This window comes from Ruegeria sp. BHSC223 (assembly GCF_059613025.1).
In genome coordinates this window covers 1-56,497 of record NZ_JBXWRR010000013.1, presented here as the reverse complement: position 1 = coordinate 56,497, position 56,497 = coordinate 1, and the positions used below count along the sequence as shown (strand labels likewise).

At 62.8% G+C, this 56,497-nt stretch carries 51 protein-coding genes, 1 other RNA gene and 1 riboswitch (1 of these 53 cut by a window edge); of the genes, 39 read left to right on the top strand and 13 right to left on the bottom strand.

Translation table 11 applies throughout. From position 1 onward, the window contains the following. Positions 1-171, top strand: the 3' portion of a protein-coding gene (locus AC2FNY_RS16695; protein WP_234138766.1) for a protein-tyrosine phosphatase family protein. It extends 327 nt beyond the left edge of the window; 171 of the gene's 498 nt are visible here — the last part of the coding sequence; the start codon falls outside the window, past its left edge; the stop codon is at positions 169-171. A 4-nt stretch (positions 172-175) separates the two neighbouring features. Here AC2FNY_RS16695 and AC2FNY_RS16690 read toward each other — a convergent pair whose 3' ends face one another. Further along, the gene (locus AC2FNY_RS16690; RefSeq protein ID WP_234144508.1) at positions 176-388 is read right to left on the bottom strand and encodes a hypothetical protein; all 213 of its coding nucleotides are present in this window, start codon (positions 386-388) and stop codon (positions 176-178) included. A gap of 271 nt (positions 389-659) precedes the next feature. Then, a riboswitch (cobalamin riboswitch) is annotated at positions 660-873 on the bottom strand. Positions 874-978: 105 nt separating this feature from the next. Between AC2FNY_RS16690 and ypfJ the strand changes: the two genes are divergently transcribed. Further along, on the top strand, positions 979-1,827 hold the full coding sequence (ypfJ, locus tag AC2FNY_RS16685) for a KPN_02809 family neutral zinc metallopeptidase (RefSeq protein ID WP_496803128.1): 849 nt from the start codon (positions 979-981) through the stop codon (positions 1,825-1,827). Here ypfJ and AC2FNY_RS16680 read toward each other — a convergent pair. Further along, positions 1,824-2,381: a TetR/AcrR family transcriptional regulator gene (locus tag AC2FNY_RS16680; protein WP_234217248.1), complete on the bottom strand. Its 558-nt coding sequence runs from the start codon at positions 2,379-2,381 to the stop codon at positions 1,824-1,826. The genes ypfJ and AC2FNY_RS16680 overlap by 4 nt on opposite strands. A gap of 83 nt (positions 2,382-2,464) precedes the next feature. Between AC2FNY_RS16680 and AC2FNY_RS16675 the strand changes: the two genes are divergently transcribed. After that, entirely contained in the window at positions 2,465-3,325 is an 861-nt protein-coding gene (locus AC2FNY_RS16675) for an alpha/beta hydrolase family protein (RefSeq protein WP_496803127.1), read from the top strand. A 23-nt stretch (positions 3,326-3,348) separates the two neighbouring features. Here AC2FNY_RS16675 and rsgA read toward each other — a convergent pair whose 3' ends face one another. The 3 genes from rsgA to AC2FNY_RS16660 all read right to left on the bottom strand — a co-directional run bounded on the left by rsgA (position 3,349) and on the right by AC2FNY_RS16660 (position 6,508). Then, on the bottom strand, positions 3,349-4,380 hold the full coding sequence (rsgA, locus tag AC2FNY_RS16670; RefSeq protein ID WP_496803126.1) for a ribosome small subunit-dependent GTPase A: 1,032 nt from the start codon (positions 4,378-4,380) through the stop codon (positions 3,349-3,351). A gap of 175 nt (positions 4,381-4,555) precedes the next feature. Then, an RNA gene (gene ffs / locus AC2FNY_RS16665) (signal recognition particle sRNA small type) lies at positions 4,556-4,654 on the bottom strand. A gap of 39 nt (positions 4,655-4,693) precedes the next feature. Continuing rightward, positions 4,694-6,508 (bottom strand): 5'-nucleotidase C-terminal domain-containing protein, encoded by a 1,815-nt coding sequence (locus AC2FNY_RS16660; RefSeq protein WP_496803125.1) that lies wholly within the window; start codon positions 6,506-6,508, stop codon positions 4,694-4,696. A 278-nt stretch (positions 6,509-6,786) separates the two neighbouring features. Here AC2FNY_RS16660 and nudC point away from each other — a divergent pair, with 278 nt between their 5' ends. Next, complete coding sequence (gene nudC, locus AC2FNY_RS16655) at positions 6,787-7,770, top strand: NAD(+) diphosphatase (protein WP_234138772.1); 984 nt, start codon at positions 6,787-6,789, stop codon at positions 7,768-7,770. 38 nt (positions 7,771-7,808) lie between these two features. Continuing rightward, positions 7,809-8,270, top strand: coding sequence for an SRPBCC family protein (locus AC2FNY_RS16650; RefSeq protein WP_496803124.1), 462 nt, complete (start codon positions 7,809-7,811; stop codon positions 8,268-8,270). Between the two features lie 38 nt (positions 8,271-8,308). On the opposite strand, the gene AC2FNY_RS16645 is transcribed toward AC2FNY_RS16650, so the two are convergent. Then, a complete protein-coding gene (locus AC2FNY_RS16645; protein ID WP_234138774.1) occupies positions 8,309-9,142 on the bottom strand; it encodes a prephenate dehydratase in 834 nt (277 codons plus the stop codon). A 119-nt stretch (positions 9,143-9,261) separates the two neighbouring features. On the opposite strand from AC2FNY_RS16645, the gene AC2FNY_RS16640 reads away from it, so the two are divergent. The 5 genes from AC2FNY_RS16640 (at position 9,262) to AC2FNY_RS16620 (ending at position 15,639) form a co-directional block, all read left to right on the top strand. After that, the gene (locus AC2FNY_RS16640; protein ID WP_234167662.1) at positions 9,262-9,768 is read left to right on the top strand and encodes a c-type cytochrome; all 507 of its coding nucleotides are present in this window, start codon (positions 9,262-9,264) and stop codon (positions 9,766-9,768) included. Positions 9,769-9,919: 151 nt separating this feature from the next. Beyond that, positions 9,920-11,851: an extracellular solute-binding protein gene (locus tag AC2FNY_RS16635; RefSeq protein WP_496803123.1), complete on the top strand. Its 1,932-nt coding sequence runs from the start codon at positions 9,920-9,922 to the stop codon at positions 11,849-11,851. 9 nt (positions 11,852-11,860) lie between these two features. After that, positions 11,861-12,952: a microcin C ABC transporter permease YejB gene (locus tag AC2FNY_RS16630; RefSeq protein WP_234138775.1), complete on the top strand. Its 1,092-nt coding sequence runs from the start codon at positions 11,861-11,863 to the stop codon at positions 12,950-12,952. A gap of 3 nt (positions 12,953-12,955) precedes the next feature. Further along, on the top strand, positions 12,956-14,062 hold the full coding sequence (locus tag AC2FNY_RS16625; protein ID WP_496803122.1) for an ABC transporter permease: 1,107 nt from the start codon (positions 12,956-12,958) through the stop codon (positions 14,060-14,062). Then, entirely contained in the window at positions 14,059-15,639 is a 1,581-nt protein-coding gene (locus AC2FNY_RS16620; protein WP_234138777.1) for an ABC transporter ATP-binding protein, read from the top strand. Before AC2FNY_RS16625 ends, AC2FNY_RS16620 begins: the two co-directional genes overlap by 4 nt. Positions 15,640-15,713: 74 nt before the next feature. Here the strand turns inward: AC2FNY_RS16620 and AC2FNY_RS16615 are convergent, their stop codons facing one another. Next, on the bottom strand, positions 15,714-17,642 hold the full coding sequence (locus AC2FNY_RS16615) for an elongation factor G (RefSeq protein ID WP_234163697.1): 1,929 nt from the start codon (positions 17,640-17,642) through the stop codon (positions 15,714-15,716). A gap of 247 nt (positions 17,643-17,889) precedes the next feature. Further along, a complete protein-coding gene (gene hemN, locus AC2FNY_RS16610) occupies positions 17,890-19,245 on the bottom strand; it encodes an oxygen-independent coproporphyrinogen III oxidase (RefSeq protein WP_496803121.1) in 1,356 nt (451 codons plus the stop codon). Between the two features lie 64 nt (positions 19,246-19,309). On the opposite strand from hemN, the gene fnrL reads away from it, so the two are divergent. Then, complete coding sequence (gene fnrL, locus AC2FNY_RS16605) at positions 19,310-20,053, top strand: transcriptional regulator FnrL (protein WP_496803120.1); 744 nt, start codon at positions 19,310-19,312, stop codon at positions 20,051-20,053. A 72-nt stretch (positions 20,054-20,125) separates the two neighbouring features. Here fnrL and AC2FNY_RS16600 read toward each other — a convergent pair whose 3' ends face one another. Continuing rightward, a complete protein-coding gene (locus AC2FNY_RS16600) occupies positions 20,126-20,998 on the bottom strand; it encodes a LysR family transcriptional regulator (protein ID WP_496803119.1) in 873 nt (290 codons plus the stop codon). Positions 20,999-21,096: 98 nt separating this feature from the next. Here AC2FNY_RS16600 and glyA point away from each other — a divergent pair, with 98 nt between their 5' ends. Genes glyA through AC2FNY_RS16585 form a run of 3 tightly spaced genes read left to right on the top strand, consistent with a single transcriptional unit; the run spans position 21,097 to position 24,505 of the window. Beyond that, entirely contained in the window at positions 21,097-22,419 is a 1,323-nt protein-coding gene (glyA, locus tag AC2FNY_RS16595; protein ID WP_496803118.1) for a serine hydroxymethyltransferase, read from the top strand. Positions 22,420-22,479: 60 nt separating this feature from the next. Then, the gene (locus AC2FNY_RS16590; protein WP_234138783.1) at positions 22,480-22,734 is read left to right on the top strand and encodes a GlsB/YeaQ/YmgE family stress response membrane protein; all 255 of its coding nucleotides are present in this window, start codon (positions 22,480-22,482) and stop codon (positions 22,732-22,734) included. A gap of 52 nt (positions 22,735-22,786) precedes the next feature. Next, on the top strand, positions 22,787-24,505 hold the full coding sequence (locus AC2FNY_RS16585) for an adenylate/guanylate cyclase domain-containing protein (RefSeq protein ID WP_496803146.1): 1,719 nt from the start codon (positions 22,787-22,789) through the stop codon (positions 24,503-24,505). Between the two features lie 12 nt (positions 24,506-24,517). Here AC2FNY_RS16585 and AC2FNY_RS16580 read toward each other — a convergent pair whose 3' ends face one another. Then, positions 24,518-25,357, bottom strand: a complete 840-nt coding sequence (locus AC2FNY_RS16580) for a universal stress protein (RefSeq protein ID WP_496803117.1) — start codon at positions 25,355-25,357, stop codon at positions 24,518-24,520. A gap of 192 nt (positions 25,358-25,549) precedes the next feature. Between AC2FNY_RS16580 and ccoN the strand changes: the two genes are divergently transcribed. From ccoN to rplA, 13 genes are all read left to right on the top strand, one after another. After that, on the top strand, positions 25,550-27,157 hold the full coding sequence (ccoN, locus tag AC2FNY_RS16575) for a cytochrome-c oxidase, cbb3-type subunit I (RefSeq protein WP_234167642.1): 1,608 nt from the start codon (positions 25,550-25,552) through the stop codon (positions 27,155-27,157). Between the two features lie 14 nt (positions 27,158-27,171). After that, positions 27,172-27,900: a cytochrome-c oxidase, cbb3-type subunit II gene (gene ccoO / locus AC2FNY_RS16570; protein ID WP_496803116.1), complete on the top strand. Its 729-nt coding sequence runs from the start codon at positions 27,172-27,174 to the stop codon at positions 27,898-27,900. Positions 27,901-27,910: 10 nt separating this feature from the next. Continuing rightward, the gene (locus tag AC2FNY_RS16565) at positions 27,911-28,147 is read left to right on the top strand and encodes a cbb3-type cytochrome c oxidase subunit 3 (RefSeq protein ID WP_234144492.1); all 237 of its coding nucleotides are present in this window, start codon (positions 27,911-27,913) and stop codon (positions 28,145-28,147) included. Continuing rightward, on the top strand, positions 28,144-29,010 hold the full coding sequence (gene ccoP, locus AC2FNY_RS16560; RefSeq protein ID WP_234138787.1) for a cytochrome-c oxidase, cbb3-type subunit III: 867 nt from the start codon (positions 28,144-28,146) through the stop codon (positions 29,008-29,010). The genes AC2FNY_RS16565 and ccoP overlap by 4 nt, the downstream gene beginning before the upstream one ends. A gap of 482 nt (positions 29,011-29,492) precedes the next feature. Continuing rightward, on the top strand, positions 29,493-30,821 hold the full coding sequence (gene ccoG / locus AC2FNY_RS16555) for a cytochrome c oxidase accessory protein CcoG (protein WP_496803145.1): 1,329 nt from the start codon (positions 29,493-29,495) through the stop codon (positions 30,819-30,821). Positions 30,822-30,823: 2 nt separating this feature from the next. Next, positions 30,824-31,282, top strand: a complete 459-nt coding sequence (locus AC2FNY_RS16550) for a FixH family protein (RefSeq protein WP_234138789.1) — start codon at positions 30,824-30,826, stop codon at positions 31,280-31,282. 4 nt (positions 31,283-31,286) lie between these two features. Further along, the gene (locus tag AC2FNY_RS16545; protein WP_496803115.1) at positions 31,287-33,464 is read left to right on the top strand and encodes a heavy metal translocating P-type ATPase; all 2,178 of its coding nucleotides are present in this window, start codon (positions 31,287-31,289) and stop codon (positions 33,462-33,464) included. A 4-nt stretch (positions 33,465-33,468) separates the two neighbouring features. Continuing rightward, positions 33,469-33,627 carry a cbb3-type cytochrome oxidase assembly protein CcoS gene (ccoS, locus tag AC2FNY_RS16540; RefSeq protein ID WP_234138791.1) on the top strand — a complete coding sequence of 53 codons (159 nt, stop codon included), beginning with the start codon at positions 33,469-33,471 and terminating at the stop codon, positions 33,625-33,627. A 47-nt stretch (positions 33,628-33,674) separates the two neighbouring features. Next, positions 33,675-34,097, top strand: a complete 423-nt coding sequence (locus AC2FNY_RS16535) for a (R)-mandelonitrile lyase (RefSeq protein WP_496803114.1) — start codon at positions 33,675-33,677, stop codon at positions 34,095-34,097. A 58-nt stretch (positions 34,098-34,155) separates the two neighbouring features. Then, positions 34,156-34,353 (top strand): preprotein translocase subunit SecE, encoded by a 198-nt coding sequence (gene secE / locus AC2FNY_RS16530; protein ID WP_234138793.1) that lies wholly within the window; start codon positions 34,156-34,158, stop codon positions 34,351-34,353. Positions 34,354-34,555: 202 nt separating this feature from the next. Then, positions 34,556-35,089 carry a transcription termination/antitermination protein NusG gene (gene nusG / locus AC2FNY_RS16525; protein WP_234138794.1) on the top strand — a complete coding sequence of 178 codons (534 nt, stop codon included), beginning with the start codon at positions 34,556-34,558 and terminating at the stop codon, positions 35,087-35,089. Positions 35,090-35,304: 215 nt separating this feature from the next. After that, positions 35,305-35,730, top strand: coding sequence for a 50S ribosomal protein L11 (gene rplK, locus AC2FNY_RS16520; RefSeq protein WP_234138795.1), 426 nt, complete (start codon positions 35,305-35,307; stop codon positions 35,728-35,730). Between the two features lies 1 nt (position 35,731). Further along, positions 35,732-36,430 carry a 50S ribosomal protein L1 gene (rplA, locus tag AC2FNY_RS16515; RefSeq protein WP_234138796.1) on the top strand — a complete coding sequence of 233 codons (699 nt, stop codon included), beginning with the start codon at positions 35,732-35,734 and terminating at the stop codon, positions 36,428-36,430. Positions 36,431-36,515: 85 nt separating this feature from the next. On the opposite strand, the gene AC2FNY_RS16510 is transcribed toward rplA, so the two are convergent. Then, positions 36,516-37,343, bottom strand: coding sequence for a hypothetical protein (locus tag AC2FNY_RS16510; RefSeq protein ID WP_496803113.1), 828 nt, complete (start codon positions 37,341-37,343; stop codon positions 36,516-36,518). A 194-nt stretch (positions 37,344-37,537) separates the two neighbouring features. Between AC2FNY_RS16510 and AC2FNY_RS16505 the strand changes: the two genes are divergently transcribed. From AC2FNY_RS16505 to AC2FNY_RS16470, 8 genes are all read left to right on the top strand, one after another. Then, positions 37,538-38,464: a glycosyltransferase family 2 protein gene (locus tag AC2FNY_RS16505; RefSeq protein ID WP_496803112.1), complete on the top strand. Its 927-nt coding sequence runs from the start codon at positions 37,538-37,540 to the stop codon at positions 38,462-38,464. A gap of 291 nt (positions 38,465-38,755) precedes the next feature. Continuing rightward, on the top strand, positions 38,756-39,274 hold the full coding sequence (gene rplJ, locus AC2FNY_RS16500) for a 50S ribosomal protein L10 (protein WP_234138817.1): 519 nt from the start codon (positions 38,756-38,758) through the stop codon (positions 39,272-39,274). 79 nt (positions 39,275-39,353) lie between these two features. Further along, positions 39,354-39,731 (top strand): 50S ribosomal protein L7/L12, encoded by a 378-nt coding sequence (gene rplL / locus AC2FNY_RS16495; RefSeq protein WP_234138799.1) that lies wholly within the window; start codon positions 39,354-39,356, stop codon positions 39,729-39,731. A gap of 293 nt (positions 39,732-40,024) precedes the next feature. Beyond that, a complete protein-coding gene (gene rpoB, locus AC2FNY_RS16490) occupies positions 40,025-44,161 on the top strand; it encodes a DNA-directed RNA polymerase subunit beta (protein ID WP_238905876.1) in 4,137 nt (1,378 codons plus the stop codon). A gap of 89 nt (positions 44,162-44,250) precedes the next feature. After that, entirely contained in the window at positions 44,251-48,492 is a 4,242-nt protein-coding gene (gene rpoC, locus AC2FNY_RS16485; protein ID WP_496803111.1) for a DNA-directed RNA polymerase subunit beta', read from the top strand. Positions 48,493-48,587: 95 nt separating this feature from the next. Further along, positions 48,588-49,157, top strand: a complete 570-nt coding sequence (locus AC2FNY_RS16480) for a helix-turn-helix domain-containing protein (protein WP_496803110.1) — start codon at positions 48,588-48,590, stop codon at positions 49,155-49,157. Positions 49,158-49,160: 3 nt separating this feature from the next. After that, positions 49,161-50,369, top strand: coding sequence for an MFS transporter (locus AC2FNY_RS16475; protein ID WP_496803109.1), 1,209 nt, complete (start codon positions 49,161-49,163; stop codon positions 50,367-50,369). 118 nt (positions 50,370-50,487) lie between these two features. Then, positions 50,488-51,357, top strand: coding sequence for a DMT family transporter (locus AC2FNY_RS16470; RefSeq protein WP_234217259.1), 870 nt, complete (start codon positions 50,488-50,490; stop codon positions 51,355-51,357). Here the strand turns inward: AC2FNY_RS16470 and AC2FNY_RS16465 are convergent. Then, positions 51,340-52,155, bottom strand: a complete 816-nt coding sequence (locus tag AC2FNY_RS16465) for a putative rhamnosyl transferase (protein ID WP_496803108.1) — start codon at positions 52,153-52,155, stop codon at positions 51,340-51,342. The genes AC2FNY_RS16470 and AC2FNY_RS16465 overlap by 18 nt on opposite strands. Positions 52,156-52,157: 2 nt before the next feature. Next, the gene (locus AC2FNY_RS16460) at positions 52,158-52,964 is read right to left on the bottom strand and encodes a putative rhamnosyl transferase (RefSeq protein WP_496803144.1); all 807 of its coding nucleotides are present in this window, start codon (positions 52,962-52,964) and stop codon (positions 52,158-52,160) included. 343 nt (positions 52,965-53,307) lie between these two features. Here AC2FNY_RS16460 and rpsL point away from each other — a divergent pair, with 343 nt between their 5' ends. The 4 genes from rpsL to AC2FNY_RS16440 form a co-directional block, all read left to right on the top strand. Further along, positions 53,308-53,679 (top strand): 30S ribosomal protein S12, encoded by a 372-nt coding sequence (gene rpsL, locus AC2FNY_RS16455; RefSeq protein WP_005862801.1) that lies wholly within the window; start codon positions 53,308-53,310, stop codon positions 53,677-53,679. Positions 53,680-53,694: 15 nt separating this feature from the next. Beyond that, positions 53,695-54,165 carry a 30S ribosomal protein S7 gene (gene rpsG, locus AC2FNY_RS16450; protein WP_011049181.1) on the top strand — a complete coding sequence of 157 codons (471 nt, stop codon included), beginning with the start codon at positions 53,695-53,697 and terminating at the stop codon, positions 54,163-54,165. 18 nt (positions 54,166-54,183) lie between these two features. Further along, positions 54,184-56,301 (top strand): elongation factor G, encoded by a 2,118-nt coding sequence (fusA, locus tag AC2FNY_RS16445; protein WP_234138806.1) that lies wholly within the window; start codon positions 54,184-54,186, stop codon positions 56,299-56,301. Positions 56,302-56,387: 86 nt separating this feature from the next. Then, positions 56,388-56,497, top strand: a 110-nt coding sequence (locus AC2FNY_RS16440; RefSeq protein WP_170611170.1) for a GTP-binding protein, incomplete at its 3' end; no start/stop codon positions are given.

Sequence of the window (56,497 nt, the reverse complement as noted above, 5' to 3'; positions counted from 1 at the left end):
CATTGCAAGGGCGGCTGTGGCCGGTCGGGCATGGCGGCGTTGCGCCTGATGATCGAGACGGGCGAAGAGCCGAAGGCGGCGCTGGCGCATTTGCGGTCGGTCCGCTCCTGTGCGGTGGAAACCGACGCCCAGATGGACTGGGCGCTGGCAGGTCGTGCTATCCGGGACTGATCCTTCAGGCCGTTGCTTGCACTGTCGCAGCAGAGTGGACGCAGCGGGGGCGGGCCTCGGCCATGGCGCATGGTACCGGGCCTAGCCCGGCGGCAAATCCCGCTCCGTCGGGTGTCATCAGTGCATCGGCAAAGCGATTCAGATGCGACAGGGCGGTGTCTTCGTCGACGCCGCAGAACACGCGGATCCGGCTGTGCGAGGCGGCGTAGCGGGCCATGCAACCTGCTCCACACGGGGGCATCTCGCAATGCCCTTCTATCGCGAAACCTGCATCGGTCATCGGTTCAGCCTGCCGCAGCGCGCGGGCGAGGTTCTCGGCCAATGCCGACAGCGCCGGGCAGGGCCTGCCGGTTCGGCGACAGAGCGTTGCGGCAAATTCATGCGTTCTTGTAGTCCAGATCATCCTGCGCCCTCCGCGCGGCGGAACAGGGTGTCGGGGACCGGCCGATCAGGGCCAAGGCATCCCGTCCGGACACCCCGCCCGGGTTCGAGTTACGGTTGCGATGGCAGGTCTCCTGACTTGCGGGTCCGGGCTTTGCCGGCCTTCCCGGCCCGGAGGGCCAGTGGCATTTCGGCATCGCTCACCGCTTACAGTTGCGGGGGCAGTCTCGGAATTGGTCCCCTGTCGCCAGGGGGGCCGCACCGTGTTCCCTTTTCATCCCGGCGCATGTGTCACCGAGAACCATCGCCTCAGCGGTAGCGGGTGTTGCGGGCCGGAGTCAAGCCGGGTGTTCGTGCCGTGTTTTTCCCCATGCGGCGGGATGCTAGTATTGGTATCGAGTAGTCAGGCTGAAGAAGGGTGTCGGCATGCGGTTGAGAGGAGTACGCGGCAGTAGGCATGTCGAGGATCGTCGCGGGCGACGTGGCGGCGGCATGGCCATCGGCGGGCGTGGGCTGGGCATCGGCGGGGTGCTGCTGCTGTTGGTGATCGGCGCCTTTACCGGCATCGACGTCACCCCGTTCCTGACCGAACAGCCGGGCCCGAGCCAGAGCGCGCCCAAGGAACTGACCGCCGAAGAGCGGCAGGCGGGCGAATTCGTCTCGCGCGTCTTGGCCACGACCGAGGATGTCTGGGGCACGGTGTTCCGCGACCAGCTTGGCCGCGACTACATCCCGCCGACGCTGGTGCTGTTTTCTCAGGTCACCTCCAGCCCCTGTGGCGGCGCCTCGGGCGCGACCGGGCCGTTCTACTGCCCGGCCGACCAGAAGGCCTATCTGGACACAGATTTCTTTGCCACGCTGGCGCGGCGCTTGCAGGCGGGTGGCGATTTTGCCGCCGCTTATGTGATCGCCCATGAGGTGGCCCATCACGTGCAGAATCAGCTGGGCATTCTGGGCCAGGTGGATCAGGCCCGGCGGCAGTCCTCGCAGGTCGAGGCCAACGCCCTGACCGTGCGGTTGGAATTGCAGGCCGATTGCCTGTCCGGGGTCTGGGCGCGCTCGGTCCGAGGTCTGATGGAACGCGGTGATCTGGAAGAGGCGTTGAACGCCGCCCGGATGATCGGCGACGACCGGCTGCAACGGCAGGCGGGCCGGGTGCCGCAACCGCATACATTCACCCACGGCACTTCGGCGCAGCGGGCATCCTGGTTCGAACGCGGCTTTGATAGTGGCCGGGTCGCAAGCTGCGACACGTTCAGCACCAACCGGCTCTAATCCGCGCGCGGCAGCATCTCGGGCAGACGGCGCAGCACGTCCGAGGACTGCCGGGCACGGGCTAGCATCCAGCCGCCTTGCAGCAGGATGAACATGGTCTCGGCGGTCTTTTGCGGATCGGCCAGCCCAAAGCGCCTGGCGTGATGCGCGCCCTCGGTGATCCAGCCTTCGAACAGGTGGTGGGCATGGGCACGGAACGCGGCGTTGTCCGGCCCTTCGAACAGGGTCGACGAGATCGGGCAGCCATCCCACTGGCCTGATTTGTCGAATAGTTTCGCGACCTTGCCGCACAGAGCCTCCATTCCGGCATGAAAGCTCTCGGCTGGTTCGAACGAGGCCGCGATCAGCCGCAGCATCTGATCCGAGGCCCAGGTGGCCGAGGCCAGCGCCAGGTCGGATTTGCCGTTCGGGAAGTGGTGATACAGAGAGCCCTTGGGCGCCTCTGCCTCGGCCAGCAGCTCGGACAATCCAACACCGTGATACCCCCGGCGCTGGAACAGCTGGGCGGCGGTGCGGATCAAGCGATCTTTGGTCGGAAGCGGACGTTGGGTCATGTGCCGGGGATATTGACAGCTCTGGACCGATTGGTCCAGACATGAGGAATAGACCAATCGGTCTAGGAAATCTGGAGGTCGCAATGCTGGATATGCAGTCATCTGTCAGGGTCGAGGATTTTCATTTCCCCGCCGGGTCGGCGCAGCTTTCGGCGCGGCTCTATCTCCCGGCGGGCACGCCCCGGGTTGCGGTTGTGATCAACAGCGCCACCGGGGTGCCGCGCGACTATTACCAGCATTTCGCCACATGGCTGGCGGCCGAGCAGGGCATGGTCTGCCTGACCTATGATTATCGCGATTTCGGGCATTCGTTGCGGGGGCCGCTTGCGGCCTCGACCGCCACCATGTCGGACTGGGCGCTCCTTGACATGCCCGCCGCCTATGCCGAAATGCAGCGCCGGTTTCCCGGCCTGCCGCTCTGGGTGATCGGCCATTCGGTGGGCGGCATGCTGGGGCCGCTGCAACCGGGGATCGAGCCCATCGCGCGCATGATCTGCGTCTGTTCCGGGCTGGTGCATCACTCGGACCACCCCTGGCCCTATCAGGCGCTGGCGCGGCTGTTCTGGTTCGGCCATGCGCCCCTTCTGGTCAAGACCTTGGGCTATCTGCCGGGGCGGGCGATTGGCTTTGGCACCGACCTGCCGCCCGGCGTCTATTGGGAATGGCGGCGCTGGTGCACAACACCCGGCGCCTATCTGTCCGAGACAGGCACCCGCCTGCCGAAACCCGATTGGGGCCGCTCGAACGCGCAGGTCGATCTCTTTGCCTGCGCGGATGACGATACGATCCCGCCCGAGTGTGTCTGGCGTCTGGCCGATCTCTATGGCGACAATGCCCGGCGGCACCTGTTGCGGCCAAAGGAGCACGGGGTCCGCGAAATCGGCCATCTGGGCGCCTTTGCCCGGCGCAATGTCGCACTCTGGCCCCGGTTGATCGCCCCCTGACGCGGGGGCGACCCCGGGGCTGGTCAGCCCTTGTTCCGGCCCTCCTTGTCGCGCATCACCGCGCGGACCATCTTGCCGAACGCCTTGTCGCGCGAGCGTGCTTCGGCCACGCTTTCCGAGTTGCGCGCATCCTCGCGCCGCAACTTGCGCCAGCGGTCGAGGCGGGCGGGTTCCAGCGCTCCCGCCGCAATCGCGGCCTGGATGGCGCAGCCCGGTTCGCTGTCATGCCCGCAATCCGAGAAACGACAGCCGGTGGCAAGGTCCGAAAGGTCCTGAAACACCTCGTCGATCCCGTCGCCCGCATCCAGCAGGCGCAGTGCCCGCATGCCCGGTGTATCGACCAGCCAGCCGCCGTTGACCATCCGCCGCAGGGCGCGGGCGGTGGTGGTGTGACGGCCCTTGGCATCATCCTCGCGGATGCCGGCCGTGGCCTCCTGCGTACCGGTGAGAGCATTCATCAACGTGGTCTTGCCAACGCCTGATGAGCCCACCAGCGCCCCGGTCTGGCCGGATGGGCACCATGATAGGATCTGATCCAGATCGGCAGGATCAAGAGCGTTGACCGCCAGCACCGTCAGAAACGGCGCCAGCGCCTCGGCCCGCGCGACATAGGCGCGGGGGTCGGTACAGGTGTCGGCCTTGGTCAGCACCACAACGGGATAACACCCGGCCTGATGGGCCAGCGCCAGATAGCGCTCCAGCCGGGGCAGGTTGAAATCGGCGTTGCAGGAACTGGTGATGAACAGAACGTCGACATTGGCCGCGATCAGCTGCGCCTCGGCCCCGGTACCCGCCGCGCGCCGTTTCAACAGGCTGCGCCGGTCGAGCAGATGCCGGATGCGGTGCTCGGGATCGGCCAGGACCCAGTCGCCCACGGCAAAGGCGCCGGTCGGCTGGTCGGGTGGGGTTGTCAGGGTACAATCGCCCTCGGGCGACAATCCGGTCAGAGTGCTGCGGTGAATGGCTGTCAGGCGATAGGGCGTGCAGCCGGAATGGGCCGCGGCCTGCGCGGCAAAGAAAGAGGACCATCCAAGGTCCGGGAGTGTAAGAGACATCGGTCCGCCTGTTGCGAAAGAACGCAAGACGGGCGGATGGCGCACGCGCATCCGGCCGGAACGGGTTCAGGCAGGGGTGTGAGTCGTCAGAACCGCGCTGCCCGAAGGGTCTTTGCTACAATCATACATCCCTCCGCATGCTACAGGGTTCCGGGTGCCGCAGGCGCGGCGGTGCAAGTGAGAGGCTGGACATCGACCCAAGCGGGACTCGTTGTGGCTGCTTCCTTCCGGACCTGACCAGGTTGGCGAGGCGCTCGCCCGCGCCAACCTCTCGCGTCCCGATATAGGCAGGTCGGGCCGGGATGACAAGATCTCAAAGCCCGAGGCGCAGGCAGAGAAACCCCTCGTCATCCAGACCGAGATCGGTGACGTCACGCCCGGCAAGCTCGTCCAGGTGGTCGCGGGCCCGCGGTCCGGTGCGAAGGATCGCGCTCTGCCCAGGCATGGGCGCCAACCTCCAGGGATGCGGCGCCTGCTCCAGTGGGTCGTCAGGTAGCCGTCCGGAGAGGTAGTCATGCAGGGCGCTCTGTATGCGCAGGCTTGGCAGTGGAATGGGCTGACCTCGGTTCAACATCAGGAAATGGCCGCCGCCGTTGGTGCGGTAGTTGTTAAGTGCAACCACGAATTTTTGTCGGTCATCAACCGGCGCTCCGTTGTGGCGCAGGGAACCGATCCGCCGGTTCTCCTCCGCGATCAGGTGACCGCCGATATCGTAGCGCGCTGGCGCGCTCGGATTGATCTCATAGGTCAACCCGTAAAGGCTGTCGAAATTGTGTCCGGGCACGGAAGTATCCAGCAACATGTCACAGGCCCCGGCTGGTGCCGGGGTCAGGAACACGCCGGCGGCCATTTCCAGCCATTCGCGCAGTTCGGCGCCGGTTAGAACCAGCGCCCGCAACTCGTTGGGAAACATGTGCAGGTCGGCCACATGGCGCATCGACAATGGTCCAGCGGGAACGTCGGTATAGTGGTCCGGCCCGGCGCGACCTCCTGCCTTGAGTGGTGAGACCGAAGAAAGCACAGGCAGTTCGGCAAGAGCCGTGCTTTCAAGAAACGGGCGCAATGCGGCGGCCTGAGCGGCGGCAACCTTGGCCAGCCCACGATCCGGAGCGACAAAGGTAAAATAGCTGTGCATCGGCTCTTGCGCAAGTCCGGCAGGCTGATTAGCGGCGGCGCGCGTGGCGGCATGATCCGCCGCAAGCAGGTGGGTCAGTACCGCATCCTCGCAGTCGTCGGTCGGGCGCAGGCTAGCGTTTGCCTGGTCGACGCGCCAGCGACCATCTGTGCCTTGTTGCAGTTCCAGGTCGATGATCCCCAGATGGGAACCGTGGTGTCCCGGCATAACAACCGGCGTGCCACGTATCAGCGCTTCGGATACGCGCCTGTCGGGACAAGAGCTGGGGCCATGCGACGGAAGCCGCAGATGCGTATGTCCAGCAACTATCGCGTCGATACCTTCAAGTGCCGCCAGAGGGATTACAGCGTTTTCCTGATCAGGAGCGGCTACCGCCTCTGCCAGGCCGGAATGGGCCAAAGCGACGATCAGATCGCAGCCTTCGGCTTTGAGTCGCGACACTGTCTCGCGCGCGGCATCGACGATGCCCTCGACGCGCATCCGGCCTGCCAGGATATGAGCATCCCACTCCATCGTCTGCGGTGGCAATGCGGCTAACACGCCGATCCGTAACCGGGTCGCAACGGAGGCGTTTCGAACCTCTCGATCAAGGATAGCCATCCGCTGCCAGGGGGCCGTGCCGTCCAGCCTGTGCGCGTTAGAACAAACCACCGGACAGGGTGCCTGTTCCAACACTCGATCCAGCACCTCAAGCCCGAAGTTGAAATCGTGATTTCCCAGCCCCAGAGCGTCATATCCGAGATAGGTAAAGGCCCGCATCAGCGGATGCGGGGCTTCGGGACGTTTGGCAGCGATATCGCCCATCTGGGTACCCTGAATGCTGTCGCCGTTGTCCAGCAGCAGGGACAGATCCACACCCGGTTCTGTGCGGGCGGTGTGGATCAGCGGGGCAATCCGAGTCAACCCTCCGGATCTTTCCCGGCGGTCGGCGTAATAATCAAAACCTGTCAGCTGCATATGCAGGTCAGTGGTGGCGAGTAGACGCAGACGCATCACGGGGCGCCGGGATGTGGTAAGGGAGTGGGCTGAGCGGTTCTCAGAAGGGCTATTCAAAATCCGGTATCCAGTCGCCGCACAATTCATCCCTGGGTAGAGTTCCCTACTGTCAAATATACAAAATCGCTGTATGGCAAGAGGTTAGTTGCTCAGGATTTGTGTCAACTCTGTCTCTGTCTGGCGTCATCTGACGCAGATGGCGATTGAATTGCGCCACCCGCCATGGCAGCCCTGAGCAACCGGTGGGTCGGTGAACGACAAATTTGGGGGCAGTCATGAAAATCGCAGAACAGGTCACATTCGGAGGGTCGGGTCTGGACCGGGCGGCGCATCTACGCGGTGACGTAACGGAACAGGAGCGTATGTCGGCCGATCCGCGCGCTCGTTGTCTGTTGCTTTGGCGCGGCAAGCTGTTGGTGGAAGGTGAGCGGCTAGAGCTTCTGGCGTGGGTTGCGCCAACCCACGCTCTGGTGACCGAAGGACCAGGCGGTGAGGCCGAGACGCCTATTTTCCTGGGCCTAGATGAGGACGGCGCGCCGATTTTTGCGCAGGACATTTCGGCGTGGCAGGCCGAGGGACAGGACCTGACCGGGCTTGGCGGGTTCGTGGACCGCTCCGAACAGCAGCACCCCGCTTTGCCTGAGGGGCAGGTGTTTGCCGAATTGCGGCGGGTCATGACCCGTCTCAGCCCGCGCGACGCAGAACTGGCCGCGACCGCCAAGGCGGTGATCGGCTGGCACGCCAGTCACCGGTTCTGTGCCCGTTGCGGCGCCCGCAGTGAGATCGCCCAGTCGGGGTGGCAACGCGGCTGCCCGGCCTGTGGCGGTCAGCACTTCCCGCGCACCGATCCGGTGGTAATCATGCTGATCACACACGGCGACCAGGTGCTGATGGGGCGTTCTCCGGGCTGGCCCGAGGGGATGTATTCGCTGCTGGCGGGTTTTGTCGAACCGGGCGAGACGCTGGAGGCCGCCGTGCGCCGCGAGGTGCTGGAAGAGGCGGGCGTGCGCGTCGGCTCGGTCACCTATCTGTCCAGTCAACCCTGGCCGTTTCCGGCCTCTCTGATGTTCGGCTGCGCGGGCGAGGCCCTGTCGCGCGACCTGAAAATCGACCCGGTGGAAATCGAGGATGCGATCTGGGTCAGTCGCAGCGACATGATGCTGGCCTTTGCCGGAGAGCATCCACGCCTGCTGCCCGCCCGCAAAGGGGCGATTGCCCATTTCCTGTTGCAGAACTGGCTTGCGGACACGCTGGATTAAGGGGAAACTCGCGCAAAAATCACAACCGACGAGGGATCATGCAGTTCGTTAGCAAGGAAGACATCGAGGCGCCTGTGGCGCAGGTCTTTGCCATCCTGTCGGAATTCGAAACCTTCGAACGCTCTGCCATGCGCCGCGGGGTTGAGGTGCAGCGCGTCGATGCCAGCGCCCCGATCGGGGCAGGCATGGCCTGGGACACCCGGTTTCGTCTGCGCGGTAAGCCGCGCGAAATGCATGTGGTGTTGAAACAGTATGACGCACCGTCGCTGATGCGCTTTGCCAGTCACAGCAAGGGCATCAACGGCGATGCTGTGATCGAGCTGCTGGCGCTGTCGCCGCGCCGTACCCGCTTGAGTTTCTCTGTCGAGTTGAAGGCCAATACCCTCTCGGCACGTCTGTTTCTGCAATCGCTGAAACTGGCGCGCAAGAACATGTCCCGCCGGTTCAAGCTGCGGATGGCCGAATTCGCCAAGGAAATCGAAAGCCGCTGCGCCCGCTGAGCGGGCGCCTTTGTGAATCGAACAGTCAGGCGGTCGTTTCAGCTGCGGGGCCGGGCAGCGGGATAAACGCCCAGGATTTCGACATTGTTGGTGAAATGGTTCAGCTCGTCCATCGCGAGGCGCACATTGTCGTCCTCGGGGTGACCGACGATATCGGCATAGAACTGCGTGGCCGAGAACGAGCCATCCAGCATGTAGCTTTCCAGCTTGGTCATGTTGACGCCATTGGTGGCAAATCCTCCCAGCGCCTTGTACAGGGCGGCGGGAATGCTGCGCACTTCGAACACGAAACTGGTGATCATGCCGAAATCACCGCGGCGCGAATCGTCTGTCTCGCGCGACATCACCAGGAAACGCGTTGTGTTGTTGTCGGTATCCTCGATATGGCGGGCAAGCACGTTCAACCCATAGATTTCGCCTGCCAGTTCGCTGGCCAGTGCCGCGTGGGTCTTGTCGCCGCGTTCGGCCACTTCGCGCGCGGCGCGGGCGTTGTCTGGGCTGACCCGGCCGGTGATGCCGTGCTGTTTCAGAAAGCCCGCACATTGCGGAAGCAGAACCAGATGAGAATGGGCGTCGCGGATATCATCCAGTGTCGCGCCCGGCACACCCAGCAGGTTGATGTGCACGCGAACAAAGGCCTCGTCGATGATATGCAGCCCGCTATGGGGTAGCAGGCGGTGGATATCGGCGACCCGGCCATAGGTGGTGTTCTCGACCGGCAGCATCGCCAGCTCGGCCTCGCCCCGGCGCACCGCGTCGATCACGTCCTCGAAGGTGCGGCAGGGCAGCGCCTCCATGTCCGGGCGCGCATTGCGACAGGCCTCGTGACTATAGGCGCCGGGCTCTCCCTGAAAGGCGATGCGATGGGTCATGGGGTCGTTTCCGTGCAACAAGTTACATTTTGGGCGTTTGGTCGCGGTGTCTATACCTTGCCTCTTGCGAGGGGAAGCCTTAGACAGCCGCCCAGACAGCTGAAATGGACTCGCGATCAATGTTCGACACGATGACAGTTACCAAGGCCGCTGCCGGCCTGTTCGGCGCTTTCCTGGCGCTTCTTCTCGCCAAGTGGGCGGCCGAGACGGTCTATCATGTTGGTGGCCACGGCGACGAGCCCGCCTATGCAATCGAAGTAGCCGAAGCCGAAGAGGCCTCCGGTGAAGAAGAAACCGTCAGCTTTGAAGAGCTGATGGCCTCGGCGGATGCCGCCAAGGGCGAAAAAGTGTTCAAGAAATGCGCCGCCTGCCACAAGGTCAATGGCGAAGACGCCACCGGCCCGCATCTGGATGGCGTGGTTGGCCGTGCGGTCGCCTCGGTTGCCGGCTTTGGCTATTCCGGCGCGATGCAGGGTCACGGCGGAGACTGGACGCCCGAGGCGCTGAATGAATTCCTGGCCAAGCCTTCGGCGGCGGTTCCGGGCACCTCGATGAGCTTCTCGGGCCTCAAGAAACAGGGCGACCGGGTTGACCTGATTGCCTATCTGCAGAGCGTTTCGAACTGATCGCTTGACACAGACCGGTTTTGACCAAAGGCCGCTGCCCCGTGCAGCGGCCTTTTTCGTCGGTCGGGGTGACTTCACGATTGCTTCACCTATTCTAAACTTGCAACTCCCCACGCTGGACCATTAGCTAACGGCAACAAGATTGGTGGATATGCCAACCCAACCCGGAGGAAGAGCCTTGACTATACGCCCGCGCGCCGCCACCCGTGCCAAAGCATTGGATATCCGGCCCGGTGTGATGCTGCTGGTCGCAGGGATCGTCCTGCTGGCGCTGGCTGGACTTGCGCGCGCCGAAGAGACGATCATCAAGAGCCACGGGTTCTCTGAATTCGGCGATCTCAAATACCCCACGGGGTTCGCACATTTCGACTATGTGAATCCTGATGCGCCAAAGGGCGGCGAACTGAGTTATGCCGCGATCGGGACCTTCGACAACCTCAACCCGTTCACCCGCAAGGGACGGGCGGCGGCGCGATCGGCGGACCAGTACGAATCTCTGCTGACGCCGTCATATGATGAACCGGCTTCCTACTACGGTTTGGTAGCCGAAAGCCTGGAATACCCCGAAAGCCAAGATTGGGTGATTTTCAACATTCGGCCCGAGGCGCGGTTTTCCGATGGCACGCCGATCACCGCCGAAGATGTGGTGTTCAGCCACGAATTGCTGCTGGAGCAAGGGCTGAAATCCTATGCCGAGGCAGTCAGGAAACGCATTCCCAAGGCCGAGGCGCTGGATGATCACCGTGTCAAATTCCATTTCGCCCCGGACATCCCGCGCCGTGCGCTGATCACCCAGGTAGGGGGTACGCCGATCTTTTCCAAGGCCTGGTTCATGGCCGACCCCGAGAAACGCCGTCTGGACGAACCGCGTCTGGAGCAGGGCATCGGATCGGCGCCCTATGTGCTGGACAGCTTCGACATCAACCGGCGCATCACATATCGCCGCAATCCCGATTACTGGGGGGCGCATCTGAACGTGAATGTCGGGCGCAACAACTACGACAGTATCCGGATCGAGTATTACACCGACACCATCGCCGCGATGGAGGGGTTCAAGGCGGGGAACTACACGCTGCGGCAGGAGAACAACTCGAAAAGCTGGGCCACCGCCTATGACTTTCCGGCCATCGAAAAGGGACATGTGGTCAAGGCAGAACTGTTGGATGGCGACGTGCCCAGTGCCAGCGGTTTCGTGATCAACATGGACCGGCCGCAGTTCCAGGATATCCGCGTACGCGCGGCGGTGCAGTTGGCGTTCAACTTTGAATGGACCAATGACAGCCTGCAATATGGTCTGTTCCAGCAGCGCCATTCCTTCTGGCAGGGCACGCCGCTGGAGGCGACCGGGCTGCCCCAAGGCCGCGAGCGCGAGGTGCTTGAGGCGCTGGGCGACGCCCTCGATCCAGCGGTTCTGAGTGAAGAGCCGGTCAGCGCCCATAGTTCCAGCCCAGACCGTCAGAACGACCGCAAGAACCTGCGCCGCGCGATGAAGCTGTTGGATGAGGCGGGCTGGGCCGTCGGCAGCGATGGTATCCGGCGTAATGCGGCGGGCGAAACGCTGAGGATCGAGTTCCTGTCGGATGAACCGACGCTTGACAGGATCATTCAGCCCTTTGTCGATAACCTCAAGGTCATGGGCATCGACGCCCGGTACAACCGCGTCGACGATGCGCAATTCACCCTGCGGCGGCGCGACCGCGATTTCGACATGATCATGGGCGGCTACCCGATGTCGCTGCAACCGTCGACCGGGCTCTATCAGCAATTCGGAAGCGAGGCGGCGGCCTATTCCGTGTTCAACCCTTCGGGCGTCCATGGGCCGGATATCGAGCCGCTGATCGACGGAATCGTCGCAGCGTCGACCACCGAAGAGTTGCAGGCCAACGTGCGCGCGCTCGATCGCGTCTTGCGGGCCAAGCGGATCATGGTGCCGACATGGTACCTGGGCAAATACTGGGTGGCTTATTGGGACAAGTATTCCTATCCCGAGAACCTGCCTCCCTATGCGCTGGGGGTCGAGGATTTGTGGTGGATCGATTCTGACCGTGCAGCAGCGCTGAAATCTTCGGGCGCGTTGAGGTAACCGGTCTCGATGGGTGCCTATATCCTCAGACGATTGCTGCTGGTGATCCCGACGCTGCTTGGGATCATGCTGGTCAATTTCGTGCTGGTGCAATTCGTGCCGGGTGGCCCGGTGGATCAGGCCATCGCACAGTTGCAGGGCGGTGGCGATGTATTCGAAGGTTTTGCAGGCCAAGGCAACGATGCGCAGTTGAACAGCCAGACCAACGCGGTGAACGACCGCTATATCGGTGCACGTGGCCTGCCGCCGGAATTCATCAAGGAATTGGAAGAGCTTTACGGGCTCGACAAGCCGGCGCACGAACGGTTCCTGCTGATGCTTTGGAACTATCTGCATCTGGATTTCGGCGAAAGCTATTTCCGCAAGATCGACGTTGTCGACCTGGTTTTGGAGAAGATGCCGGTGTCGATCACGCTGGGCCTGTGGTCGACGCTGATTGCCTATGCGATCTCGATCCCCTTGGGCATCCGCAAGGCGGTGCGCGATGGCTCGCGTTTTGACACCTGGACCAGCGGGCTGATCATCGCGGCCTATGCGATCCCCGGGTTCCTGTTCGCCATCCTGCTTTTGGTTCTGTTTGCCGGGGGCAGCTATTGGCAGATCTTTCCGCTGAGGGGCCTCACCTCGGACAATTTCTCGGAGCTGTCTTTGCTGGGCAAGGTGCTGGATTATTTCTGGCATATCGCCCTGCCGCTGACCGCCTATACCATCGGCGCCTTTACCACGCTGACGCTGCTGACCAAGAACAGCTTTCTGGACGAGATAAAGAAGCAATACGTGATCACCGCCCGCGCCAAGGGGCTGAGCGAAAGCCGGGTTCTCTATGGCCACGTGTTCCGCAATGCGATGCTGATCGTGATCTCGGGCTTTCCGGGCGTGTTTCTGTCGGTCTTTCTGGGCGGCTCGCTGATCATCGAGACAATCTTCTCGCTCGACGGTCTTGGCAGACTGGGGTTCGAGGCCACGGTGGCGCGTGATTATCCGGTGATGTTCGGAACACTCTTCGTGTTCGGCCTGATTGGCCTCTTGGTCGGGATTCTGTCGGACCTGACCTATGTTTTGGTCGATCCCCGCATCGACTTTGAGCGGCGGGAGGGCTGAGCCATGCGCCTGTCGCCTCTGAACCAGCGCCGCTGGAACAACTTTTGCCGGAACCGCCGCGCCTTCTGGTCGCTGATCGTGTTTTCGGTCCTGTTCGGGATTTCGCTCTTTGCCGAGTTCCTTGCCAATGACAAGCCGATCCTCGTCAGTTATCGCGGTGAGTTGCGGATGCCGATCTTCTCTTTCTACCCCGAAACCGCCTTTGGTGGCGATTTCCAGACCGAGGCGATCTATCGCGACCCCGAGGTGAGATGTCTGATCGCCAGCGGCGGCGTCGAAGACTGTTTCGACGATCCCGAAGGGGTGATCGAACAGATCGAGGCGGGCAGCTATCAGGCGGAAGGGTTCGAACAGGGCTGGGCCATCTGGCCGCCGATCCCCTATTCCTATCGCACCTCGGTCGACCGCCCCGGCGCCGCCCCATTGCCCCCGAACGAGCAGAACCTGCTGGGCACCGACGACACCAAGCGCGACGTGCTGGCGCGGGTGATCTACGGCTTCCGCCTGTCGATCCTGTTTGCACTGATCGTGACGTTCGCCGCCTCGATCATCGGGGTGATCGCGGGCGCGATACAGGGGTTCTTTGGCGGTCGTACCGACCTGATCATGCAGCGGGTGATCGAGATCTGGGGCGCCACGCCGGGCCTTTACGTGATCATCATCATGTTCTCGATCTTTCAGCGCAGTTTCTGGATGCTGGTCATCATCTCGATCCTGTTTGGCTGGACCGCGTTGGTGGGCGTGGTCCGGGCCGAGTTCCTGCGCGCCCGAAACCTGGAATATGTGCGCGCGGCGCGGGCGCTGGGTGTCAGCGACTGGACCATCATGTTTCGCCACATGCTGCCCAACGCGATGGTGGCGACGGTTACCATCCTGCCATTCCTGGTTACGGGGTCCATCGGCGGGCTGGCCTCGCTCGATTTTCTGGGCTTTGGCCTGCCCTCCTCGGCCCCATCGCTGGGCGAGCTGACCTTGCAGGCCAAGCAGAACCTGCAAGCGCCCTGGCTGGCCTTTACCGCGTTTTTCACCTTTGCCATCATGCTGTCGCTGCTGGTCTTCATCTTCGAAGGCGTACGCGATGCATTCGACCCCAGAAAGACCTTTTCATGAGTGCGCTTCTCGAGGTCAAAGGGCTGAATGTCTCGTTCCGTCAGGATGGGCGGATCAGCCAGGCGGTGCGCGGCGTGTCCTTCACGGTGAACCGGGGCGAAACCGTTGCGCTGGTCGGTGAAAGTGGCTCGGGCAAGTCGGTCTCGGCGCTGTCCACCGTTTCTCTCTTGGGTGACAGCGCGATTGTCGAAGGCTCGGTCACCTACGACGGGCAAGAGATGATCGGCGCCAGTGAGCAGCGGCTGATGGATGTGCGCGGCAACGACATAAGCTTTATCTTTCAGGAGCCGATGACCTCGCTCAACCCGCTGCACACGATCCGCAAGCAGATGGCGGAATCGCTGGCCTTGCATCAGGGTCTGGTGGGCGAGGCGGCACAAGAGCGCATTCTGGAGTTGCTGGTCAAGGTCGGCATCCGCGACCCGGAAACCCGGCTCGACGCCTATCCGCACCAGCTGAGCGGCGGGCAGCGGCAAAGGGTCATGATCGCCATGGCGCTGGCCAACAAACCCGACATCCTGATCGCGGACGAACCGACCACGGCGCTGGATGTGACCATCCAGGCGCAGATACTCGAATTGCTGGCCGATCTCCAGCGCGAGGAGAACATGGGGATGCTGTTCATCACCCATGATCTGGGTATCGTGCGGCGGATCGCCGACCGGGTCTGCGTGATGAAGGCGGGAGAGATCGTCGAGAGCGGCAGGACCGAAGAGATTTTTGCCAATCCCCGGCATCCGTATACACGCAAGCTTTTGGCGGCCGAACCCAAGGGCCGACCTGACCCTGTGCCGGCCGGAGCCGAAGAGGTGGCGCGCACCGATCACCTGCGGGTCTGGTTCCCGATACAGCGCGGTTTCCTGCGACGCACGGTGGGGCATGTGAAGGCGGTGAACGACGCCTCGATTTCGGTGCGGGCGGGTGAGACGCTCGGTATCGTGGGCGAAAGCGGGTCGGGCAAGACCACGCTGGCGCTGGCGATCATGCGGCTGATCGGCTCCGAGGGCGGCATCACCTTTCGCGGCGAGGATGTGCGCGGCTGGTCCACGCGCGAGCTGCGCCGGCTTCGCAAGGACATGCAGATCGTGTTCCAGGATCCATTCGGCAGTCTGAGCCCACGGATGACCTGCGCCCAGATCATCTCGGAGGGGTTGGCGATTCACAAGGTCGACCCCCATCGTGCGCCGCGCGAGCTGGTGGCCGAAGTGATGCGGGAAGTGGGGCTGGACCCGGCAACGATGGACCGCTATCCGCATGAGTTCTCGGGCGGTCAACGGCAGCGTATCGCTATCGCACGGGCCATGGTGCTGCGGCCCAGGTTGCTGGTGCTGGATGAGCCCACCTCGGCACTGGACATGACGGTGCAGGTGCAGATCGTGGCGCTGCTGCGCGAGTTGCAGCGCAAATACGGTCTGGCCTATCTGTTCATCAGTCATGACCTGAAGGTGGTGCGGGCGATGTCGCACAAGGTGATCGTGATGCGTCAGGGCGACGTGATCGAAATGGGCGAGACCGAGGCGCTGTTCACCAACGCACAGACCGACTATACCCGCAGCCTGATCGCGGCGGCAGGGTAGGTCGCCGTTTTCCGACACGGAAAACGGCCCGGAAAACAGGTGTTTTCCGGGCCGGAATTCTTGCAGAATTCCGATCAGCCTGCGGCTGCGGTTTCGCGGGACGGTTTCGGGACCGGGCCGCGCAATTCCTCGTAATGATCGAAGCTCAACCTGACCCAGCCGGTGCCCCGGCTGGAACTGGCCAGCATCCGGTGCAGCTCGTCCTCTGCGACTGCTGGCAGCAGGGCGTTGAAGATTTCCCAGCCTGCGGCCGTGGGATGCGCCTCGAACCCCAGAACCTGGCCCTGGAGCCCGCTGATCGCGGGCACCAGATCTCCCACAAACATCGACGGCACGTGTATTTCGGCCCGCAGGATCGGTTGCAGTACCACCGGTTTCGCCTGCGGCAACGCCTCGCGCACCGCCGCCTTGCCGGCGGTGCGGAAGGCGTAATCGGAACTGTCTACCGCGTGATGTTTGCCATCTTTCAGTGTCACCTTCACATCAACTACCGGGAAACCCTCTGGACCGCGCGCCAGCGCCTCTTCCGCCCCCTGCGCAACCGAGGGAATATAGGTCTTGGGCACCGCGCCGCCTTTGACCACCTCGTCGAATTGGAACCCGGCCCCGCGCGGCAGCGGCTCGACCGTCAGCAGCACATCGGCGAATTGCCCGGCGCCGCCGGATTGCTTGCGATGGCGATAATGGTGTTCAACAGGTTTCTGGATCGTCTCGCGATAGGCCGTCGCCACCGGTTCCGAGGTGATCTCGACGCCAAAGTCCTCGGCCAGCTTGGTTGCGATCCGGCGCAGGTGCTGTGGTCCCTGACAGCCCAGCACCGCATGGCCGGTGGCGTCGTCGGACGAAACATGTAGGCCCGGGTCGATCTCGTTCATTCGGGCCAGCGCAGTGGACAGGCGGGCGTCGTCGCGTTCATGCGCCGGGCTGACCAATTGGCGATGGCCAGGCGGATGGCTGCGCGCCCAGTCGGGCAGGTCGGTTGCCCCGGCGCTGTCATAGATATGTCCCGGGCTCAGGTGGTCGGATTTCACCGCCAATCCGATCTGCCCGGCCGCCAGCGCGCCGATTTGGCTGCGCGCGTCCAGTTCCATGAGGCTACCGACGGTGTCGCCGCCCAAGGCCTCATGCGCCTTTACCCCGTCGCCAAGGCCGCGCAGCACCACGATCTTGCCCATGTGCTTGCGCACATCGGCAAATCCCGCGATGGCGCGCGCCTGTTCGCTGGCTGCATCGCGACCGGCGGCAATATCGAATTCGGGGGCCTCGTGGCGCAGTGCCTTCATCATCCGGGTCAGCCCGTTGCCATGGCTCGCCGCGCCCAGATAGGCCGGGATCAACTGGTGATTCTGCGACACTCGGGCCGCCAGGTCATATACCTCGGCACTGGGCGGCTGGCGGTCCTCGATCAGCTGTTCGAGAAGATGATCGTCGAAATCCGACAGCGCCTCGAGCAATTCGGCGCGCGCTTCCTGTTCACGCTCCACCGCCGCAGCGGGCAGTTCGATCAGGGCCGAGGGCTCGCCCTCGCGGTATTTCCAGGCCCGCTCCGAGATCAGGTCCACCGCGCCCACCACCTGATCGCCCTCGCGGATCGGCACCTGGCGCAGGGCGATGTGATGGGTGCAATAGGCCTGAAGCGCCGCGACGATGTCGCGGATGCGGCCATTGGGGTTGTCCAGCCGGTTGATGAACAGAAAGGCCGGGATGCCGGCCTCTTCGACAAGCCGCAGGTAGGGTGCGCACAGCACCGCCGCCTCGGGGTCGGGTGGCACCACGATCACGGCCGCGTCCGAGATCGCCATGGCCGGCCCGGCAAAGGCCAGCGCATCGCTGCCACCATCCACGTCGATTGCGCACCAGGGTTCCTCCAAATAAGAAAAACCGTGCAGATGCACGGTTTCGGACAGGTCGAATGTGGTCGGGCGGCTGTCGAGGCGACTGATGGCCTCGACCAGCGTGGACTTGCCGGATTGGCTCGGTCCGAGAACGGTGAATACGCGCATGGAGGCTATCCCTTTTCTTGTTGCAATCCTGTCATCTGCTGCGAAATCGGGGTTCCAGCGGATGCCCTCGCATCGCATGCCTGTCGTGCATCAATAGCCTGCCTCGGGGGCAAGGGCGCCACGCTGACCGGCGCAATCCTTGCCGGGTGCAGGGCAACCCGCCCTGTCCCGAGTGTGTGAAATCCGGCACTTGGCCGTCAAGCCCTTTGGTGCGCATGGGCGGGAAACCGGCGCTGGTGCGGGTCTGTCAGATCGCCGAGCTGTGTCCGGCCTTGCTGAGGTCATAGGCGTCGAATACCCGCGCCACCATCCGGGTCAGCGTCCGCGCCTCTTGCGGGATGAACAGCCCGTCCGAGGTGACGCGCAGCAGGCCATCGAACGCCTCGTTGGCTGTGCGGAACATTTGATCCAGCTCGTCGGCGGAGATCTCGTGATCGCGCAGGATCTCCGCCCGGTCGATGCGGAAATCGCACATCAGCGCCTCGATCAGGCGGGCGCGCATCACGTCCTGCCCCTTGAACAGGTGGCCGCGCGCGGTTGAAAAGCGCCCGGCCCGGATGGCGCCGGTATGGGCAGAGGTGGCCGGTGCGTTCTGCGCGTAACCCTGTGGGAATCGCGAGATCGAACTGGCACCCACGCCGATCAGCACGTCGGCCTGATCGTCGGTATATCCTTGGAAATTTCGGCGCAGCTTGCCCGCCTTCAGCGCGCGGGTCAGACCATCGTCCTGGGTGGCGAAATGGTCGATGCCGATCTCGGCGTAATTGTCCCACATGAAAAGGCGCCGCGCGGTATCGAACAGGTCGAGCCGCTGTTCCGGCGTCGGCAGCGCGTCCGAGGGAATCAACTGCTGCCGCTTGGCCATCCAAGGTACGTGGGCATAGCCGTAGAGAGCGATCCGGTCCGGGTTGAGGGACAAGAGCTTCTGCACGCTTTCGGTCATGCGCGCGCGGGTCTGATGGGGCAGGCCATAAAGGATATCTGCGTTCAGGCTATAGATGCCGCGAGCGCGAATCATCTCGACCGCGTCGCGGGTGACGTCATAGCCCTGAATGCGGCCGATGGTTTTCTGGATCTCGTCGTCGAAATCCTGCACCCCGATCGAGGCGCGATTCATCCCCGCCTCTGCCAGCGCATCCAGCCGGGCCGGGTCTATCTCGTTGGGGTCGATCTCGACCGAGAATTCGGCCTCGGGGCCCAGCGGCACCGCGTCGAAGATGCTGCGCGCCAGATCGCGCATCAGGTCGGGGTTGAGCAGGGTCGGCGTGCCGCCGCCCCAATGCAGGCGTGACAGGTGCACGCCCTCGGGCAGGCGCTCGCCCAATAGGGCCAATTCCGCCTTGAGCGTGTCCACATAGGCGATGACCGGATTGTCGGTCTGGGTGCCCTGGGTGCGGCAGGCACAGAACCAGCACAGCCTTCGGCAGAAGGGCACATGCACGTATAGCGAAATCGCGCTGCCCGGAGCGATTCCCGAAATCCAGTCACCGAAACGATCAGGCCCCACGTCATTGCTGAAATGGGGGGCGGTCGGGTAGCTCGTATATCTCGGCACTTTCGCGTCAAAAAGTCCGAGCCGGGCCAATTGTGATTTCGCTATCATGCGAGTACCGTTATGAGAGCGGTCCGTGAAGGACCTTGACTCAGATCAAGTAGGGCCGAATTCCATGAGCACCCAGCCTCAGCTTTGCCATTCCAACTGTGACGATTGCCCGATCCGGCATCGCGCCGTATGCGCGCATTGCGACACGGACGAGTTGGAAGAGCTTGAGGAGATCAAGTACTATCGCAGCTTCGAGGCCGGGCAGACCGTGATCTGGTCAGGCGATCAGATGAGTTTCGTTGGGTCCGTCGTTTCCGGCATCGCCACGCTGACCCAGACGATGGAGGATGGCCGCACTCAGATGGTGGGGCTGCTGTTGCCGTCGGATTTCGTCGGCCGCCCAGGGCGCGACGGTGCGCCTTATGATGTGGTGGCGACCACGGATCTGGTCATGTGCTGTTTCCGCAAGAAACCGTTCGAAGAGCTGATGGCGCGCACCCCGCATATCGCGCATCGGCTGCTGGAAATGACGCTGGACGAGCTGGATGCCGCGCGCGAATGGATGCTGGTGCTGGGCCGCAAGACCGCGCGCGAGAAGATCGCCAGCCTGTTGTCGATCATCGCCCGCCGTGATGCCTCGCTGACCAAGCGGGGCATGAGCGGGCCGATGGTGTTCGACCTGCCGCTGACCCGCGAGGCGATGGCCGACTATCTGGGTCTGACGCTGGAAACGGTGAGCCGCCAGATCTCGGCGCTGAAAAAGGACGGGGTGATTCACCTGGAAGGCAAGCGCCACGTCACCATCCCGGACATGGGCCGGTTGATGGAGGAAGCGGGCGATGACACCGATGGCGGGTTCCTGGTCTGAGACCGGGTATTTGCGAGGCTCTGCCTCGCGCTCCGGAGTATTTATGGCGAAATGAAGGGGGTGGGCCGCGGCTCACCTCTGGCGCCGCAGCCAGTCGGCCACGCGCCGGGCGGCTGAGCCGGGCGCCAGCGGCCGCGGGGCCCAGAGTCGCAAGGCGTGCGACAGAGTAATCCGGGTGGAAAAGGGTGCCACAAGTTGGCCGCGCGCCAGATAGGGTGCAACCAATGCCTCGTGCCCCATCAGTACCCCGGCCCCGTTCACCGTTTCCTCGACCGCCAGCGCATAGAGCGAGAATTCGGGGCCGCGCGGCACAAAGGTCTGGCCGGGTAGCGCAGCCGCCATCCAGAGCGACCAGTCGCCATGCCATGTGGTGTCGATGAGACAGGGCAGGTGGCGCAGATCCTCGGGCCGCTTCAACCGCCGCGCCAGTGCGGGTGCGCAGACGGGGGTAATCGTATCTGCGGCCAGCGCCTCGCCCGGAGCGTCGCCAAAGAACAGGCAAAGATCGAAGGGCGCCCGTTTCAGATCGGGTGGCTGTTCCATCGCGGTAACCGAGATCTCGATCTCGGGGGCCGCGGCGCGCAGACCGGGCAGGCGCGGCGATAGCCAGAGCTGGGCGACCGAGGGCAGGGCCGCCACATGTACCACTTGCGGCTTGGCGCCGGTGCGCAGGTCATGGCTGACCGCGGCCAGCCGGTCGAAAGCGCCGGTCAGATCGGGCAGAACATCGGCCGCGAGAGCGGTGAGGGTGACGCCCCGGGCGCTGCGGTCGAAGAGTGGCGCGCCCAGCATATCCTCGAGCTGCTTGATCTGAGCCGAGACCGCGCCGGGACTGACGCCCAGTTCCTCGGCGGCAGCGGCGAAACCGCCCAGTCGCGCGGCGGCCTCGAAGGCGCGCAGGGCGTTCAGCGGAAGAGGGCGTGGGCGGGGCGGGGCGACGGGCATGAGAAAGCCTTAGATTTTCTGGCCCTAATTTTCCGGGAAACTGATTTGCGCGCAAGGGGTGGTTTGGTGATCCTGCGGGCAGAGATACGGAGGTTCCCATGCCACAGCTTGCCGCCCGACCCTGGGTGCCCGCCCATTGCGAAACCCGCGTCCAGCAGATCGCGGACGTGACTGCGCGCGCCGACAGCGCGTCGATCGATGCCCGACTGGAGGCGCTGATCGAAGAAAATCGCGCGATTCACGACGAAGAGTGTTTCAACCTGAACCCCGCGACCAACGTGATGAACCCGCGCGCCGAGGCCGCGCTGGCGCGGGGATTGGGCAGCCGTCCCTCGCTGGGCTATCCGGGCGACAAATACGAGATGGGGCTTGAGGCGATCGAAGAGATCGAGGTCATCGCCGCAGAACTGGCCGCAAAGGTGTTCAACGCGCGCTATGCCGAGATCCGGGTAGGCTCGGGCGCGCTGGCCAATCTCTATGGGTTCATGGCGCTGACCCGGCCCGGTGACACGATCATCGCGCCACCGGCCAGCATTGGCGGCCATGTGACCCATCACAAGGCGGGTTGTGCGGGGCTTTACGGTCTGAGCACCATCGAGGCGCCGGTAGATGCGGATGGTTACAGCCTGGATCTGACGGCGCTTGCCGAACTGGCCGAGCGGCACCGGCCCAAGCTGATTACCGTAGGCGGCTCGTTGAACCTGTTTCCGCATCCGGTGGCGGCCGTGCGCGAGATCGCCGACCGGGTCGGTGCCAAGGTTCTGTTCGACGCGGCACATCAATGCGGGATCATCGCCGGTGGCGTCTGGGCCAACCCGCTGGACGAGGGGGCGCATCTGATGACGATGAGCACCTACAAGAGCCTGGGCGGGCCTGCGGGCGGGCTTATCGTGACCAACGAGGCCGAGATTGCCGAGCGGCTGGATGCCATCGCCTTTCCCGGCATGACCGCCAATTTCGACGCGGCGAAATCGGCGGCGCTGGCGATCTCGCTGCTGGACTGGGTCGATCATGGCGCGGCCTATGGGCAAGCGATGGTCGATCTGGCGCAGGCGTTGGCCGCCGAACTGGCGGCGCTGGGCCTGCCGGTCTTCCATGGGACAGGAGGGGCTACCGCCTCGCACCAGTTCGCGGTCGAGGCGGCGCGGTTCGGGGGCGGTCAGGCCGCATCGAAGATGCTGCGCCGGGCGGGGTTCCTGGCTTGCGGTATCGGCCTGCCTATCGCACCGGTTTCGGGGGATATGAACGGCCTCCGGATCGGCACGCCGGAACTGGTGCGGCGCGGGATAACGCCCGATCATGCTGCCGAACTGGGCTGGCTGATCACCCAAGGACTTACCGGTAACGACCCCGATGCAGTCGCATTGCGCACCCGCGAGATGCGGGCGCGGTTCCAGGGGATGCATTACATCAGGTCGTGACCGGTTCGGTGATCCGTGCTCTACTCTGCTCGAGGCCTCAGATTTCGGGAGACAGGGATCATGCAGTTCGAAAGCCTGTTCGTGATGCTTATCGTGGGTGTTCTGGCCGGGTGGTTGTCCGGGCGGATCATGGCGGGACGCGGATTCGGCCTGATCGGAAACATTATCGTCGGGATTGTTGGCGCGTTCCTTGCGGGGTTGATCTTTCCCGCTTTGGGCTTTGCCGTCGGTGGCGGTTTCATTGCATCGGTTATCCATGCCACGATCGGGGCGGTGATCCTGTTGTTCCTGATCGGGCTGGTCCGCAAGGCATGATGTTTCTGTCTTGAAGCGGGGAAACCGCCCTATGGAGAGACGGTTGGCGGCCGTGCTGGTCGCGGATTTTGCGGGTTACAGTGCCCATGTCGGACGCAACGAGGAGTTGGCTGTTCGCGCGGCGCGCGGGCATCTGGATGCCATCGAACTGGTGATCGGCCTACACCGGGGGAGGCTGGTCAAGACTATGGGCGACGGTTTGCTAGCCGAGTTCACCTCGTCCCGGGATGCAGTGGGCTGTGCCGTAGCGATTCAGAACCGGATGGTGGAGCGAAATGCGCCGCTGGATGCAGAAGAAAGCATGTATCTGCGGGTTGGCGTTCATTCCGGTGAGATCCTGGCAGAGAATGGCGACATCTTTGGTGAGGAAGTTAACATAGCGGCCCGGATCGAGGCGTTTTCGCCGGAAGGCGGCGTGGTTGTCTCGGGCAGGGTCCACGAGGAGATCTCGGGGCGGTTGGACATGGCTTTTCAGGATGCTGGCACGCCCGCCCTGAAGAACATCTCGCGCAGCATCCGTCTCTTCGAGTGGCGGCCACAGAAGCAGGCCGATGCGCCGGTAGAACGGGTAAACGCAATCGCCGACAAACCGTCGCTGGCCGTTCTTCCCCTGACGAACTGGTCGGCCAATCCGGAAACGGAGTACATTGCCGATGGCCTGACCGAAGATATCATTTCCGCACTGGCACGGGTTCCGTGGCTGTTCGTGATCGCCCGGAACTCTTCCTTTGCCTACAAAGGCACCCCGATGGACGTCCGACAGATCGGCCGGGAACTGGGGGTCAAATATGTTCTGGAAGGCAGCATGCGCATCCAGGGCAACCGGATCCGGGTCAGTGGCCAACTTGCCGACACGTCATCAGGTGCACAGGTCTGGTCAGAGCGGTTCGATGGCACCGACGAGGACATATTCGATTTGCAGGACAAGGTGACTGCCGCCGTGGTCGCCGCTGTGGCGCCCACCGTGCAGATGGCCGAGATGCAGCGCGCTGCCCAGAGCGCGCCGGGCAATGCCAGCGCATATGATTACTATCTGCAGGGGCTGGCCGCGCTGAACCGGGCGCAGGTGGCCAAGGCGGCCGATCTGTTAGATGCAGCGATCAAGGCTTCGCCGGACTATGCCAAGGCGATGGCGATCAGGGCGTGGTGCCACACTCTGAACGTGGCGTGGCGTGTCGGTTATGCCCAAGAGACCGACCGGACCAGAGGCGGAGAGCTCGCCGATGCAGCGCTTGATCTTGCCCCGGGCGATCTCGAGGTGGCAGCTTATGCTGGGTACGCACTGGCCTTTTTTGGCCTGGAGATAGAACGGGGCATGGGGCTGGTCCGGCAAGCATGTGAAGGCTGTCCAAGCTTTGCCTGGGCATGGACCTCGCTCGCGATGCTCGAAGCGTTGCAGGGCGACAGCGACAAGGTGCTGGAGCTTGCGGCGCGCGCGCGTCAACTCAACCCCAAAGATCCTTTGTGGTTTCGCGCACTTGTCGCCATCGCCGCCGTTCATCGGGATGCCGGACGGTTTGAAGAGGCGCTGGAGGCCGCTCAAGAGGGATTGCGGCTCAATCCCAATGTCGTGGTGCTTTATGTCCATTCGATTTGTTCACTGTGCGAATTGGACAGGATGGACGAAGCAAAAGTTCTGGCTAACAGGCTCTTGGACCTGTCACCCGAATTCTCGGTGTCCCGGTTTCAGGACCACCACAAGTATTTTCGCACTGCATTGCACACCGCGCAGAATACGCACTGGCTCAGAGAGGTGGGGCTACCGGAGTAGCCCCGCGCCGGATCAATGCGCCATGAAAACGGGAACGGTGGCCTGTTCCAGCATGTTGCGGGTGGCGCCGCCGAGAATCGCCTCGCGGAACCGCGAATGACCATAGGCGCCCATTACCAGCATGTCGGCGCTGGTGTCGGTGGCGTGGCGATTGAGGATGTCCGACACCCGCGTCATCGTCTTGCTGAGCACGTCGATTTCCACCTTGACGCCATGGCGGGCCAGCATCTGGCTGAGCAGGCCGCCCGGGTCCGAGCGGTCGGGGCCGTGGCGCGGGGGGTCGATTACCACGATCCGTACCAGATCGGCGGCCCGCAGGAAGGGCATGGCCAGCCGGATCGCACGCATCGCCTCGACACTTTCGTTCCACCCCAGCAGGACAGTGCGCGGCTGTTTCAGCGGCGGTGCATTGTCGGGCACCACCAGAACCGGGGCGTGCCCCTCGAACATGGCGGCTTCGACGATCGGTTCCGCTTCGCTGCCGCGATCCTCGCCATAGGGGCGCGACAGCACCACCAGGTCCGAGAAACGGGCGCGATGGGCCACATGCCGCCCCAGATCGGCAATCTGGGCCACACCGCTTTCGGCGGACCAGCGCACGCCGGACTTGCCCAGTGTATCCTGAGCCAGTTTCAGCACCTCTTCAGCCTCGGCATTGGCCCGGTTCAGCGTTTCTTGCAGGATCAGCGCGTTGGCGCCGGCATAGTAATAGCCGGTCTGACTCCGGTCGACGCCAAGGCATAGCGCCTCGGCATGGGCGTCCTGAGCCTCGGCCAGGGCGACCAATTGTGCCAAGGCCGCGGGGGCGAGCTTGGGATCGGTCAGAACGGTCAACAGGGATTTATAGGCCATCATGAACCTCGTGAGTGCATTTGCTCCCGGATCGGCCCGGGCGTTTCAATTGAGATATGCGTCTCACACATTTCGGGGTCGCGTCTTGATGCAGATCAAAGCGGGTTTTTGCGCAACTCTTCAATTAAGCGACCAGTCTAATCCGTCTGGCGTGGCGTGAGAATCGCGCGGGACAAGGCAAAGGGACGCAATATGTCGAACTATATCAAGCTCATCGCGCTTGGTCTCATCGCGCTGTTCGCGGCGATGGGGATCAACTATGCGCGCGACGTGGCTTACATGGTGCATGCAGTCATCGTGCTGCTTGTCTCCGGTGGGCTGTTCATCTGGACGCTGCGCAAAACCGACGAGGCCGGCGGTCTGCTCGACCTGTCGGGCGAATACATGGACGATGTCGTCCGTTACGGTGTCATCGCAACCGCATTCTGGGGCGTCGTCGGCTTTCTCGCCGGGACGTTCATCGCATTTCAACTCGCCTTTCCGGGGCTCAATTTCGAATGGGCCCAGGGTTATGCCAATTTCGGTCGTCTGCGCCCGCTGCACACCTCGGCGGTGATTTTCGCATTTGGCGGTAACGCGCTGATCGCGACCTCGTTCTATGTGGTTCAGCGCACCAGCGCCGCGCGGCTCTGGGGCGGCAATCTGGCGTGGTTCGTGTTCTGGGGTTACCAGCTGTTCATCGTGCTGGCGGCAACCGGCTATCTGCTGGGCGGTACCCAGTCCAAGGAATATGCCGAGCCCGAATGGTATGTGGACCTGTGGCTGACGGTGGTCTGGGTGGCCTATCTGGCCGTTTTCCTGGGCACGATCATCAAGCGCAAGGAACCCCATATCTATGTGGCCAACTGGTTCTATCTGAGCTTCATCGTCACCGTCGCCATGCTGCATGTGGTCAACAACCTGACCATCCCCGTCAGCATCTGGGGTTCGAAATCGGTCATCGTGTGGCCGGGCGTGCAGGACGCCATGGTGCAGTGGTGGTATGGCCACAACGCCGTGGGCTTTTTCCTGACCGCCGGCTTCCTCGGCATGATGTATTATTTCATCCCGAAACAGGCCGAACGTCCGGTGTTCAGCTACAAGCTGTCGATCATCCACTTCTGGGCGCTGATCTTCATCTATATCTGGGCCGGTCCGCACCACCTGCACTATACCGCGCTGCCTGACTGGGCCTCGACGCTGGGCATGGTGTTCTCGGTCGTGCTGTGGATGCCGTCCTGGGGTGGCATGATCAACGGTCTGATGACGCTCTCGGGCGCCTGGGACAAGCTGCGCACCGATCCCATCATCCGGATGATGGTGATCTCGGTCGGTTTCTACGGAATGTCGACCTTCGAAGGCCCGATGATGTCGATCCGCGCGGTGAACTCGCTGAGCCACTACACCGACTGGACCATCGGTCACGTGCACTCGGGTGCGCTGGGCTGGAACGGCATGATCACCTTCGGCGCGCTCTACTTCCTGGTGCCGGTGCTGTGGAAGCGGGATCGCCTCTACTCGCTGAAACTGGTGAACTACCACTTCTGGCTCGCCACCATCGGCATCGTGCTCTACGCCGCCTCGATGTGGGTGACCGGTATCATGGAAGGCCTGATGTGGCGCGAAGTGGATGCAAACGGCTTCCTGGTGAACTCGTTCGCCGACACCGTGGCCGCCAAGTTCCCAATGTATGTGGTGCGTGGTCTGGGCGGGGTCCTGTACCTCACCGGTGCCATCATCATGTGCTACAACCTGTGGATGACCGTTCGGAAGGCACCGGCCAAAGAGGCCAGCCTGTCCGTCGCGGTCCCGGCTGAATAAGGAGGGCCGGAGCAATGGCAATTCTCGACAAACATAAAATCCTCGAGACCAACGCGACCCTCCTGCTGATCTTCAGCTTTCTGGTCGTGACCATCGGCGGCATCGTGCAGATCGCACCGCTGTTCTGGCTGGAAAACACCATCGAGAAGGTGGAGGGCATGCGGCCCTACACCCCTCTCGAGATGGCGGGGCGCGAAGTCTACATTCGCGAAGGCTGCTATGTGTGCCACAGCCAGATGATCCGCCCCATGCGGGACGAGGTCGAACGCTATGGCCACTACTCGCTGGCGGCGGAATCGATGTACGATCACCCGTTCCAGTGGGGGTCCAAGCGGACCGGGCCCGACCTGGCCCGCGTGGGCGGCCGTTACTCGGATGACTGGCACGTGGATCACATGCGCGACCCGCAATCGGTGGTGCCGGAATCGGTGATGCCCAAATATGGCTACCTGGAACGCACCATGATCGACGGCAAGTATATCGGTGATCTCATGGCCGCCAACGCGATCGTCGGCGTGCCTTACACGGACGAGATGATCGAAGCCGCCCAATCCGACTTTGCCGCCCAGGCCGATCCCGACAGCGACTATGACGGGCTGCTGGAGCGTTATGGCGACAAGGTCAATGTGCGCAACTTCGACGGCCAGCCGGGTGTCTCCGAGGCCGATGCGCTGATCGCCTATCTGCAAATGCTGGGTACGTTGGTCGATTTCTCGACCTTCACGCCGGACGCGAGCCGCTGAGGAGGGGGACATGGAAGAATATACCCTTTTGCGGCAGTTCGCGGACAGCTGGATGCTGCTTGCACTGTTCGCGTTCTTCATCGGTGTGGTGGTCTGGGTGTTCCGCCCGGGATCGACCAGAACCTATGACGACACCGCCAACATCCCGTTTCGGCATGCGGACGCACCTGCGCCCCGTCAGGGCGTTACGGCAGCGCCCCTGCGAGGCAACGACAAACCCGCCACATTCAAGGAGGCGCGGCAATGAGCAAGAAACCTGTTCAGAAACAAGAGGTCGAAACCACCGGCCACAGCTGGGACGGGATCGAGGAATACAACAACCCGCTTCCCCGCTGGTGGCTGTGGACCTTCTATCTCTGCATCATCTGGGGCATCGGCTATACCATTGCCTATCCGGCCTGGCCCATGATCAACTCGGCCACCGCCGGGGTGATGGGCTGGTCGACGCGGGCCAATGTGGCGAACGATATCGCCGCAGTGGAAGAGGCAAACGCCCCGATCAATGCCAAGCTGGAGTCAGTCGAACTGACCGCGATCGCATCGGATGCGGATCTGAACTCCTATGCCGTGTCGGCGGGGTCTGCGGTGTTCAAGACCTGGTGCGCCCAGTGTCACGGGTCGGGCGCCGCCGGTGCGGTGGGTTATCCCAACCTGCTGGATGACGATTGGCTGTGGGGTGGTTCAGTCGAGGAGATCCACGAAACCGTCACTGTCGGTATCCGGAACACGGAAAACGACGATGCGCGCTATTCCGAGATGCCCGCCTTTGGCCGTGACGAGTTGCTGGAAGCTGCCGAGATCGACCAGGTGGTCAATTTCGTGATGTCACTGTCGGGTGAGCCGCAGGATGCCTCTCAGGTGGCGGCCGGTGCAGTGGTCTTCGAGGACAACTGCTCGTCCTGCCATGCCGAGGACGCCACTGGCGACCGCGCGCAGGGTGCCCCCAACCTGGCGGATGCCATCTGGCTCTATGGTGGCGATTACGCTGCGATCGCAGAGTCGGTGAACAACGCCCGCTTTGGCGTGATGCCTCCGTGGGACAGCCGCCTGACCGAAGCGCAGATCCGCGCGGTTTCGGTCTATGTCCACCAGCTGGGCGGTGGCGAGTAGCATAAGGATACCTCCGGGCTGCTATCGCGGCCCGGAGGGTGGCGTCGGCTGTTCGATCTGTTCGCGCGTTTCCTGAACAGCCGGCGCCTTTAGTCATAATGACAAAGCATCCGCCGACCAATCCGGTCGGCGGATCTTTTTTGTGACAGGGGCGCGGAACAGTTAATGGCTTGGGATGTAATCACTATTTCGTGATGCTCAGCGAATGGATGCGCCATTTGTACAATGTTTTCGGTCGTTTTGGCCGCGTGCGACGTAACGCCCGATGCAATTGCAGCATCAAAAGCTGCGCCACAGATACGCTTTTTGACCCATGTCAAAGTCTGTCGCGCGCGCATCTGGAAGAAGTCGCGCTGTAGAATAGCCAAAACCGGAGTGAGTCCGTGAGCGAGTCGACCCCAGAACCCAGCCTTTACGCTGCCCGAGAGCCCATATTCCCGCGGCGCGTATCGGGCACGTTCCGCAATCTCAAATGGTTCATCATGGCGGTAACGCTGGGGATTTACTATCTGACACCCTGGATTCGCTGGGATCGTGGACCCAGCCTGCCGGATCAGGCGGTTTTGCTGGATATGGCCAACCGGCGCTTTTACTTCTTCTGGATCGAGATCTGGCCGCACGAATTCTATTTTGTCGCGGGTCTGCTGATCATGGCGGGGCTGGGCCTGTTCCTGTTCACTTCGGCGCTGGGCCGGGTCTGGTGCGGTTATGCCTGTCCGCAGACAGTGTGGACCGACCTCTTCATTCTGGTCGAACGCTGGATCGAGGGCGACCGCAACGCCCGTCTGCGCCTGCACCGCCAGAAAAAGCTCGATTTCCGCAAGGCGCGGCTCAGGATCACCAAATGGACCGCCTGGTTGTTGATCGGTCTCGCCACCGGCGGGGCGTGGGTGTTCTATTTCGCGGATGCGCCGACGCTGCTGCGTGATCTGATGACCGGCAACGCCCACCCCATCGCCTATACGACGATGGCCGTGCTGACCTTTACCACCTTCTTTTTCGGTGGTTTCGCGCGCGAGCAAATCTGTATTTACGCCTGCCCCTGGCCGCGTATTCAGGCCGCGATGATGGACGAGGATACGCTGGTCGTGGGCTACCGCGAATGGCGGGGCGAGCCGCGCGGCAAGGGCAAGCGCACCGAGGATTCGGAACTGGGCGATTGCATCGACTGTATGGCCTGCGTCAACGTCTGCCCGGTCGGGATCGACATCCGAGATGGCCAGCAGCTGGAATGCATCACCTGCGCGCTGTGTATCGACGCCTGTGACGACATGATGGAGAAGATCGGCAAGCCGCGCGGACTGATCGACTATATGGCGCTCAAGGACGAAGAGGCCGAGCGCGCCGGTCACCCGCCCAAGAACATTTGGAAGCATATCCTGCGGCCGCGCACCATCATGTATACCAGTCTCTGGTCGCTGGTCGGTTTCGCGTTGCTGTTCGCGCTGTTCATCCGGTCCGACATCGACCTGACGGTGGCGCCGGTACGCAATCCGACCTTTGTTACCCTTTCGGACGGGTCGATCCGCAACACCTATGACGTGCGACTGCGCAACAAGCATGGTGAGGAACGCCCGTTCCAGCTGTCCGTGGTCGGCGATCCGGCGATGCGGATCGAGCTCGAAGGCCTGCCCGATAACAAGGTCGCCGTTCCTGCCGATACCGCCTTTTTGCAACGGGTCTATATCGTGACACCCAAGGACGCGGCCCCATCGCAAGCGGCCAGCACAGATGTCCGTATCTGGGTCGAGGATCAGAGCAACGGCGAGCGCGCCTATAAGGACACGACATTCAACGGACGGGGGAACTGAAGATGGCTGAGCGCACCTTCACCGGCAAACATGCCGCCATGGTCTTTGTCGGCGCATTCGGTATCATCATCGGGGTGAACATCCTGCTGGCTTATAGCGCGATCAAGACCTTTCCGGGTCTGGAGGTTAAGAACTCCTATGTCGCCAGCCAGGAATTCGACACCCGCCGCGACGCGCAAGAGGCGCTGGGCTGGCATGTGCGCGCCGATGCGACCGGTGGCCTGGTGGTCCTGTCGATCACCGATCAGGCGGGCAAGCCGGTCGAGGTTTCCGAACTGAAGGCGGTGTTGGGTCGCGCCACCCATGTGCAAGAGGATTTCGCGCCCGATTTCGCCTTTGACGGCACGGCCTATGTGGCCAAGGCGGAACTGGGTGATGGCAATTGGAACATCCGCATGGTGGCGCGGGCCGAGGACGGCACCGAATTTATCCAACGCGTCGTTTTGCATGTGAAGGGTTGACCCGATGACGGCGCAACTTCGCCCCTCGCCTGCGGCCTGTCCGGCCTGTGTTGCGGTCCCGGCCCAGCCGGCCCGCCCGGTGCCCGAGGATGTGCAGATCGCGCTGTCTTTGCCGGGCATCCACTGTTCGGCCTGTATCTCGACGGTCGAGCGCGCCTTGCAGGCGCATCCGGGGGTCGAGGATGCGCGGGTGAACCTGACGCTGAAACGGGCCCTGATCAAGGCCGGGCCCGAGCTGCGCGCCGCCGATCTGATCCCGGTGCTGGAGCGTGTCGGATACGAGGCGCACGAGCTGGATCCCGGCACGCTCAACGCGACCCGCAGCGACCGGGCCGGGCGCGACCTGCTGATGCGGCTGGCGGTGGCGGGCTTTGCCTCGATGAACGTGATGCTGCTGTCGGTCTCGGTGTGGTCCGGTGCCTCGGATGCGACGCGGGACATGTTCCACTGGATCTCCGCCGCCATCGCGATGCCTGCCATCGCCTTTTCCGGCCAACCTTTCTTTGTCAGCGCCTGGGGGGCGCTCAAGGCAAAGCGGCTCAACATGGATGTACCCATCGTGTTGGCCATCGTTCTGGCGCTGGTCACCTCGCTTTGGGAAACCTCGTTGAGCGGCGAACATGCCTATTTCGATGCGGCGTTGACGCTGACCTTTTTCCTGCTTGCAGGTCGCTACCTGGATTACCGTACCCGCGCCGTGGCCCGATCCGCAGCCGAGGAACTGGCCGCGCTGGAGGTGCCGCGCGCGATCCGGCTGCAAGACGGGGTCGAAACCGAGGTCGCCGTTGCGCAGCTGGCGGTGGGCGACCTGATCCTGGTGCGCCCCGGCGGGCGGATGCCCGTCGATGGCGAGATTGTCGAGGGGCGTTCGGAACTGGACCGCTCGCTGCTCACCGGCGAAACGCTGCCGATCTTTGCCGAACCGGGGCTTGTGGTCAGCGCGGGCGAGGTCAACCTGACCGGCCCGCTGGTGATCCGCGCCAGCGCGGTGGGACAGGATACCTCGCTGCACCGCATGGCCGATCTGGTGGCCATCGCCGAAAGCGGGCGCTCGCGCTATACCTCACTGGCCGACAGCGCCGCGAAACTCTATGCGCCGGGGGTGCATATCCTTTCGGCGCTCAGTTTTGTCGGCTGGTATCTCTACAGCTGGGATGTGCGCACCGCGCTCAACATCGCCGCCGCCGTGCTGATCATCACCTGCCCCTGTGCGCTGGGCCTTGCGGTGCCGGCGGTGACCACGGCCGCCTCGGGGCGTCTTTTCAAGCGGGGAATGCTGATCAAGCATGCCACCGCGCTGGAACGTCTGGCCGAAGTGGACACGGTGGTGTTCGACAAGACCGGCACGCTGACGGCGGGCACGCCCGAACTGACCAATCTGGGCGATCACCGCCGTGCCGACATGGAGGTCGCGCTGGCCCTGGCCGAGGCATCCTCGCATCCGCTTTCCGTTGCGATCACCCGCGCGGCGCGGGCTGCGGGGCTGCATCCGGCCCGGATCGACGACGTGACCGAGGTGCCGGGCTTCGGCACCGAAGGTGTCTGGCAGGGGCAACGGGTGCGGCTGGGCCGTGCCGCCTGGGTGGGCGCTGAACAGGCCGCGCAGACCTCGGCCTGGCTGGCGGTCGGCGACCGGGCGCCGGTGGCCTTTCTGTTCTCCGACGCGCTGCGCCCGGGGGCCGAGGAAACCGTCTCGGGCCTCAAGGCTGCGGGCAAGGAGGTTCTGCTGATTTCGGGCGATACCACCGGCGCGGTCGAGGCGCTGGCCCGGCGTCTGGGGATCGAGACCTGGATGGCAGAGGCCCTGCCGCAGGACAAGGCCGATCGGGTGCAGGCATTGGCCGACGCGGGCAAGCGGGTGCTGATGGTGGGCGACGGATTGAACGATACCGCCGCTCTGGCCGCCGCCCATGTCTCGATCTCACCGGCCTCGGCGCTGGACGCCGCGCGCGTGGCGTCTGATATCGTGCTGCTGGGTACCGACCTGTCACCGATTGCGGGGGCCTGCGACACAGCCGTCCGCGCGACCAGACGTATCCGCGAAAACTTCCGCATCGCCACTGTCTATAACGTGATCGCGGTGCCGCTGGCGGTTGTTGGTCTCTGCTCGCCGCTGATCGCGGCCTTGGCGATGTCGACCTCGTCGATTACCGTATCTCTGAATGCCCTGCGCCTGAGGTGAGTTGATGGAAGTCCTGACGATCCTGATCCCGATATCGCTGATCCTGGGGGCGGTGGGCCTGCTGGCTTTTGTCTATACGGTTCGATCCGACCAGTATGACGACCCCGAGGGCGACGCGCGCCGTATCCTGTCGGGGGACTGGGACGACAAGCCCAAGCCTTGACCCCGCCGCGCCCTGCGCCAGAGTTGGAACCGAAGGGGAGGGATAAGATGGATATCCATGAGAATGGCAGTCGCCCGACGCGCAAAGCGCGGTCGGATTGGTTCACCGGTACCGTCTGGCAGGATCCGGTGATCGAGGCGCCGGCGCCCGCGCGGGTGCGGGCGCTGCGGGTCGGGTTCGAACCGGGTGCGCGTACTGCATGGCATACTCATCCGCTGGGCCAGACGCTGTATGTGCTGTCCGGCACCGGTCTGGTCGGCCTGCGCGAGGCCGCCCCGCGCGTGATCCGCGCGGGCGATACGGTCTGGATCCCGCCCGGCGAGGAGCACTGGCACGGCGCCGGCCCGGAAACCGGCATGGTGCATCTGGCCATTCAGGAGGCCGAAGACGGTCAGGTCGCCAATTGGCTGGAGAAGGTGAGCGACGCCGACTATCTGACCCCTCCCCAGGCGGTGCCGAACCGGCCTTGAATTCGCGGCCTGCTCCGGCTATGTGCCGATAGTCCGCAAGCAGAGAGAAGTCAGGCATATGGCCACCATCAACCCGATCCAGTTCATCCAGCAGGTCCGCGCCGAAGTGTCCAAGGTCGTCTGGCCGACCCGCCGCGAGGTGCTGCTGACCACGGTGATGGTGTTCATCATGGCGGCGTTGACGGCTGTTTTCTTCGCGCTGGTCGACCTGTCGATCCGGGGCGGGCTGCAACTGTTGCTGGGCATGTTCAACTGACCAGGGCCCGCGTCGCGGCGCAATCCGGCCTTGCACATCGCCGGATCAGGGGCTAGGTCACGCAGTACCTTCGGGACGGGCGTGCGGCGATTCGAGCTGCGCGCCGCTTTTTGTTCCGGCGGGCCGCTCAATGGGTGGCCACAATTCAGAAATGCTCCGGGACGCGCCCGCGGACCGGCCAGAAGACGAGGACGACAGGGTCATGGCGAAACGGTGGTATTCGGTCAGCGTGCTTTCGAACTTCGAAAAGAAGGTCGCCGAGACGATCCGCGCCTCGGTCGCCGAACACGGGCTTGAAGATCAGATCGACGAGGTGCTGGTGCCGACCGAAGAGGTCATAGAGGTGCGCCGCGGCAAGAAGGTCTCGACCGAGCGCCGGTTCATGCCCGGCTATGTGCTGGTGCACATGGAAATGTCCGACCAGGGCTATCACCTGATCAACACGATCAACCGGGTCACCGGTTTCCTGGGCCCGCAGGGTCGCCCGATGCCGATGCGCGATGCCGAGGTCAACCAGATCCTCAACCGCGTGCAGGAAGGCGAAGAGGCGCCGCGCACCCTGATCTCGTTCGAGATCGGCGAGCGCGTCAAGGTCAATGACGGCCCGTTCGAAGGCTTCGATGGCATGGTCGAGGGTGTCGATGACGACAGCCAGAAACTGCGCGTCTCGGTGTCGATCTTCGGTCGCGAAACCCCTGTCGAGCTCGACTTTACCCAGGTTTCGAAACAGGGCTGATCGCGGCAAGGCTGCGCTGCCCTTCAAACCATCGGCGCCTTGGACCTTTACCGCGCGCGGCCCTTGCATTGCCGGGCGATCCGGTCTATCGGCACCCGATGCCGCCCTTGGGCGGCGAATCCCGTGGGAGACGGAGGGGGCGCGCCCCGGATGTCGGACCACATCAATAGCATCTGCCGGATCGCGTTCCGGTGGAGTTGAAAAGGAGAAGGCCAATGGCCAAGAAACTGATCGGCACGCTGAAGCTTCAGGTGCCCGCAGGCAAGGCGAACCCGTCGCCGCCAGTTGGTCCGGCGCTGGGTCAGCGCGGCATCAACATCATGGAATTCTGCAAGGCGTTCAATGCCAAGACCGCAGACATGGAAGTGGGCGCACCCTGCCCGACCGTGATTTCCTATTATCAGGACAAGTCCTTTACCATGGACATCAAGACGCCGCCCGCGTCCTATTTCCTGAAGAAAGCCGCCAAGATCCAGTCGGGTTCCAAGACCCCCTCGCGCGCGACCGCCGGCACCGTCACCGTTGCCCAGGTCCGCGAGATCGCCGAAGCGAAGATGAAGGATCTGAACGCCAACGATATCGACGGCGCAATGCAGATCATCCTGGGCTCTGCCCGGTCCATGGGCATCGAGGTGAAGTAAGATGGCAAAGCTTGGAAAACGCACCCGCGCTGCCCGCGAAGCCTTTGCCGGCAAGGAAGAACTGTCGGTCGAAGAAGCCGTTGCGCTGGTCAAGTCGGCCGCCTCGGCCAAGTTCGACGAGACCGTCGAAATCGCGATGAACCTGGGTGTTGACCCGCGTCACGCCGACCAGATGGTCCGCGGCGTTGTCGGCCTGCCCAACGGCACCGGCAAGACCGTGCGCGTCGCCGTGTTCGCCCGTGGCCCCAAGGCTGAAGAAGCCCAAGCCGCAGGCGCGGATATCGTCGGTGCCGAGGACCTGATGGAAACCATCCAGTCAGGCAAGATCGAGTTCGACCGCTGCATCGCGACCCCGGACATGATGCCGGTTGTCGGTCGTCTGGGTAAAATCCTGGGCCCGCGCAACCTGATGCCGAACCCCAAGGTCGGCACCGTGACCATGGATGTCGCCCAGGCCGTGCAGAACGCCAAGGGCGGTGAAGTTCAGTTCAAGGTCGAAAAAGCCGGCGTCATCCATGCCGGTGTCGGCAAGGTGTCGTTCGACGAGGCCAAACTGGTCGAAAACGTCCGCGCCTTTGTGGATGCTGTGGCCAAGGCCAAGCCGGCAGGTGCCAAGGGCACCTACCTGAAAAAGATCGCGATCAGCTCGACCATGGGTCCGGGCGTGTCGGTTGACGTGGCGAGCGCCTCGGGCAACTAAGCGGTCAGACTGGCGGTTCTGGCCGCCAGATACAGACAAGGGAACCCGGCCTGTTTCTCGCAGTGCCGGGTTTTCTTTTTCCGGTTCAGCCCGCCCGCCCCAGCAAGCTGCGTTTCCACCGCCCCAGCAGGATGCGCGCGCGCCGATGCAGGGGGGGGCGTTTCTCCATGTAGAACCGAGCCCGGGCGCCCATGAAATCATCCTGATACCCCTTCAGAAAGGGGGCGATGCCCCGGCCTGCCTGAAAGGCTGCGCGCACCTCAGCCATGCGCGGTCCCCATTCCTGGCAATGAAACACACGCAGGTCGGGACGATTGATCAGGCGCAGACCAAAGGCCCCGGTTTCCGAGCAGTAGAGTTCCACCGCCGCTTCGGAGCCAAACCGGCCAAAGGCATCGGCGCCGCTTTCCTGGGCCTGCTGTGCCTCGCGCCACACTTGTGCAGGCAGGATCGCGAAGCAGTTGCTGAACCGTTGCGTTCGCATCAGGCCCGTTTCGGACGCGGATGTGTCGGCGCGAAACGGAAGGGTCGAGCCTGTCAGGAAAAGGGCACCATGGCGGGCCATTGCTTCCATTGCCTCGGCTTGCCAGGGTAGATTGGACTGGCGATAGGGCAGGGTGTCGAGCCGTACGATACAAGCTAGATCGTCACCGATCAGATTGAATTGCTGCCACAAGAGGCCGGTTTCGTTCTCGGTCGTCTCGGCGGGATCGGTTTGGCCCGCAATCACCAATTCGGCGCCAAACGCGCTTGCGAGGTCGGTCAATTCCTTGGCGATGGCCGGGTCCTGGCCGATATGTACGACAAGGCGATCCGGCGGCTGGTCGAAAAACCCCATCCAGTCGCGCAGTATAGTGCAATGCGTCGGTTGCAGGACAAAGGTCAGAAGTGAGAAACCGTTTGCTTCGGTCATCGGCCTCCGCCCTTTGCGTTGCGCTGCCTTGGGCGGGGCTGCCCGTTGCGTGACGGGATGCTAGCAACGGCCTTTGCCGGGGTCAACGCGCGCCAGGCCCGCTTTGACTTGCCGCCGGGCGGCGGTATAGGCTACGCGGCGGAAAAGAGCGGCATATCAACGAGGCAGGCAGTGATGAACGATCGGAACGCGGCATGACGGTGCCTTGGCATGTTGGCGCCATTCTGAACGAAACCCTGGCCGATACACTCCGCTTCGCCGCCTGGTATCTTGAGGCCGGCGCTGAGGCGGTGACCCTGCTGTTCGACAATCCGCAAGACCCGGCGATCGCGATCCTCGACGGGCATCCGCGCCTTACCTGTGTGCCGTGTACGCCCGAATTCTGGGCGGATCTAGGGCTGACCCCCGAAACCCGGTTCACAAAGCGGCAGAACGTGGCGCTAACCTGGGTCTATCGGCGGCAGGCCGATGGATGGTTGCTGAATGTCGACGCCGACGAGTTCATGTGGGCGCCCGGGGAGGGTATCGGGGCATTCCTGGCCGCGCAACCGGCCGAAGCCGAGGCAATTCGGGTCGAGACCGCCGAGATCGTGGCGGCGCCCGACGGGGCTGCGGGCCCGGTCTATCGCCTGCCGATGGAGCGCGACGCCGCGCGCCGGGTCTATGGCGACAGCGCGGCGTTGTTCGGGCCTCGGCGCAAGGGGCTGATCGGCCATCCGCAAGGTAAATCCTTCATCCGTTGTGGGCTGAAGGATGTGGTCCTGCGTCAGCATTGGGCGCAGCGGCAACGTGGCGCCGAGATGGCCGAAACCTTTGTGCCGGTGCGCGTGGGCACAGCAGCGCTTCTGCATCACATCGGGCTCGACTACGACATCTGGCGGGCCAAGCTCGACTGGCGGCTGGTGTCGAGCGGCTTTACCGTACCTCTGACCGAGCGAATCCGGGCGCTGTTGGTGGAACCCGACGCCGAGAGCCGTCTGCAGGCGCTGCACAGCGATCTGCATGCGGTCGATCCGGAGCGTCTAGACCGGTTGCGGGCCGAAGGTGCCTGCCTGGAGTCGCCGGTCGATGTGGACGGGGTCGCGGCCCGGGTCTTTGGCGCGACGTTTGCCACCGCCTGACCCCGCGCGAACGGTCGTTTTACCCCTTGGAAACCCTGCCGCTCTGGCCTAAGAGGAGGGGCGAAGTAAAGCGTGCGATTCGTCGTGCGCTTTATTTTGTTTCGTCCAAGACGGTGGGTGGCTGCATCCGTAGCCTTAATTTCCTGCCTGAGACGGGTAAAGACCAAAGAGATCGGGGGCTCGACCCTCGGGCGATTATTTGGCTCCACCCCGTAAAACGGACATGAACGCCGGGTGAGAGCCCGGCAAATATGAGCCGGGATGTTCACCATCCCAAATTTGGAGAGAACTGTGGATAGAGCCCAGAAAGAGAAAGTGGTCGAGGAACTCGGCCAGATCTTCGAAAGCTCTGGCGTCGTGGTGGTTGCTCACTACGCCGGTCTGACAGTTGCCGAGATGCAGGACCTGCGCGCGCGTGCACGCGAAGCGGGTGGGTCTGTGCGTGTTGCCAAGAACAGGCTCGCCAAAATCGCCCTTGAGGGTAAGCCGTGTGCAAACATGGCCGACCTGCTGACGGGTATGACCGTTCTGACCTATTCCGAGGACCCCGTGGCAGCAGCCAAGGTGGCCGAGGGCTTCGCCAAGGATAACAAGAAATTTGAGATCCTCGGCGGTGCAATGGGCGAGAACGCTCTGGACCGTGCCGGCGTCGAAGCCGTGTCGAAAATGCCGTCGCGTGAAGAGCTCATTGCTCAGATCGTGTCCTGCATTGGCGCACCTGCTTCGAACATCGCTGGCGCGATTGGCGCACCTGCAAGCAATATCGCTGGCATCCTTTCCACCATCATCGAGAAGGCGGAAGCTGCGTAAGCGGTTGGCACTGAATGATCTGCGTGGGGCATATGCCCTGACGTTGGAACACACACTGTAAACGGAAAGAGCTGATAAAATGGCTGATCTGAAAGCACTCGCAGAAAGCATCGTGGGTCTGACCCTGCTGGAAGCACAGGAACTGAAAACCATCCTGAAGGATGAATACGGCATTGAGCCCGCAGCTGGCGGCGCCGTGATGATGGCAGCGGCAGGCGGCGACGCCGGCGCAGCGGCCGAAGAAGAAAAGACCGAATTCGACGTCGTTCTGAAGAACGCCGGCGCTTCGAAAATCAACGTGATCAAAGAAGTTCGCGGCATCACCGGTCTGGGCCTGAAAGAAGCCAAGGACCTGGTCGAAGCCGGCGGCAAGATCAAAGAAGGCGTTGCCAAGGCAGAAGCCGAAGAGATCAAGGCAAAGCTGGAAGCAGCTGGCGCCGAGGTCGAGCTGGCCTAAGGCCGATCGGTCAGGAGCCGTTTTCCGACACGGAAAACGGGCCGGAATTTTTGCAAAATTCCGGTTGCGCTCCGAAACTACGAGGCTGGACCCGGGAAATCCGGGCCCAGCCGAACCTGTCTTAGAAAGGACCCTTGCGGCAGGGTGTTTTCTAAGGCGCGGTTCACGGATCGGGAGGCCGCCACTCGGGACGGTGGCCATGAATTGATCCGAAACGCTCCGTCTCGAATGGTCAAGGCGCCGGGGCCCGGCGGTGCCCTTGACCGGTGAGAAACTGAAAGGTGACATCTGACATGGCTCAAACGTTCCTTGGCCAGAAACGTCTTCGCAAATATTACGGCAAAATCCGCGAAGTGCTGGAAATGCCGAACCTCATCGAGGTCCAGAAATCCTCCTACGACCTGTTCCTGAACTCCGGCGACGCGCCTCAGCCGCTGGATGGCGAAGGCATCATGGGCGTGTTCCAGTCGGTCTTCCCGATCAAGGATTTCAACGAAACCAGCGTGCTGGAATTCGTGAAATACGAGCTGGAAAAGCCGAAATACGATGTCGAGGAGTGCATGCAGCGCGACATGACCTACAGCGCCCCGCTGAAAGTCACGCTGCGTCTGATCGTGTTCGATGTGGATGAGGATACCGGCGCCAAATCCGTCAAGGACATCAAGGAGCAGGACGTGTTCATGGGCGACATGCCTCTGATGACGCCCAATGGCACCTTCATCGTCAACGGCACCGAGCGCGTGATCGTATCCCAGATGCACCGCTCGCCCGGTGTGTTCTTCGACCATGACAAGGGCAAGACCCACTCTTCGGGCAAGTTGCTCTTTGCCTGCCGCATCATCCCGTATCGCGGCTCGTGGCTGGATTTCGAATTCGACGCCAAGGACATCGTCTTTGCCCGTATCGATCGTCGCCGCAAACTGCCGGTGACGACCCTGCTCTATGCGCTGGGCCTGGATCAGGAAGGCATCATGGATGCCTATTTCAAAACCGTTTCCTATCGCCTGGAGAAGAAGCGCGGTTGGGTCACTCCGTTCTTCCCCGAGCGTGTGCGCGGCACCCGTCCGACCTATGACCTGATCGACGCCGCCTCGGGCGAGGTGATCGCCGAAGCCGGCAAGAAGGTCACCCCGCGCGCAGTGAAGAAGCTGATCGAAGAAGGCAACGTGACCGATCTGCTGGTCCCGTTCGACCATATCGTCGGCAAGTTCGCGGCCAAGGACATCATCAACGAGGAGACCGGCGCGATCTATGTCGAGGCCGGCGACGAGCTGACGCTGGAATATGACAAGGATGGCGATCTGATCGGCGGCACTGTCAAGGAGCTGATCGACAACGGTATCACCGACATCCCGGTGCTGGACATCGACAACATCAATGTCGGTCCCTACATCCGCAACACCATGGCGCAGGACAAGAACATGAACCGGGAAACCGCGCTCATGGACATCTACCGCGTCATGCGTCCGGGCGAGCCGCCCACCGTCGAGGCCGCTTCGGCCCTGTTCGACACCCTGTTCTTTGACAGCGAGCGTTATGATCTCTCTGCCGTGGGCCGGGTCAAGATGAACATGCGTCTCGATCTGGATGCCGCCGATACCCAGCGCACCCTGCGCCGCGAAGACATCATCGCCTGTATCAAGGCGCTGGTGGAGCTGCGCGACGGCAAGGGCGACGTGGACGACATCGACCACCTCGGCAACCGCCGGGTGCGCTCGGTTGGCGAGTTGATGGAGAACCAGTACCGCGTGGGTCTGCTGCGTATGGAACGCGCGATCAAGGAGCGCATGTCCTCGGTCGAGATCGACACCGTGATGCCGCAGGACCTGATCAACGCCAAGCCTGCCGCTGCCGCCGTGCGCGAGTTCTTCGGCTCCTCGCAGCTCAGCCAGTTCATGGACCAGACCAACCCGCTGTCCGAAGTGACCCACAAGCGCCGCCTTTCGGCGCTTGGGCCGGGCGGTCTGACCCGCGAGCGTGCCGGTTTCGAGGTGCGCGACGTGCACCCGACCCACTATGGCCGGATGTGCCCCATTGAAACGCCCGAAGGTCCGAACATCGGTCTGATCAACTCGCTGGCCACCTTTGCCCGCGTGAACAAATACGGCTTCATCGAGACCCCCTATCGCGTCGTCAAGGACGGGCAGGTCACCGATGAGGTGCACTATATGTCCGCGACCGAGGAAATGCGTCACACCGTGGCGCAGGCCAACGCCACCCTGGACGAGAATGGCAAGTTCGTGAACGAGCTGGTCAACACCCGTCAGGCCGGCGACTATACGCTGGCCCCGATGGAAAGTGTCGACCTGATCGACGTGTCGCCGAAACAGCTGGTTTCGGTCGCAGCCTCTCTCATTCCGTTCCTCGAAAACGACGACGCCAACCGCGCTCTGATGGGCTCGAACATGCAGCGTCAGGCGGTTCCGCTTCTGCGGGCCGAGGCGCCGCTGGTCGGCACCGGGATCGAGGAAAAGGTCGCCATCGACTCGGGCGCGGCCATTCAGGCCAAGCGTGCGGGCATCATCGACCAGATCGACGCGCAGCGGATCGTGATCCGCGCCACCGAGGATCTGGAACTGGGCGATGCGGGCGTCGACATCTACCGCATGCGCAAGTTCCAGCGCTCGAACCAGAACACCTGCATCAACCAGCGTCCGCTGGTGAAGGTGGGTCAGCAGGTCTCCAAGGGCGAGGTCATCGCCGACGGTCCTTCGACCGACATGGGCGAACTGGCTCTGGGCAAGAACGTGGTCGTCGCCTTCATGCCGTGGAACGGCTACAACTACGAGGACTCGATCCTGATCTCGGAACGCATCGCGCGTGACGACGTCTTTACCTCGATCCATATCGAGGAATTCGAAGTTGCCGCACGCGACACCAAGCTGGGGCCGGAAGAGATCACCCGCGACATCCCGAACGTCGGCGAGGAAGCGCTGCGCAACCTCGACGAGGCGGGTATCGTCTATATCGGTGCCGAGGTGCAGCCGGGCGACATTCTGGTGGGCAAGATCACGCCCAAGGGCGAAAGCCCGATGACCCCGGAAGAAAAGCTGCTGCGTGCCATCTTCGGCGAAAAGGCCAGCGATGTGCGCGACACCTCGCTGCGCGTCAAGCCGGGCGATTACGGCACCGTGGTCGAGGTGCGCGTGTTCAACCGCCACGGCGTCGACAAGGACGAGCGTGCGCTGCAGATCGAGCGCGAGGAAGTCGAGCGTCTGGCCCGTGACCGGGACGACGAGCTGGCAATCCTCGACCGCAACATCTATGCGCGTCTGAAGTCGCTGATTCTGGGCAAGACAGCGGTCAAGGGCCCCAAGGGCATCAAGCCGGGTTCCGAGATCACCGAAGAGCTGCTGGAAACCCTGACCCGCGGTCAATGGTGGATGCTGGCGCTGGAAGGTGAGCAGGATGCCCAGATCGTCGAGGCGCTGAACGAGCAGTACGAACTGCAAAAGCGCGCCCTGGATGCCCGTTTCGAAGACAAGGTCGAAAAGGTGCGTCGCGGCGACGATCTGCCCCCGGGCGTGATGAAGATGGTCAAGGTGTTCATCGCGGTGAAGCGCAAGCTGCAGCCGGGCGACAAGATGGCCGGCCGTCACGGCAACAAGGGTGTGATCTCGAAAGTGGTGCCGATGGAGGACATGCCGTTCCTCGCGGATGGTACCCCGGTCGATTTCTGCCTCAACCCGCTTGGTGTGCCGTCGCGGATGAACGTCGGTCAGATCCTCGAAACCCATATGGGCTGGGCCGCGCGCGGTCTGGGCCTGAATGTGGACGAGGCGCTGCAGGAATATCGCCGTTCGGGCGACCTGACCCCGGTGCGGGACGCGATGAAGCACGCCTATGGCGAGGATGTCTATGCCGAGGGCATCTCGGGCATGGACGAGGACACGCTGGTCGAGGCGGCAGGCAACGTCACCCGTGGCGTGCCGATCGCGACGCCCGTCTTTGACGGTGCAAAAGAGGCAGATGTGAACGATGCGCTGGCACGCGCCGGTTTCGATACCTCGGGCCAGTCGGTTCTGTTCGACGGACGTACCGGCGAACAGTTCGCGCGCCCGGTGACCGTGGGTATCAAGTATCTGCTCAAGCTGCACCACCTGGTCGACGACAAGATCCACGCACGTTCCACCGGCCCCTACAGCCTGGTTACCCAGCAGCCGCTGGGCGGCAAGGCGCAGTTCGGCGGTCAGCGTTTCGGGGAGATGGAGGTCTGGGCTCTGGAAGCTTATGGCGCCGCCTACACCCTGCAGGAAATGCTGACGGTGAAGTCGGACGACGTGGCCGGCCGGACCAAGGTCTACGAGTCGATCGTCAAGGGCGAGGACAATTTCGAGGCGGGTATTCCCGAGAGCTTCAACGTTCTGGTGAAAGAAGTCCGCGGCCTCGGCCTGAACATGGAACTCCTGGATGCGGAGGTGGAGGACTGAGAATTTTCGTCGAAAATTCTCGACCCCACATTTTTCGTCGAAAAATGTGGGGCCTCCCCCCATCATCCGCACGAATTTGAGGTACACAAATGAACCAGGAACTGACCAACAACCCGTTCAATCCGCTGACACCGCCCAAGGTGTTTGACGAGATCAAGGTCTCTCTGGCATCGCCCGAGCGGATCCTCTCGTGGTCCTATGGCGAGATCAAGAAGCCCGAGACCATCAACTATCGCACGTTCAAGCCCGAGCGTGACGGCCTGTTCTGCGCCCGTATCTTTGGCCCGATCAAGGATTACGAATGCCTGTGCGGCAAGTACAAGCGCATGAAGTATCGCGGCGTCGTCTGCGAGAAATGCGGTGTCGAGGTGACGCTGCAAAAGGTGCGCCGCGAACGCATGGGCCATATCGAACTGGCCGCGCCCGTTGCGCATATCTGGTTCCTTAAATCGCTGCCCAGCCGGATCGGCCTGATGCTGGACATGACGCTGCGCGATCTGGAACGCATCCTCTATTTTGAGAACTACGTGGTCACCGAGCCGGGTCTGACCGATCTCACCTACGGTCAGCTGATGACCGAAGAAGAGTTCATGGACGCCCAGGACCAGTATGGCATGGACGCCTTCACCGCCAATATCGGTGCCGAGGCGATCCGTGAGATGCTGTCCCAGATCGACCTCGAAGCCGAAGCCGAACAGCTGCGTGCCGATCTGGCCGAGGCCACCGGCGAACTGAAGCCCAAGAAGATCATCAAGCGGCTTAAGGTGGTCGAGAGCTTCCTGGAATCCGGCAACCGCCCGGAATGGATGGTGCTGACCGTGATCCCGGTCATCCCGCCGGAACTGCGCCCGCTGGTGCCGCTTGACGGGGGCCGCTTTGCGACCTCGGACCTGAACGATCTTTATCGTCGCGTCATCAACCGGAACAACCGTCTGAAGCGTCTGATCGAACTGCGCGCGCCCGATATCATCGTCCGCAACGAAAAGCGGATGCTGCAGGAATCGGTCGACGCGCTCTTCGACAACGGCCGCCGCGGACGCGTGATCACCGGTGCCAACAAGCGCCCGCTGAAATCGCTTTCCGACATGCTCAAGGGCAAGCAGGGCCGCTTCCGCCAGAACCTTCTGGGGAAACGGGTCGACTTCTCGGGCCGTTCGGTCATCGTGACTGGCCCCGAACTCAAGCTGCACCAGTGCGGCCTGCCCAAGAAGATGGCGCTCGAACTGTTCAAGCCCTTCATCTATTCGCGGCTCGAGGCCAAGGGCCTTTCGAGCACCGTGAAACAGGCCAAGAAGCTGGTCGAAAAGGAGCGTCCCGAGGTTTGGGATATCCTGGACGAGGTGATCCGCGAGCATCCGGTTCTCTTGAACCGAGCACCGACGCTGCACCGTCTGGGCATCCAGGCGTTCGAGCCGATCCTGATCGAAGGCAAGGCCATTCAGCTGCATCCGCTTGTCTGTTCGGCCTTCAACGCCGACTTTGACGGTGACCAGATGGCCGTGCACGTGCCGCTGAGCCTTGAGGCCCAGTTGGAAGCCCGCGTGCTGATGATGTCGACGAACAACGTTCTGTCGCCCGCCAACGGCGCACCGATCATCGTTCCCTCGCAGGACATGATCCTGGGTCTCTACTATCTGACCCTGGAACGCGAAGGCATGGTCGGCGAAGGCAAGATCTTTGGCTCGATCGACGAGGTTCAGCACGCGCTGGACGCGGGCGAGGTGCATCTGCACACCAAGATCACGGCGCGCATCGCGCAGATCGACGACGAGGGCAACGAGGTGCTCAAGCGCTTCGAGACCACTCCGGGTCGTGTGCGCCTGGGCGCGCTGCTGCCGATGAACAACAAGGCCCCGTTCGAACTGGTCAACCGTCTGCTGCGCAAGAAAGAGGTGCAGCAGGTGATCGACACCGTCTACCGCTATTGCGGCCAGAAGGAGTCGGTGATCTTCTGCGACCAGATCATGACCATGGGCTTCCGCGAGGCGTTCAAGGCCGGGATTTCCTTCGGCAAGGACGACATGGTGATCCCCGATGACAAGTGGGGCATCGTGGACGAGACCCGCGACCAGGTGAAGGATTTCGAACAGCAGTACATGGACGGCCTGATCACTCAGGGTGAAAAGTACAACAAGGTTGTCGATGCCTGGTCGAAATGTAACGACCGCGTCACCGAGGCGATGATGAACACCATCTCGGCCTCGGCGCGTGACGAGAACGGTGCCGAAAAGGAACCGAACTCGGTTTACATGATGGCCCACTCGGGCGCGCGTGGCTCGGTTACGCAGATGAAACAGCTGGGCGGCATGCGCGGCCTGATGGCCAAGCCGAACGGCGACATCATCGAGACGCCGATCATCTCGAACTTCAAGGAAGGTCTGACCGTTCTTGAATACTTCAACTCGACCCACGGCGCCCGTAAGGGTCTGTCGGACACCGCTCTGAAAACCGCGAACTCGGGTTACCTGACACGCCGTCTGGTGGACGTGGCGCAAGACTGCATCGTGCGCGAGCATGACTGCGGCACCGATCGCGGCGTGACCGCCGAAGCAGCGGTCAACGACGGTGAAGTCGTCGCCTCGCTGGCCGAGCGCGTGCTGGGCCGTGTTGCTGCCGACGACATTCTGCGTCCGGGCACCGAAGAAGTGCTGGTGGCTGCCGGTCAACTGATCGACGAGCGGATGGCCGATGCCATTCACGAGGCCGGTGTTCAGACCGCCCGCGTGCGCTCGCCGCTGACCTGCGAGAGCGAGGAGGGCGTCTGCGCCATGTGTTATGGTCGTGACCTGGCGCGCGGTACCATGGTGAACCAGGGCGAGGCCGTTGGCATCATCGCGGCACAGTCGATTGGTGAACCGGGCACCCAGCTGACCATGCGGACCTTCCACATCGGCGGCGTGGCCCAGGGTGGCCAGCAGTCGTTCCAGGAAGCCAACCAGGACGGCACCATCGCGTTCGAGAACCCGCAGCTGCTGGTCAATGCCGCAGGTGAAAGCCTGGTCATGGGCCGTAACATGAAGCTGTTGATCAAGGACGCGCAGGGCGAGGAACGCGCCAGCTTCAAGCTGGGCTATGGTTCCAAGCTGTTCGTCAAGGACGGCGCCCGGATCAAGCGCGGCGACAAGCTGTTCGAATGGGATCCCTACACCCTGCCGATCATCGCCGAGAAGGCCGGTACCGCCAAATATGTCGACCTGGTTTCGGGCATCGCTGTCCGCGACGAGACCGACGAGGCCACCGGCATGACCCAGAAGATCGTGATCGACTGGCGGGCCGCGCCCAAGGGCAGCGACCTCAAGCCCGAGATCATCCTGGTGGACAGCGATGGCGAACCGGTCCGCAACGACGCGGGCAACCCGGTTCACTATCCGATGTCGGTGGACGCGATCCTGTCGGTCGAGGACGGTCAGGTCATCGAGGCCGGCGACGTCATCGCTCGTATCCCGCGCGAAGGCGCCAAGACCAAGGACATCACCGGGGGTCTGCCCCGCGTGGCGGAACTGTTCGAGGCCCGTCGTCCCAAGGATCACGCGATCATCGCCGAGATCGACGGGTATGTCCGCTTTGGCCGCGACTACAAGAACAAGCGTCGCATCTCGATCGAGCCGTCGAACGAGGCCATGGAACCCGTCGAATACATGGTGCCCAAGGGCAAGCACATCCCGGTGCAGGAAGGCGACTTCGTGCAGAAGGGTGACTATATCATGGACGGCAACCCGGCGCCGCACGACATCCTGTCGATCCTGGGTGTCGAGGCTCTGGCCAACTACATGGTGAAAGAGGTGCAGGAGGTCTATCGTCTGCAAGGCGTGAAGATCAACGACAAGCACATCGAAGTCATCGTGCGCCAGATGCTGCAGAAGTGGGAGATCTCGGACTCGGGCGACACCACGCTGCTCAAGGGTGAACATGTCGATAAGCAGGAATTCGACGCGGCCAACGAAAAGACCATCGCCCGCGGCGGTCGTCCGGCCTCGGGCGAGCCGATCCTGCTGGGGATCACCAAGGCCTCGTTGCAGACCCGCTCCTTCATCTCGGCGGCCTCCTTCCAGGAGACCACCCGCGTGCTGACCGAAGCCTCGGTCCAGGGCAAGAAGGACAAGCTGGTCGGCCTCAAGGAAAACGTGATTGTCGGTCGTCTGATCCCGGCGGGGACCGGTGGCGCGACGCAGCAGATGCGTCACATCGCAACCCAGCGCGACAACGTGGTCATCGCTGCGCGTCGCGAAGAGGCCGAAGCCGCCGCCGCGCTGGCCGCACCGATCATGGATGCGGATATCGTGGACGACGATTTCGACACGCTGGTGGACACGCCGGAAAGCCGCGATTGATCCAATCGCATGTGAACGAGAAAAACCCCCGTGCCGCGCACGGGGGTTTTTCTTTGTGCGACCTGGCGTAGAATGGGCGGCGCAGGAGGTGTGACATGCCCGAACCCATGCTCCGGGATTTGCCCGGCTTTGGCCCCCGGTTGCGCCGTTTGCGGCGGGCGCGGTCGATGAAACAGGCGGCGTTGGCCGAGGCGCTGGATACCAGCCAAGCCACCGTTTCGCGCTGGGAGGCGGGGACGCAGCTGCCAGACGGGGCAACCCGGCGCCGCGCGCTGGAGTTGTTGACACGGGATTTCTGCGACGATGCGGTGCTGCGTCGACTGGTCGAGCATTCATCGGACTGCCTGCATCTGGTGGATGAGGCCAATCATGTCTGTCTGGCCTATTCCCCGTCCCGCGCGCGGCAATGGCGGCAATCGCAGCGGGCCCTGCTGGGACAATCGCTCTGGCCTTTTGCCACGGTCGAGATCCAGGCCGCCGAGGCGGCGCTGGACGGATCGGACTGGTGGGAGAGCCAGACGCCGAACCCCCGGCTGTTCCATACCAGCCGCCGGGTTTATGACGCGCTGACCGTGGTCGAGGGCGGTCTGTTGTGGGAGCGGCTCTATCTTTCCGACGGCACGCCGGTCCGGCTCTGCTCGCAGGCGCAAAGCCCGCATAATTAATACGTGGCGCGTGATGCCCTGGCGGGGTATCGCGGGATCATGCGCCCGAAACTGACCTTGCCCCCCTTGCCCCTGATCCTGCTGCTTTGGCTGGCAGGGCTGGGTGCTGCGGGGCAATTTGCCAAGATCGCGGTACCCTTTGACTTGGTCAGGCAACTCTATCCCGATGCGGGCGCGGGGCAGGGCTGGCTGCTCTCGGTGATCAGCGTCTTTGGTATTCTCTTTGGCATGGTGGCGGGTCTTCTGACCGCGCGCTACGGCTGCCGCCGCTTGCTGGTAGCTGGCCTCGCTTTAGGCGCGCTCATGTCGCTGTGGCAGGCCACGCAGCCCGCATTTGCACTGATGCTGGCCAGCCGCATGATCGAGGGGCTTTCCCATCTGGCCATCGTGGTGGCCGCGCCCACCCTGATTGCGCAAGTTGCCCCCGAACCGCTGCGCAACTTTGCCATGACCTTGTGGAGCACCTTTTTTGGCGTGGCCTTCGCGCTGGTCGCCTGGATCGGCCTGCCCTGGGCGCAGACGCATGGGGTGGCGGGCCTGTTCCTGTGCCACGGCGGCGCGATGACGATGCTGGCGGTTGCGGTCTGGAGGCTGCTGCCTGCCGACGAGACCGCCGCCGACGCGGAAAACAGCCTGCGCCCGCGTGACCTGCTCGCCCGGCACCTGTCGGCCTATGGGTCTCCCCGCATTGCCGCGCCGGCTGTGGGCTGGCTGTTCTATACGCTGACCTTTGTCTCGCTGGTGGCGATCCTGCCGCCGTTGTTGCCGGAGAACCTGCGGGCGACCATCGTGGGCGTGATGCCCTTGACCAGTATTGCGGTGGCGCTGTTGGTGGTGACCCCGCTGTTGCGGCGCTGGCCCGCCATCGGCGTGGTGATCGCGGGGTTCGGCCTGTCGGCGCTGGTGCTGTCGGGGTATTGGCTGGGGGTGGCCACGCCGGTTCTGTGCGTGGCGCTCTTTGCGACACTGGGCCTGGTCCAGGGGGCGAGCTTTGCCGCGATCCCCGCGCTCAACACCTCGGCCCAGGATCGGGCGCTGGCGAATGGGGCGCTGGCGCAGATGGGCAACCTGGGCAACACGCTGGGCACACCGCTGCTGTTGCTGGTGCTGGCCGCTTGGGGAACCGGAGCGTTGCTGGCGGCGGTGATCCTGATCTATCTGGCGGGTATCTCACTGCATCTGTGGTTATGGTGGCGCCGCCGACGCGAATAGGCGCGGGCCCGAAATGTGGCGACTTGCCATTTCGTTCTCGCCTCGCCAGAAATGAAACGCAGCCAGTGCGCGGCCTCGGAGACCGGTACCGGCCTATTCCATTTGGCGAGGCCAGGTTATGTCACCCAATATGCGCGGCGCGCTTCTGATGATGGCGAGCATGGCGGCATTCACCTGCAACGACACGGTTGTGAAACTGCTGGGCGCCGAGATGCCGCTGTTCCAGATTCTGGTCCTGCGCAGCGGTTTGTCGGCGGTCTGGATCTATTTCATGGCGCGGCATCTGGGGGCGCTCCACCTGCGGTTTGGGCGCCGCGACAGGATGCTGGTGGCATTGCGCTGCCTGTCCGAGATCGGCGCCACCTACTTCTTTCTTACCGCGCTGCTGAACATGCCGCTGGCGAATGTGACAGCGGTGCTGCAAATGTTGCCGTTGACCGTGACACTCGGGGCGGCCCTGTTCTTTGGGGAACAGGTTGGATGGCGGCGGATGCTGGCGATCGGTCTTGGTTTTTGTGGCATGCTGCTGATCGTGCGACCGGGGCCAGACGGGTTCACGCTTCATGCGATCTATGCGATGGCGGCGGTGATCTGCGTCACCGCGCGCGATCTGGTGACCCGGCGGATGTCGTCGCATGTGCCCTCGCTGACGGTCACTCTGGCCACCGCGCTGTCGGTGATGTCCTTTGGCCTGGCCGGCTCGCTGACGGTGGAATGGGTGCCGCTGACCACGGAACTTGCCCTGGGACTGCTGGCGGCCTCGCTGCTGGTTCTGGGCGGTTATCTGTTCAGCGTGATGGTGATGCGGATCGGTGAGGTCGGCTTTGTCGCGCCGTTTCGCTATTCGAGCCTGATCTGGGCGCTGGTTCTGGGGTGGCTCGTCTTTGGCGACTGGCCCGATCCGCTGACCATGGCCGGGGTGGCACTGGTGGTGGCGACTGGGCTGTTTACCCTGTTCCGCGAACGGGCGTCACGGCGGCGGAGCTGAGAAGATCTCGCGCACGCGGGCATTGTCGATATTGAAGCGGGCCTTGAAATAAGCCTCTTCATCCGCATCGAGGGGTTTATAGCGGAACTGTTTGGCACCCGGCTTGGCGCGGGAATCGTTAAAGTCGTTATGGCCGCGCAGCATCATGTCCTCGCCGGGGACCGTGATCGTGGGCATGACGGTCCATAGTTTGTGATGACCGAAATGCATGATGCCCTCACGATGACCGGGGGCAACGATCACCCCAAGCGCGATGGCGCTGTAGGCGAACTGGAAGGGGCTGACCTCGATCCCGCGTTGGCCACAGCGAAACACGTAGCCGGTATTGAAATCGACGGCCACCGCCGGGTGTTTGCGCCAGAGCGCTTCGGTATCTGCGGCGACCTCGCGATAGCGGGCGACGAAATCGCGGGCCATGCCGTCATCGTCATCCAGCCGGAATTGCAGGCAGGGCGCATCGATGTCGCGGCGGTGATCGTCGAGCGCCTGCGCCATGGCGGTACGGTGGCGCAGCGGCGGATAGGCGCGGATCCGGACCTGCGGGACGTCCCGCACCAGACCCTCCAGCCGGGCCCGGTAGCTGTCGGGAAAGCACTCGCCGATCACCACCAGAAACTTGAAATCCGGGTCGGTCTGTCCCGCGACCGAGGGCAGGGTGATCGCCTCGAACTGGCGGAACCGGTCCTCCATCCGGGCAGGCGCATAGAGATAGGCGCGCCGTTCGTCCAGCGTTTCGTGCATCACCTTGAACCCGCCATGGCCAAGATAGCTGAACCGGCATAGACCCAGAACCTGCATGCTCAGCCCCCCGAAAAGACGCGTTTGACGTGATCCTCGCGGATCGCGAAGCGGGCGGCAAATTCCGCTTTCTGATCTTCGGTCAACGGTTCGACCGGCACCGGTTTGACCTTTTTCTGGCGCGAGTCGTTGAACCCGTTGTGACTGCGGACCCACATGGGCGCATCGGTTACGCTGATGACAGGCATGAAGCGCCCGATCTTCTCATGCGCGAAGTTCATGATCGTCAGCTTGCAGCCGCCTTTCACATACATCCCCAGCGAAGCGACATAGAGGTTGCGCACCGTTTCGGTGGCGGCAATCCCGTCGGCGCCAAGTTCGGCCACGTAACCCCTATTGAAATCGACGGCCACGGTACGGTTCGTGGTCACAAGGCCGCTACAGTCGTTCAGCGTATTGCGGAACCGTTCGATGAAATCGACCGACACGGCATCATCGTCATCATAACGGAATTGCAGGCAGGGCTTGGATGGGTCTGTGCGGGCGCTGTTCAGCAGCTTTTTCATCAACTCGCGTTGCGGACGCGGCGGTTCGACCACGATCCGAACCTGCGGCATGTTCGAGGTCAGGTCGTGCAGCCGGTCGCCATGCCGCTTTGGCAGGGTGTCGCCGATCACTACGATCAGCTCGAAATTCTGATCCGTCTGCTCTCGCAAACAGGGCAGTGCGACGGTTTCCAGAAGCTGAAACCGTTCCTCCAGCCGATCTTCGGCATAGAGATAGGAGATACGCTCCTCGATGGTCTCGTGTTCGACCTGGAACCCGCCGATCGCAGGGTAAGAGAACCGGCACAGGCCGATGGCCTGCATGTCTCTGCTGTCCATGAAAAAAACCTTCTCGACACTGCGTCGCGACTTTGGCAGGGTGCTACAGCCTTGGCAACCGGGGTGGGCTGTTGACACTCTGGCCGACTCCCCCTATTACGCCCGCTATCTCGGAAACCGTGGGTCGCCCCACGACCGATTTCAAATAGACGTGGTCAAGGTCCGGACACCTTTATCGTCCCGATCCTCTGATAACCAACCGCGACGTTCACCTCGGAATGGGAACGCTCGCGGGTTTTGCGCTTGCATATGATGCAGGTGCGCCAAACTAAGCCGCACGCAGCGCGCGTGCATGACATGTGTGTTGCAAAACGGGGAAAAGACCGGAATGCCAACGATCCAACAGCTGATCCGCAAGCCGCGGCAGCCGAAAGTAAAACGCTCGAAGTCCCAGCACCTGGAACAGTGCCCGCAGAAACGCGGCGTCTGCACCCGGGTCTACACCACCACTCCGAAGAAACCGAACTCGGCAATGCGTAAAGTTGCCAAGGTCCGCCTGACCAACGGTTACGAAGTGATCTCCTACATCCCCGGTGAAAGCCACAACCTGCAAGAGCACTCGGTTGTTCTGATCCGTGGCGGCCGTGTAAAAGACCTTCCCGGCGTGCGTTACCACATCCTGCGCGGTGTTCTGGATACCCAGGGCGTCAAAGACCGTAAGCAGCGTCGTTCGAAATACGGCGCGAAGCGTCCCAAATAAGAAGGAGAGGCCGAGATGTCCCGTCGTCACGCCGCAGAAAAACGCGAAGTCCTGCCCGACGCCAAATTTGGCGACAAGGTTCTGACCAAGTTCATGAACAACCTGATGATCGACGGCAAGAAGTCGGTCGCAGAGCGCATCGTCTACAACGCCTTCGATCGCGTTGAGAACAAGATCAAGCGCGCCCCCGTCGAAGTGTTCCACGAAGCACTCGACAACATCAAACCCTCGGTCGAGGTCCGCTCGCGCCGTGTGGGTGGTGCCACCTATCAGGTTCCGGTCGAAGTGCGCCCCGAGCGCCGCGAAGCGCTGGCCATCCGCTGGCTGATCGCCGCCGCGCGCAACCGCAACGAAAACACCATGGAAGAACGCCTCGCCGGCGAGCTGCTGGACGCTGTCCAGTCGCGCGGAACCGCCGTGAAGAAGCGCGAAGACACCCACAAGATGGCCGAGGCGAACAAAGCCTTCAGCCATTACCGCTGGTAATTCTAGAGGCTCAGACCAATGGCACGCGAATATCCGCTGAACCTGTACCGGAACTTCGGTATCATGGCTCACATTGACGCAGGCAAAACGACCTGCTCGGAACGTATCCTGTATTACACCGGCAAATCCCACAACATTGGTGAGGTGCATGACGGCGCCGCCACCATGGACTGGATGGAGCAGGAGCAGGAACGCGGCATCACCATCACCTCGGCTGCGACCACCACCTTCTGGGAGCGCACCGAGGACGGCCAGACCGCCGACACCCCCAAGCACCGCCTGAACATCATCGACACCCCCGGCCACGTTGACTTCACCATCGAAGTTGAACGCTCGCTGGCGGTTCTCGACGGTGCCGTCTGCGTTCTCGACGCAAACGCCGGTGTTGAACCCCAGACCGAAACCGTGTGGCGTCAGGCTGACCGCTACAAGGTGCCGCGCATGGTGTTCGTCAACAAGATGGACAAGATCGGCGCCGACTTCTTCAACTGCGTGCGCATGATCGAAGATCGCACCGGCGCCCGCGCGGTTCCGGTCGGTATCCCGATCGGCGCGGAAAACGAGCTGGAAGGCCTGGTTGACCTGGTCACCATGGAAGAATGGCTGTGGCAGGGCGAAGACCTCGGCGCAAGCTGGGTCAAGGCCCCGATCCGCGACAGCCTGAAGGACATGGCTGACGAATGGCGCGGCAAGATGATCGAAGCGGCCGTCGAAGAAGACGACGACGCGATGATGGCCTATCTCGAAGGCGAAGAGCCTGACGTGCCGACCCTGCGCAAACTGCTGCGCAAGGGCACGCTGGCGCTGCACTTCGTGCCGGTTCTGGGTGGCTCCGCATTCAAGAACAAGGGTGTTCAGCCGCTGCTCAACGCCGTGATCGACTATCTGCCCAGCCCGCTGGACGTTGTCGACTACATGGGCTTCAAGCCTGGCGACGAGGAAGAAGTGCGGAACATCGCGCGCCGCGCCGATGACAACATGGCCTTCTCGGGCCTGGCGTTCAAAATCATGAACGACCCGTTTGTCGGCTCGCTGACCTTTACTCGCGTTTACTCGGGCGTCCTGAAAAAGGGCGACACCATGCTGAACTCGACCAAGGGCAAGAAAGAGCGCGTTGGTCGGATGATGATGATGCACTCGAACAACCGCGAGGAAATCGATGAAGCCTTTGCAGGCGACATCATCGCGCTGGCGGGTCTGAAGGACACCACCACCGGTGACACGCTTTGCGACGCCAAGGATCCGGTGGTTCTGGAAACCATGACCTTCCCCGATCCGGTGATCGAGATCGCGGTCGAGCCCAAGACCAAGGGCGACCAGGAAAAGATGTCCCAGGGTCTGGCCCGTCTGGCCGCCGAAGACCCGTCCTTCCGCGTGGAAACCGACCTGGAATCGGGTCAGACCATCATGAAGGGCATGGGCGAACTTCACCTGGACATCCTGGTGGACCGTCTCAAGCGCGAGTTCAAGGTCGAGGCCAACATCGGTGCGCCGCAGGTGGCTTATCGCGAGACCATCTCGAAAGAGGTCGAGCATACCTACACCCACAAGAAACAGTCGGGTGGTTCGGGTCAGTTCGCCGAGGTCAAGCTGGTCATCACCCCGACCGAGCCGGGCGAAGGTTACTCCTTCGAGAGCCGGATCGTCGGCGGTGCCGTGCCCAAGGAATACATTCCGGGTGTGGAAAAGGGCATCAAGTCCGTCATGGATAGCGGTCCGCTGGCCGGTTTCCCCGTGATCGACTTCAAGGTCGCCCTGATCGACGGTAAGTTCCACGACGTTGACTCCAGCGTTCTGGCCTTCGAAATCGCGGCCCGCATGGGTATGCGCGAAGGTATGAAGAAAGCCGGCGCCAAGCTGCTGGAACCGATCATGAAGGTCGAGGTGATCACGCCCGAGGAATACACTGGTGGCATCATCGGTGACCTGACGTCGCGTCGGGGTCAGGTGTCCGGGCAGGAAAGCCGTGGCAACGCGATCGCGATCAACGCCTTCGTGCCGCTGGCCAACATGTTCGGCTACATCAACACCCTGCGTTCGATGTCGTCGGGCCGTGCCCAGTTCACCATGCTGTTCGACCACTACGATCCGGTCCCGCAGAACATCTCGGACGAGATCCAGGCGAAATACGCGTAATCGGTGGTGCGTGGGAAACCACGCACCCTGTCAACCCTTAGGGTGCGTGCCTGCACGTACCGGCAAGAGAAAAAAGGAGCTTTGCAATGGCAAAGGAAAAGTTTGAGCGTAATAAACCGCACGTCAACATTGGCACGATCGGCCACGTTGACCACGGCAAGACGACGCTGACCGCAGCGATCACGAAGTATTTCGG

What these genes read in the sequence shown, in the direction of transcription:
- AC2FNY_RS16465 (WP_496803108.1), bottom strand. Translation starts at nt 52,155, where the DNA reads ATGCAGGTTCTGGGTCTATGCCGGTTCAGCTATCTTGGCCATGGCGGG.
- ccoS (WP_234138791.1), top strand. Translation starts at nt 33,469, where the DNA reads ATGGAAGTCCTGACGATCCTGATCCCGATATCGCTGATCCTGGGGGCG.
- AC2FNY_RS16640 (WP_234167662.1), top strand. Translation starts at nt 9,262, where the DNA reads ATGTTCGACACGATGACAGTTACCAAGGCCGCTGCCGGCCTGTTCGGC.
- rpsG (WP_011049181.1), top strand. Translation starts at nt 53,695, where the DNA reads ATGTCCCGTCGTCACGCCGCAGAAAAACGCGAAGTCCTGCCCGACGCC.
- rplK (WP_234138795.1), top strand. Translation starts at nt 35,305, where the DNA reads ATGGCCAAGAAACTGATCGGCACGCTGAAGCTTCAGGTGCCCGCAGGC.
- ypfJ (WP_496803128.1), top strand. Translation starts at nt 979, where the DNA reads ATGCGGTTGAGAGGAGTACGCGGCAGTAGGCATGTCGAGGATCGTCGC.
- AC2FNY_RS16680 (WP_234217248.1), bottom strand. Translation starts at nt 2,381, where the DNA reads ATGACCCAACGTCCGCTTCCGACCAAAGATCGCTTGATCCGCACCGCC.
- nusG (WP_234138794.1), top strand. Translation starts at nt 34,556, where the DNA reads ATGGCGAAACGGTGGTATTCGGTCAGCGTGCTTTCGAACTTCGAAAAG.
- AC2FNY_RS16535 (WP_496803114.1), top strand. Translation starts at nt 33,675, where the DNA reads ATGGATATCCATGAGAATGGCAGTCGCCCGACGCGCAAAGCGCGGTCG.
- rsgA (WP_496803126.1), bottom strand. Translation starts at nt 4,380, where the DNA reads ATGTCTCTTACACTCCCGGACCTTGGATGGTCCTCTTTCTTTGCCGCG.
- ccoN (WP_234167642.1), top strand. Translation starts at nt 25,550, where the DNA reads ATGTCGAACTATATCAAGCTCATCGCGCTTGGTCTCATCGCGCTGTTC.
- ccoP (WP_234138787.1), top strand. Translation starts at nt 28,144, where the DNA reads ATGAGCAAGAAACCTGTTCAGAAACAAGAGGTCGAAACCACCGGCCAC.
- rpsL (WP_005862801.1), top strand. Translation starts at nt 53,308, where the DNA reads ATGCCAACGATCCAACAGCTGATCCGCAAGCCGCGGCAGCCGAAAGTA.
- AC2FNY_RS16660 (WP_496803125.1), bottom strand. Translation starts at nt 6,508, where the DNA reads ATGCGTCTGCGTCTACTCGCCACCACTGACCTGCATATGCAGCTGACA.
- AC2FNY_RS16600 (WP_496803119.1), bottom strand. Translation starts at nt 20,998, where the DNA reads ATGCCCGTCGCCCCGCCCCGCCCACGCCCTCTTCCGCTGAACGCCCTG.
- AC2FNY_RS16675 (WP_496803127.1), top strand. Translation starts at nt 2,465, where the DNA reads ATGCTGGATATGCAGTCATCTGTCAGGGTCGAGGATTTTCATTTCCCC.
- glyA (WP_496803118.1), top strand. Translation starts at nt 21,097, where the DNA reads ATGCCACAGCTTGCCGCCCGACCCTGGGTGCCCGCCCATTGCGAAACC.
- rpoB (WP_238905876.1), top strand. Translation starts at nt 40,025, where the DNA reads ATGGCTCAAACGTTCCTTGGCCAGAAACGTCTTCGCAAATATTACGGC.
- AC2FNY_RS16545 (WP_496803115.1), top strand. Translation starts at nt 31,287, where the DNA reads ATGACGGCGCAACTTCGCCCCTCGCCTGCGGCCTGTCCGGCCTGTGTT.
- AC2FNY_RS16645 (WP_234138774.1), bottom strand. Translation starts at nt 9,142, where the DNA reads ATGACCCATCGCATCGCCTTTCAGGGAGAGCCCGGCGCCTATAGTCAC.
- rplA (WP_234138796.1), top strand. Translation starts at nt 35,732, where the DNA reads ATGGCAAAGCTTGGAAAACGCACCCGCGCTGCCCGCGAAGCCTTTGCC.
- ccoG (WP_496803145.1), top strand. Translation starts at nt 29,493, where the DNA reads ATGGCGGTAACGCTGGGGATTTACTATCTGACACCCTGGATTCGCTGG.
- AC2FNY_RS16635 (WP_496803123.1), top strand. Translation starts at nt 9,920, where the DNA reads ATGCCAACCCAACCCGGAGGAAGAGCCTTGACTATACGCCCGCGCGCC.
- fnrL (WP_496803120.1), top strand. Translation starts at nt 19,310, where the DNA reads ATGAGCACCCAGCCTCAGCTTTGCCATTCCAACTGTGACGATTGCCCG.
- rpoC (WP_496803111.1), top strand. Translation starts at nt 44,251, where the DNA reads ATGAACCAGGAACTGACCAACAACCCGTTCAATCCGCTGACACCGCCC.
- rplL (WP_234138799.1), top strand. Translation starts at nt 39,354, where the DNA reads ATGGCTGATCTGAAAGCACTCGCAGAAAGCATCGTGGGTCTGACCCTG.
- hemN (WP_496803121.1), bottom strand. Translation starts at nt 19,245, where the DNA reads ATGATAGCGAAATCACAATTGGCCCGGCTCGGACTTTTTGACGCGAAA.
- AC2FNY_RS16580 (WP_496803117.1), bottom strand. Translation starts at nt 25,357, where the DNA reads ATGGCCTATAAATCCCTGTTGACCGTTCTGACCGATCCCAAGCTCGCC.
- AC2FNY_RS16565 (WP_234144492.1), top strand. Translation starts at nt 27,911, where the DNA reads ATGGAAGAATATACCCTTTTGCGGCAGTTCGCGGACAGCTGGATGCTG.
- secE (WP_234138793.1), top strand. Translation starts at nt 34,156, where the DNA reads ATGGCCACCATCAACCCGATCCAGTTCATCCAGCAGGTCCGCGCCGAA.
- AC2FNY_RS16620 (WP_234138777.1), top strand. Translation starts at nt 14,059, where the DNA reads ATGAGTGCGCTTCTCGAGGTCAAAGGGCTGAATGTCTCGTTCCGTCAG.
- AC2FNY_RS16550 (WP_234138789.1), top strand. Translation starts at nt 30,824, where the DNA reads ATGGCTGAGCGCACCTTCACCGGCAAACATGCCGCCATGGTCTTTGTC.
- AC2FNY_RS16615 (WP_234163697.1), bottom strand. Translation starts at nt 17,642, where the DNA reads ATGCGCGTATTCACCGTTCTCGGACCGAGCCAATCCGGCAAGTCCACG.
- nudC (WP_234138772.1), top strand. Translation starts at nt 6,787, where the DNA reads ATGAAAATCGCAGAACAGGTCACATTCGGAGGGTCGGGTCTGGACCGG.
- fusA (WP_234138806.1), top strand. Translation starts at nt 54,184, where the DNA reads ATGGCACGCGAATATCCGCTGAACCTGTACCGGAACTTCGGTATCATG.
- ccoO (WP_496803116.1), top strand. Translation starts at nt 27,172, where the DNA reads ATGGCAATTCTCGACAAACATAAAATCCTCGAGACCAACGCGACCCTC.
- AC2FNY_RS16690 (WP_234144508.1), bottom strand. Translation starts at nt 388, where the DNA reads ATGGCCCGCTACGCCGCCTCGCACAGCCGGATCCGCGTGTTCTGCGGC.
- AC2FNY_RS16630 (WP_234138775.1), top strand. Translation starts at nt 11,861, where the DNA reads ATGGGTGCCTATATCCTCAGACGATTGCTGCTGGTGATCCCGACGCTG.
- AC2FNY_RS16470 (WP_234217259.1), top strand. Translation starts at nt 50,488, where the DNA reads ATGTCACCCAATATGCGCGGCGCGCTTCTGATGATGGCGAGCATGGCG.
- AC2FNY_RS16460 (WP_496803144.1), bottom strand. Translation starts at nt 52,964, where the DNA reads ATGCAGGCCATCGGCCTGTGCCGGTTCTCTTACCCTGCGATCGGCGGG.
- AC2FNY_RS16590 (WP_234138783.1), top strand. Translation starts at nt 22,480, where the DNA reads ATGCAGTTCGAAAGCCTGTTCGTGATGCTTATCGTGGGTGTTCTGGCC.
- AC2FNY_RS16480 (WP_496803110.1), top strand. Translation starts at nt 48,588, where the DNA reads ATGCCCGAACCCATGCTCCGGGATTTGCCCGGCTTTGGCCCCCGGTTG.
- AC2FNY_RS16650 (WP_496803124.1), top strand. Translation starts at nt 7,809, where the DNA reads ATGCAGTTCGTTAGCAAGGAAGACATCGAGGCGCCTGTGGCGCAGGTC.
- AC2FNY_RS16510 (WP_496803113.1), bottom strand. Translation starts at nt 37,343, where the DNA reads ATGACCGAAGCAAACGGTTTCTCACTTCTGACCTTTGTCCTGCAACCG.
- AC2FNY_RS16505 (WP_496803112.1), top strand. Translation starts at nt 37,538, where the DNA reads ATGACGGTGCCTTGGCATGTTGGCGCCATTCTGAACGAAACCCTGGCC.
- AC2FNY_RS16625 (WP_496803122.1), top strand. Translation starts at nt 12,956, where the DNA reads ATGCGCCTGTCGCCTCTGAACCAGCGCCGCTGGAACAACTTTTGCCGG.